We start from the raw sequence: 57671 nt of genomic DNA on the forward strand, positions 1-57671 counted from the left end.
GGATCCACCACGTGGCGTACGTGGAGAACTTGAAGCCCTTGGTGTAGTCAAACTTCTCTACGGCACGGATGAGGCCAAGGTTGCCTTCCTGGATCAGGTCCAGGAACAGCATGCCGCGGCCGGTGTAGCGCTTGGCCAGCGACACAACGAGGCGCAGGTTGGCTTCGAGCAGGTGGTTCTTGGCGCGCTTGCCGTCATGGGACACCCACTGAAGCTCACGCTTGAGCTTCGGGTCCATGTCGGGATCCGCAGCCATCTTCTCTTCGGCGTACAGGCCGGCTTCGATCCGCAGTGCAAGGTCGACTTCCTGCTCGGCGTTCAGCAGGGCGACCTTACCGATCTGCTTCAGGTAGTCCTTGACCGGGTCAGCCGTGGCGCCGGCGGAGACGACCTGCTGGGCCGGCGCGTCGTCGTCGTCGGCATCCGAGTACACGAAACCGGATCCGGTGGGTGCTGCAGTGTCTGCAGCTTCGACGGCGTCTGCGTCCGGCTCGACGTCCGCAGACTCAACCTCTTCATCAACCTCGGCCTTGGCGGCCTTGGCGGTCTTCGCAGCGGTCTTTCGGCCGGCTGCAGTGGTGCCGGCCTTGGCCGGAGCCTTCCGGGCCGCAGTCTTGCGGGGCGTCTTGGCAGCGGTCTTTTCGCCGGAAGCAGCCTCCTGGGCGGCCACCGCGGACGGGGCCTCAGTTGCGGCAGTGCGCTTATTTGCAGTGTCAGTCTCTTCGACTGCAGTTGTCTTTCTCGGCGACACAGAAAACCTTTCATACGGCGGGTTGTGGCACCGCCATTGGGGGCAACACCACTATGACCCTGTCAAGTCCGTGATTCTATCCAAGTGTTCGGTTTGGCTTGCTCTCAATAGAACAAACCGTGCCGGTGTATTGTTCCGCAAGCCACAGGGACTGGCAGTTCAAAGGACACTTGATACACGAACCCGACCGGGTCTCGGTTCCCATTGTCGCACGTTTTCCGCCCCGCCACCGCACCGGCGCACCTTATCGGCGCACTCCGCGGGCCTGTTCCGCCGTGCAGCTTTTCCCCGCTGGTTCTCGTTGCACACCGGTTCGTCCGGGTCCCGGTCTAGCCGTCCGGCGTGCCCGGCCATGACCCGTCCCGGGAGCCGGTCCAGTCCGGAAGGATTCCCGTGCCCAGCAGTTCACGCAGCAGCAAGGCAAGACGGTAGCCGGGGCGCACATCGAGTGCGTGCTGCAGATGGAGGTGCGCCCGTGAGCCGCGTCCCCTGGCCCACTCCATCCAGGCAAGCAGTGAAAGCAGCGCCGCCTTGGCGTCTTCGTCCGCCGCGGGCACGAGATCCGAGAAAACGCCGTACGCCCGGTCCAGCCGGTTCCAGTCCGGGGCACTCCCTCTGCCCACCAGCATGCTGCGGAAGTCCGCGGCTGCTTTGGACTGTCTGCGAGCGCGCGGGAGAAGGGGAACGACGCCGGGTCCGGAGAGGCCGTGGTCTGCTGCCCCGGGAAGGACAACAGGATGGACCTGGCGGCGGACCATGCCGTTGGCTTCTGCGCCGTAAACGGCTGCGGCGTGGCCCGCAGCAGTCTGGACAAGCAGGGCATCGCGGATACCGCGGTCGCAGAGGCTCGCCAGGAGAAACCCGGCACATTCGGAATCGCGGTGCAGCAGGTTCCGGGAGCCGGCGTCCGGCTCGGCTGTGTCTTCGGCGTACGGGACAGCACCGGCATCGAGGCCGTGGCCTGCAAAACATCTGCCCCACAACTCCAGGGTGCGGCGGAACTGCTCCCGTTCACACCAATTCGCGGCCATTTGCTTCCCGAAGCGTGCCTGGCTCACCGCTACCTCGCCCCGGTTGGGCCACTGCGCCGGGAAAGACTCCCCCACCGCTTTTTCCAGGGATGCCGCGAAGGCACTCCCCCGGTACACCAGTTCCGTGTTCAGCATGCTGTCTGCAATCTGCGACCTGGGCGCCCCCGGCCAGGGGCAGCAGTCCGGTTGGGTGCAGAAGTAGTCCCGCCAGGTGTCCGGCCCTACCAGCCAGCCATCCTGCAGCGGGATGCCGGCGGCGGCCAGGTCCTTCTCCAGGCGACGGACCAACGGCCGGTAGGGCGGATGCGCGGGGTCTTTCCACGGCAGGTCCGTATACAGCGCCAGCAGCACGCCGTCGGCCTCGGTGTCCGAGGCCAGGAACCGGGAGGCCGTGGCGGAATAGGCGGCATCCGCCCCTTTGGGTGCCGGCCCCGGCCGCGGCGCCTTACGCGGCGGGAGGTCCACCCGCAGCGTCGCACCGAGCCGGCCACCGCATAGTGCCATGAGCACCAGGGACTCGCGCGGCTCGAAGCCCAAAGTATGTGGAATCAGGCTGAGGATGTCAGCCGGAGCGTTGACGCGGTAGGGGTTCCGCGGGGTGCCGTTGGCCGGTTCTGTGCTCATGCCCCAAGGTTGCCCGGGAATCCGCGGTCGCTGCAGGGCAGGCCCGGAATCTGTGCACCCGGCGCCGGCTCAGCCGCCTCGTCGGCGGCGGTGGAGGAAAAGTGGCCGGCCGCGGGCCGGGCCGACAGGCCCGCCCGCCGGGCGGCAGCGGAGGGATCATTTCCAGCGGAACACCTTTGCGGCCACCACGGTGCATGAAGCGGTCCAGAAGAGCATAACGAGGAAGGGAGCGGCCGTGACGGTGCCTCCGTACCAGCCGGCTGTCAGTGCCTGGGTCATGGCACCGAGCGGGGTGAAGGACGCAACCTGCCGGACACCTTCCGGCATCAGCGGCCCGGGTGTCCATAATCCGGCGGTGAACATGCATCCCATAAACACCAGGAATCCGATGCCGTAGGCGTTCTGGGCGGTCCCGGCGAGGGCGGCAATGAGTGATCCCACGGCCATCATGGCGGCAACGCCGAAAACCACCACGAGGACAACCAGTCCGGGACTGCTCGGCATCCGGCTGTCGAAGGCAATCCTGGCGAGCAGGACGGTGACGGACACCGCGACGGCAAGCGCCACGCCGCTGACGATCCATTGGGCGAACAGGATGCGGTGCGCGCCGACCGGTGTCACGCCCAGCCGGCGCAGCACTCCGGTCTCCCGGTAACCGCTGATCGCGGACGGGTAATTGGTTACCGCCACACTGGCCAGTGCCACCGCTATGGACAACGGCACGAGCAGGTCGATGGGGCGCAGGGCGGCATAGACGGGATCCGTGCCTCCCATCGGGACGCGTGTGTTGGGAATGACGAAGCCCTGGAGCAGCAGAATGGCCGAGGGCAGCACCAATGCCATGAAAATGCTCACCGGGTTGCGCAGATACAGTGTGGCTTCAGTGCGCGTCAGCGCTCCCAGGGCTCGCATGCTCCACTTTCCCTTCAGTCGGCTGCCGTCTGCTCGATGAAGGCCAGATACGCATCCTCGAGAGCACCGGGCTCGGCGGCGTTCCTGCCGGAAAGGGCGAGCAGTTCCGCCGGTGTGCCCACGAACCGTGTCCGGCCGGCGTCGATAATCGCCAGGCGGTCGCAGAGCCGCTCGACGTCGTCGAGGTAGTGGGTGACGAGGACGACCGTGATGCCGCCGTCCTTCACCCGTTGAATCAACTGCCGCACGTCGCGCCGGCCTTGCGGATCCAGCCCGGTGGTCAACTCGTCGAACACGACCACGCCGGGATTGCCGATGAGCGCCAGGGCGATTGAGAGGCGCTGCTTCTGTCCGCCGGAAAGCTTGCCGAAGGGGCGTTTGCGGTGTTCGTCCAGCCCGACGGTGCGCAGCAGTTCCGGCACATCGGCCGGTGCGGGGTAAAAAGCGGCGAACAGCCGCAGCGCCTCCTCCACGCGCAGGGCGGGAGGCAGAGCGGCGGCCTGGAGCTGATAGCCGACCCGCTCGCGTACGGTTGCCCGGTCAGCCGCGGGATCCACGCCCAGTACCGTGATGCGTCCGCTGTCCGGCCGCAGCGTGCCGGCCACGCACTCCACGGTTGTGGTCTTGCCGGCGCCGTTGGGGCCGAGAATTCCGAAGGCTTCACCCGCGTCGATTGAAAACGTGACGTCTTCGAGCGCCGTGACATTCCGGAAAGCCTTGGCTATCCCGCTCACGCTTACCACCGTGCCGGCAGGCACCCGCGCCCTGGTCATGCGGATCATTTTGGCGGGGGGCTGCGCAAGGGTCAAGGGTGGAGGGCGCCCGCGGCCCTACTGCGGACCTGGACCTCCCCGTTCCCCGCGGCGGCGCTGCCGTTCGCGGGCCAGTGCGGCGCGGAGCGGCGGCAGCGGCGATCCTTCGTCGGCCAGCCGCCTGCGGATCTGCCCCCGGGTCCGGAGAATGCCCGCGACCCCTACCGCCATCACGGCAAACTGCACGGACAAGGCAATCCGGAAGGAGTCCAGGGCGTACAGGTTCCCCCCTGAAAAGCCGCTGTTATTCAACACGTCCAGCACCACGCCGATCAGGTACATGCTGACCAGCGAGGCAATGAAGCCGCCGATGTTCACAATCCCGGTGGCGGTCCCCAGCCGGGCACTGGGGTTGTAGGTCCGGGCAAAATCGAAGCCGATCATGGACCCGGGGCCGCCGACGGCCAGCAGCGCCACGAGGAGGACCAACAGCCACAGCGGCGCCGGGCCGGGATAAAGCAGGACGGCGGCCCACCCGGCCGCCATGGCGCCGGCGATCAGCAGCACCATAGTGGAGCGGCGCAGCGGGTGTCTGCCCACCCAGGACCCCATCCACGGCCCGCAGACAATCGCGACCACCACGAAGAAAGCCATGAGGCCCGATGCGACGGCGGAAGACACGCCTTCGGCACTGACCAGGTAGGGGAACCCCCACATCATGACGAAAACCGTGCCGGGGAACTGCACGGTGTAATGGGTCCACATGCCCAGGCGCGTCCCCGGCTGGGCGAACGCCTCTGCCAGTGAGGTGCCGGTCTGCCGCAGCGGCAGCGGGACGGGCGCCTCACCGCCGGCCGGCCGGTTCCGCACGCAGGCCAAGGTCAGGACCAGGGCAAGCAGGGACAGGGAGGCAGCGGAGACAAAGGCCGTGCTCCACCCGAACCGGTGCAGCACATAGGCGAAAGGAATTGCGCTGGCAATCTGCCCCAGCTGGCCGACAATGCCGGTGTACTGGGTCAGGACGGGGATTTTCCTGCCGGAGAACCAGGCCGGAAGGAGCCGCAGCACGGAGATGAAGGTGAGCGCGTCGCCGGCACCCACCAGGGAACGCCCGAGGATTCCGGCGCCGACGGATTCGGCAGCAGCCAGCTGGAGCTGTCCGGCAAGCATCAGCGCCGCTCCCCCGGCGATCAGCAGCCGCGGGCCGAAGCGGTCCACCAGCACCCCTACGGGTATCTGCAGCCCCGCATAGACCAGCAGCTGCACCACCGTAAAGACGGACAGGACGGAGGCGGTCGCCGAGAAGCGCTCAGTGGCTTCGATGCCGGCCACACCGAACGACGTCCGCTGGGTCACCGCCACCATGTAGGCAAAGACGCCTACGCCCCAGACAATCCAGGCACGTGTTCCGTTCATCGGCACACCTGCCCGGGACGGGGGCCCGGACCGGGGCCGGGACCGGGGCCGGGATGCGCGGCGTCAGGCCGTGCCGGTCCGCCCGTTCCCGTCGTCGCTGCCGTGGCCCTCGACCGTGCCCTCGGTGGCATCTGGTGCATTCTCCTGATCCGCGTTATCGCTCGGTTCGCTGTTCTGGGCGTCATGCTGGTTCTCGGGCCACAGCGCCTCGGATTCTTCTTCGGCCTGCGGGCTGGCCAGGTACGCCTCCACCGCGGCTCCGATTTCCTCGGCGTCTGCCAGTTCGTCGTTGCCCTTGACCAGCAGGGAGCGCCGGACGGTGCTTTCGGTGTACTGGTCGTAACGCTTCTCGAGGGTTGCCACTACGCCCTTGACCTCCGCAGATGCCTCCACCTGTTCGGTGATCTGGCGTTCCACGTCCCGGCCTGCCTCGCGCAGCCGGTCCGTCGGCAGCACCAGTGAAGCGGCAGCCCCGAGGTACTCGAGTCCGGCCACGGCTGCGGGCGGGAACTCCGCCTCGGCCAGGTAGTGCGGTACGTGCACCACGTGGCCGACGACGTCGACCCCGGCCTCGACCAGCCGGAGCTCCAGGACGTGTCCGACGGCGGCCTGTACCTGCGCGATCGGCGTCCAGGAGCTGATCCCTTCCACCAGGTCGGGCCGGTTGCCGTGCGTGGTGACGCCGATCGGGCGGGTGTGCGGGACGGGCATCGGAATCGAATGGACCCAGCAGACCAGGGCCACGTCGAACGCCTTCACCAAATGCACTACGGCCGCCGTGAAACGTTCCCACTGCAGGTCCGGCTCGAAGCCGGTCAGGAACAGGAACGGCTCCCCCAGCCCGTCATACATCCGGTGCAGCTCAAGCCGCGGCGGCTCGTAGTCGCTGAGGTGGTCCTCGATAAAGGAAATCTGCGGCCGGCGGTTGCGGTAGTCGATCAGCTGGTCCGAGTCGAACGTCGCCACCAGGTCATGGTCCAGGGCATCAAACAGCTCATCCCGGATCTGGCTGACCACGTGGCCGGCCTCGGCGAAGCCGGTGAAACCGACGAGGAGCTTCAAGCCGGAGAGGTCCCCGGACTCCGCGACCTCCGGATTCAGATTAAACAGGGTCAACGGATCCAGCATGTCTTACCCCTCCCGGGAACTCGCGTGCGCTCTCGGCACAGGAAGGTGACGACCGGTGATTCCGGCTGCTTTAAACCGTTGCTGTGCCCTTACTCAAGGGTAAACGTCCGGACGCGTGCGTTTCATTCCGGGACCGGGGCCGGCCTTTGTTCCTTAGCCCCTGCGCAGCAGCTAAGGAGCAACGTTGCGGCATGCGGGCGTTCTTCAGACTACGATCGGTGTGGTAAACGCAGAGCAACACAGAAACGTGAGGAAGCAGCTTCGTGAACAAAGCCAGTGAACCCAGCCTGTCGGCAGTATCCAGGGACGGGCGGAAGGTTGCCGCCAGCGCACTCGTGATCGGCGTCGGCCAGACCCCCGACGGCCCGGTCCTGATCGAAAGCCCGCTTTCCCCCAAGGCGTCTGCCGCCCTGGCTGCTTCACTGCCGCTGCTCGGCGTCACCGGTGCAGTTGACGAAGTCCACCGCCTGCCGGGCCTGCCCGAGGCAGATGCCGACATGCTGGTCCTTACCGGCCTCGGCAAGGTTTCGGCCGGCGTCGCCCTGACCGAGGAAGCCCTGCGCCGCGCCGCCGGTTCGGCTGTCCGCCAGATTGCCGGCACCGGATCCGTCGCCCTCGCACTGCCGGCCGGCACCGTGGCCGATGCCGCCGCCGTCGCCGAAGGTGCCCTGCTCGGCGCGTACAGCTTCACCGAACACCGCAGTGCCGCCACCGCGGACAAGATTCCGGCGCCGGTTTCGGAGATCACCGTTATCACTGCAGCCGCTGACGAGAAGGGCCTTCGGCCCGCCCTCGAACGCGCCCGTATCCTCGGCCGCGCGGTCAACGCCACCCGGACCCTGGTCAACCAGCCGCCGAGCCACCTCTACCCGGAGACCTTCGCCGCCGCCGCAAAGGACCTGGCCAAGTCGCTGCCCGTCAAGGTCACCGTGATGGACGAAAAGAAGCTTGAGCGCGAAGGCTTCGGCGGCATCCTCGGGGTGGGCAAGGGATCGGCCCGTCCCCCGCGCCTGGTGAAGCTCGAATACGCGCCGCTGCGCTCGAAGGCCAAGCTGGCACTCGTCGGCAAGGGCATCACCTTCGACTCCGGCGGACTGTCCCTCAAGCCGGCCGCCGGCATGGAGGCGATGAAATCGGATATGGGCGGGGCCGCCGTCGTGCTGAACGCGCTGCTCGCCATCGCCGAACTGGGGCTTCCCATCAAGGTGACGTCCTGGCTCTGCATTGCCGAGAACATGCCCTCGGGCACGGCGCAGCGCCCCTCCGACGTAATGACCACCTACGGCGGCCGCACTGTCGAAGTCCTGAACACGGACGCCGAGGGCCGGCTGGTGATGGCCGACGGTCTTGTGGCTGCCAGCGAGGAAGCCCCTGACGCGATCATCGACGTCGCCACGCTGACCGGTGCCCAGATGATTGCGTTGGGCAAACGCGTTTCGGCAGTCATGGGTGAAGAAGGAGTCCGGGACGCCGTCAAGGCAGCTGCGGACCGCGCAGGCGAGCTGTTCTGGGCGATGCCGATTCCGGAAGAGCTGCGGGCGAGCCTGGATTCCCAGGTGGCGGATATCGCCAACCACGGGGAGCGTTTCGGCGGCATGATGACGGCCGCCACCTTCCTGCGGGAATTCGTCGGCGAAGTCAACGGAACCAAGATCCCGTGGGCGCACCTGGACATTGCGGGACCGGCTTTCAACGACGGCGCCCCCTACGGTTACACCCCCAAGGAAGGCACCGGCGTCGCCGTCCGCACCCTGGTGGCCTACGCGGAGGACGTCGTGGCGCGCGCCTCATAGCATCCAATACGGTTCCGTGAAACGGAACTGACGCTTGTGGCAGGTGTTTCTCATTACACTTCGCCCCCTACTGCCTGTGTCCAAGTGGATGCCGGTGGTAGGGGGCGATAGGGTGAGGACTGATCACAAACGCCCAATAACTCATCGGCGCGCATGGGCGCGTCAACGAATACGCGAGGGAGCGTCCAAGTGGCCGATAAGGCAGCTGCGCAAGAGTTCGACATCCTGATCCTCGGCGGAGGCAGCGGCGGCTACGCCGCGGCACTGCGCTCCGTGGAGCTGGGATTCTCCGTAGGTCTGATTGAAAAGGGAAAGCTGGGCGGGACCTGCCTTCACAACGGCTGCATCCCCACCAAGGCGCTGCTGCACTCCGCTGAAATCGCGGAGAACGCCAAGACGGCCTCGAAGTACGGCATCAACGCCACCTTCGACTCCATCGACATGACTGCAGTGAACTCCTACAAGGACAACATCATTGCGGGCAAGTTCCGCGGCCTGCAGGGCCTGATCAAGTCCAAGGGCATCACGGTCATCGAGGGCGAGGGCAAGCTCACCAGCGAAAAGACCATCGAGGTCAACGGTGAGACCTACACCGGCAAGAACATCATCCTGGCCACCGGTTCCTACTCCCGTTCACTGCCGGGCCTGGAAATCGGCGGCAAGGTCATCACCTCCGACCAGGCCCTGAAGATGGACACCGTGCCCAAGAGCGCGGTCATCCTCGGCGGCGGCGTCATCGGCGTCGAATTCGCCTCGGTCTGGAACTCCTTCGGCGTGGACGTCACCATCGTCGAGGGCCTGCCCTCCCTGGTCCCCAACGAAGACGCAGCCATCATCAAGCAGCTTGAACGCGCGTACAAAAAGCGCGGCATCAAGTTCAGCACGGGCATCTTCTTCGACAACGTCCAGCAGAACGACGACGGCGTCGTCGTCACCCTGGCCGATGGCAAGACCTTCGAAGCCGACCTGATGCTCGTTGCCGTGGGCCGCGGCCCCGTCACCGCCAACCTGGGCTACGAAGAAGCCGGGCTGACGATGGACCGCGGATTCGTCATCACGAACGACCGCCTGCACACCGGCGTCGGCAACATCTACGCCGTGGGCGACATCGTTCCCGGCCTGCAGCTGGCCCACCGCGGCTTCCAGCAGGGTATTTTCGTTGCCGAGGAAATCGCCGGCCTGAAGCCCGTTGTGGTTGACGACGTCAACATCCCCAAGGTCACCTACTGCGAGCCGGAAATCGCCTCCGTCGGCCTGACCGAAGCCAAGGCCAAGGAGAAGCTGGGCGCCGAAAACGTCGAGGTCCAGGAGTACAACCTGGCCGGCAACGGCAAGACCTCCATCCTCGGCTCCTCCGGCCTCATCAAGATGGTCCGCGAGAAGGATGGCCCCATCGTGGGTGTGCACATGATCGGCGGCCGTATCGGCGAGCAGATCGGCGAAGCCCAGTTGATCGTTAACTGGGAGGCGTACCCTGAGGATATTGCCAGCCTGATCCACGGCCACCCGACGCAGAACGAGGCTATCGGCGAGGCCGCCATGGCACTGGCCGGCAAGCCCCTTCACGGTTAACACCTAAGATTCACTTCCCCGGGCCGCATTCCGCCTCGCGGCTGCGGCCCGGGGGAAATCATCACCAGCACCAGCGGCACGGCTGGTCACAAAAGATCTATCAAGGAGAAACGGGGACAATATGTCTGAAACCGTGAACTTACCAGCCCTCGGCGAGTCCGTCACCGAAGGCACCGTCACCCGCTGGCTGAAGAACGTGGGCGACCGCGTCGAGGTCGACGAGCCGCTGCTCGAGGTATCCACCGACAAGGTCGATACGGAAATCCCCTCCCCCGTTGCCGGCGTGATCGAGGAAATCCTCGTGGCCGAAGACGAAACCGCAGAGGTCGGCGCTGCGCTTGTACGCATCGGTGACGGCTCCGGTTCCGGCGAGCAGCTGGACGACGGCGGCAGCGCCGCCAACCAGGAAGCTCCGGCCGAAGAGGCCCCTGCCGAGGAAGCACCGGCCCCTGCGGCCGAAGAGGCTCCGGCTGCTGAAGAAGCTCCCGCGGAGAGCGGCTCCGGCGAAGGCACCGAGGTCACCCTCCCCGCCCTCGGCGAATCCGTCACCGAAGGCACCGTCACCCGCTGGCTCAAGGCCGTCGGCGACGACGTCGAAATGGACGAGCCGCTGCTCGAGGTTTCCACCGACAAGGTCGACACCGAGATCCCTTCCCCGGTAGCCGGCAAGCTGCTGGAAATCCGGGTTAACGAAGACGACACGGCCGAGGTCGGTTCCGTCCTGGCCGTCATCGGATCGGGTGCTGCGGCCCCGGCCAAGGCCGAGCCCAAGGGAGCCGAGCCGGTAGCGGCCGCTTCCAAGGACGAGCGCGAAGCTCCGGCCGTCGAGCCGGAAAAGAAGGAAGAGCCCAAGGCCCCGAAGCAGGAAGCTCCGAAGGCTGAAGCTCCCAAGCAGGAAGCCCCCAAGGCTGAGGCTCCGAAGCAGGAGGCTTCCAACGACGGCGGCACCTATGTGACCCCGCTGGTGCGCAAGCTCGCCAACGAACACGGCGTCGACCTGTCCAGCATCAAGGGTTCCGGCGTTGCCGGACGCATCCGCAAGCAGGACGTGCTTGAAGCGGCTGAGGCCAAGAAGGCCGCCTCGCAGCAGCCCGCCGCGTCCGCCCCTGCAGCCTCCGCCGCCCCCGAAAAGGCAGCACCGGCGCAGATCAGCGAAGCCAGCGCGAAGCTCCGCGGCACCACGGTCAAGGCACCGCGCATCCGCCAGACCATCGCGCGCCGCATGCGCGAGTCCCTGGAGGAGTCGGCACAGCTGACCCAGGTGCACGAGGTCGACATGACCCGCATTGCAGCCCTGCGCCAGAAGGCCAAGGGCAACTTCCAGCAGCAGAACGGCGCGAAGCTCACCTTCCTGCCGTTCATTGCCAAGGCAGTTGTCGAAGGCCTGAAGCAGCACCCGGTCCTCAACGCCTCGTACAACAACGAGACGCAGGAAATCACGTACCACGACGCCGAGCACCTCGCGATCGCCGTGGACACCGAGAAGGGCCTGCTGGTTCCGGTCATCAACGATGCCGGTGACCTCAACATCACCGGGCTGGCCAAGAAGATTGCCGACGTCGGCAGCCGCACGCGTAACAACAAGATCGGCCCCGACGAGCTCTCCGGCGGCACGTTCACCATCACGAACATCGGCAGCGTCGGAGCCCTCTTCGACACGCCGATCATCAACCAGCCGCAGGTCGGCATCCTGGGCACCGGCGCGATCGTCAAGCGTCCCATGGTTGTCACCGACGCCGAGGGCAATGACAACATTGCCATCCGCTCGATGATGTACCTCTCCCTGACGTACGACCACCGCCTGGTGGACGGCGCCGATGCAGGCCGCTTCCTGCAGACGCTGAAGGCACGCCTGGAAGAAGGCAACTTCGAGGCAGACCTGGGGCTCTAGTTCCGGTTCCGCTTAGGCAGGGCGCTCTCCCGTTACCGGGAGGGCGCCCTGCGCCGTTTCTACGGGTTGGTCGCCCCTACGGAACTCCTCTACATGTTGTAGAAAAGTTACCTGCGTCCTATGCATTCCTCAGGGTTCCCGACTTCCAGTCGGTAAACTGGCCTTATGGACTTCCTTCACAGCTTCCTTGTTTTCCTGCACATCCTCGGTGCAGCCATCATTGTCGGCATCTGGTTTGCCCGCATCAAGAATCCGACCGTGCTGCCCGGCCAGTTCCACGCAGCACTGCTGCAGCTGGTCACCGGCCTGGCGCTGGTGGCGCTGAATGAGATGGGCGACGGCGACGTCAACCACCTGAAGGTGGGTATCAAGCTGCTGATCACCCTGGTGATTGCCGTACTGGCCTTCATCGGACAGCGCCGCTACAAGAAGGACGAGCCGGTGTCCTCCGGACTCGCAAACGGCGTGGGCATCCTTGCGATCATCAACATTGCCGTAGCCACTATGTGGTAGTCCGCACAACAGCGGAAATAGGATGGGATGGTGCGCCGGCTTGTTGCCGGCCCCGTCCCATCACTGTTTAAGGAGACCCCCATGGCTACAGTCCGTTCAGCCCACACCGTCTGGAACGGCGACCTCTTCAACGGCAAGGGAGACGTCACCCTCGACTCCTCCGGACTCGGCACCTACGACGTCACGTGGAAGGCCCGCGCCGAAGAAGCCAACGGCAAGACCAGCCCTGAGGAACTTATTGCCGCGGCCCACTCGGCCTGCTTCTCGATGGCCTTCAGTAACGCGCTTGCCGAGGCAGGCAAGACGGCGGAGCGGATTTCCACATCCGCTGACGTGACCTTCGTTCCGGGCACGGGCATCACCGGCAGCCACCTTGTGGTCAGTGCCGTGGTACCCGGACTGACGGCGGAGCAGTTTGACGATATTGCCGAGTCGGCGAAGACCGGCTGCCCGGTCTCGCAGGCGCTGGCCGGCATCGAGATCACCATGGACGCGACGCTCGAGTCCTAAGCCTTCACGCCCCCGGGGCCCGGCCCCCCCCCGCAGCGGTCCCGGCCGCACCGCGAGGCGGCGGGCGGGCCCCCCCGAATACCGGATTGCACGCCGGCTTCCGGCAGGACGGGGTGTTGGTCGCAGCAGGGCCCGCGTAGCGTGGTTTTCAAGCGAGCTTGGCCCCTGTGCCAAGGGAGCGGTTTCGACCGGACCGCAACTGCGTCTGAAGGTAAAGAGATGAACCTTACTCCCAAAGAAATCGACAAGCTTTACGTGTACCAAGTGGCGGATTTGGCCCGGAAGCGGCGCGACCGGGGCACCAAGCTGAATGTCAGCGAGGCAACCGCCCTCATCTGCGAGGCAATTCTGGAGGGTGCCCGCGACGGCAGGACCGTGGCCGAGGTGATGGAGCTCGGCAAGAACATCGTCTCCGAAAGCCAATGCATGGACGGCGTGCGTGAGAGGCTGCCGCTCCTGCAGATCGAGGCAACCTTCGTCGACGGCAGCAAGCTCGTCTCCTGTCACGATCCCATCGGGGTGTGACTTGACCTGGCCCATCGAGCCGGGTGCGACGGTGGTGCTGGTCGGAGGACATGAGAGCGACAACGGGGTGGATCTGTCCTTCATCACGGCTTCCGTTCCGGGCGCCCTCATTACCCCCGCGGGCCGACCGCTGCACAATGTCCTCACGCGGCTGCGTGGGGACAGGGCCGACGGAGCGGACCTTGCGCCCGTCGTGGTGCTGCCGATGACCTTCGGCCGTAACCCGACCCTCGTCGCGGACACGGCGAAGACGCTCCGCTGGCTGGAAGCAGGAGCAGTCCCGCACGGTGCCGCCCGGGCCCCGCTGGCCCTGGCGGACGAATTCGGCACCCGCGACCATCTCACGGCGTGGCTTCGGACCGCCGCCGTGGAGGTGCGCAGGCTGGCCCCGGAGGCGGCAGTGCTGATCGTCGCGGACGCCGCCAATCCCTTCGATGATGCGGAGCTCTACCGCATCGCGCATCTGGTGCGCACGCACGGGGCGGGCAACTTGGTGGAGGTAGCCGCTGTCACCGACGCGGATGCACTCCTGGCGGCCGTACGGAGGCTGGGTCTTCTCGGCAGCACGGAAACGGTGGTTGTTCCCGCAGGATTTCGGCGGGTGGCCACCGTGCACGGTGAAGCGGTGCCCTTCGGCGAGGGAGGTTTCGCCGAGGCCCGGTTCTACGGTGCACTGCTGAGCGAGCAGGCGGTGCTTCGCGTTATCGGTGAGCGTGTTCGCGACGCACTGCACAACCTCAGCCACGGCTCCACCGGTATTGACGCCGGACTGCAGGCTGATCACGGTCACGGTTACGCGCACTCACACGCCTTTGACGCGGACAGCGGCCATCCCCACAACCACGGGGCGGCCAACAGCCACCCGCATCACCACCCCGCCCCGATCCGTTCGAGTTGACCGCAAATCCCATCGAAACGCCACGTGCAGCGACGCTGCGCCGCAAGGGAAGGAAAAACCATGCTGGGCAGCCCCACCTACCACCACAAGCAAGAGGACATCGAGATCAACGCCGGCAGGCCAAGCGTCACTCTGCTGGTGAGCAACACCGGTGACCGGGCCGTGCAGGTCGGCTCGCATTTTCACTTCTTCGAAACCAACAAGGCGCTTTTGTTCGAACGCGAACTGGCCTACGGCATGCACCTCGATGTGCCGGCGGGCACCGGGATCCGCTTCGAAGCAGGTGACACCCGCGAGGTGACCCTCACCGCGTACGCCGGAAACCGGCGGGTCATTGGCTTCAACAACCTCGTCGACGGCGGCCTCGACTCTGCGGCCACGAAGATCCGCGCCATGGCGCGGATGAAGGAGCTCGGATTTTCCGACGGAAAACCGAGCTCCAAACCCAGTGCAAACAACGCGGGCCCTGCAGCACAAACGGGCCGCCCGGAAGAGGGGAAGAAGTGATGGCGAAAATCTCGCGCAAGCAGTATACCGATCTCTTTGGTCCGACCACCGGCGACCGGGTCCACCTGGCGGACAGCAATCTGGTGATCGAGATCGAGAAGGATTACAACGAGGGCCATTACGGTGACGAGGTGGTCTACGGCGGCGGCAAGACCGCACGTGACGGCATGGCGGCCGATCCCCAGGCAACCTCCGCGGAAGGCGTGCTTGATCTGGTGATCACCAACGCAATCATCTTGGACCCGGTGCTGGGTGTCATTAAGGGCGACATCGGTGTGCGTGACGGCAAGATCGCCGGTATCGGCAAGTCCGGAAACCCGCACACCCAGAGCGGAGTCGATCCGCGCCTGGTGGTTGGCCCCGGGACCGAACTGCTGGCCGGCGAGCACTTCATCGCCACCCCCGGCGGCATCGACTCACACGTGCACTATATTTCGCCGGAACAGGCGCTGGCTGCCCTCTCCAACGGCATCACGACCCTCTTCGGCGGCGGCACGGGACCCACCGACGGCACCAACGGCGTCACCACCACTCCCGGCGTCTGGAATCTCGCCCGGCTGCTGGAATCGGCCGAAGGGATGCCGGTCAACATGGGCTTCCTCGGCAAGGGGAACGGCTCGCTGCCCGATGCCCTGATAGAACAGGTCGAGGCCGGAGCATGCGGACTCAAGGTACACGAGGACTACGGCACGACGCCGGCTGCGCTCAGCAACGCACTCTCCGTGGCCGATGACTACGATGTGCAGATCTCGGTGCATACAGACAGCCTCAACGAGGCCGGTTATGTGGAGAACACCCTTGACGCCATCGACGGCCGCACCATCCACACCTTCCACACCGAGGGTGCCGGCGGCGGCCACGCCCCGGACATCATCAAGGTGGCCGGCCACCCGAACGTGCTCCCGTCCTCGACGAACCCGACCCTGCCCTACACCGTCAATTCAGTGGATGAACTGCTCGACATGGTGATGGTTTGTCACCACCTCTCCCACGACGTCCCCGAAGACGTCGCCTTCGCGGATTCCCGGGTGCGGGCCGAGACGATCTCCGCGGAGACGGTTTTCCACGATGAAGGGATCATTTCGATGGTCTCGTCCGACTCCCAGGCAATGGGTCGCATCGGCGAATCGTTTATGCGCACCTTCCAGATCGCCCACCACTGCAAGGACCAGCGTGGCGCACTGCCGGAGGACAGCGGCGACAACGATAATTTCCGGGTGCTGCGCTTCCTCGCCAAGATCACGATCAACCCGGCCATCACCCAGGGCGTGTCCGACTACATCGGCTCGCTGGAGGCCGGCAAGATAGCCGACATCGTGCTTTGGCCGATCCAATCCTTCGGCGCCAAGCCCCGGCTGATCGTCAAGGGCGGCTTGATCAACTGGGCACTGATGGGTGATCCGAATGCCTCGCTGCCCACCCCGCAGCCCGTGTTTTACCGGCCCATGTTCGGTGCGCAGGGCAAGGCGCTGCAGAGCACACGGGTGACTTTCATGTCGAAGGCGGCCATCGACAAGGGCGTGCCGGAGCGGCTCGGACTGGAGAGCCAGGTGCTGCCGGTGCAACGCTGCCGCGGCATCGGCAAGGAGCACATGGTCCGCAACAACGCGACGCCTGTGATCGAGGTGGACCCGGAGACATACGACGTGACGTACAACGGCACGCTGGCCACCATCCCGCCGGCCCAGTCCCTGCCGATGACCCAGCTGTTCTTCCTCGCGTAGGGACACGGCATGTCGGATGTACGCCAGTTGCTGACCAGCCTGCAGTTCGCTGACTCGGCGTTTCCCAGCGGCTTCTACACGATGTCGCACGGGCTCGAGGGTTACAGGCAGGCGCGGCTCGTGTCTGCTGACGGAGTGCAGCAGCTGCTGGCCGATCTGCTGCTGCACTCCGTCGGCCCCGGGGACGCAACGGCACTTGCTGCAGCGCACCGCGCCGCGGCAGACGGCGACATCGAACTTGTGCAGGAGGTCGACCAGCGGCTGTTCGCCTCGAAACTGAATGCCGAAATGCGCACCGCCTCCGTACGCAGCGGCCACCAGCTGATTGATCTGGGGGCCGAATTGATTGACCAGGGACTCCTCGCCGAGTATGGCGAGCGGGTACGGCTGCGTAGCACGCCCGGTTGCCAACCGGTCGCGGCGGCGGTGGTGTACGCAGCCAACGGAGTCGCGACCCGGCAGGCCGTGGCATCGGACCTGTTCGCCTTCTCGGCGAGCTTCGTCGGGGCAGCCCTTCGCCTGCGGCTGACCGACCACCGGCAGGCGCAGGCCATCCTGCTTCAGACATCCCCTGTCATAGAGCAGGTGACGGAGGCCGCCCTGGAGCGCAATCTCACCGATCTTGGCGGCTTTGCGCCCATGGCGGACGTTATGTCAGCACAGCATGAGAGGGCCGAGGCACGCTTGTTCGCCAGTTAGGACGGCAGCCCGGACCCGAACGGAACGGCGCCGATGAGCGCCCACATGAAAACAGCAGATCCACCGGAAACGAGGACTTCATGAGTGAGAACGTGTTGAGGATCGGCATCGGCGGGCCCGTGGGCAGCGGCAAGACGGCGCTGACGGAAGCGCTGGTGCCGCTGTTGATCGAGGCGGGGCGCACCCCCGGCGTCATCACCAATGACATCTATACCCAGGAGGATGCCCACCACGTGCGCAGGGAGCTGGCCGGCATCCTCGACCCCGAGCGGGTGATGGGCGTCGAGACCGGCTCCTGTCCGCATACGGCCGTGCGCGACGATCCAACCATGAACCTGGCCGTCGGTGCGGAGATGCTGGAACGGTTTCCCGACATCGACACGCTCATTTACGAGTCCGGCGGCGACAATTTAACGCTTACCTTCTCACCGGCGCTTGCCGATGTGTTCGTGTTCGTGCTCGACACCGCTGAAGGAGAGAAGATGCCGCGCAAGCGCGGTCCCGGCATCACCGACAGCGACATCCTGGTGATCAACAAGATCGACATCGCGCAGTATGTCCGCACCGACCTCAACGTGATGGAGTCCGACGCACACCGGGTACGCGAGGATCGGCCCGTGGTGCTGACCAATTCACTCACCGGGTTCGGGGTCGATGAACTCCACCAACAAATCATGTCGCAGTGGAACGGTGCCAGAACCGAGCTCATAGGATGACGCTCAGGGCTACGGATCCGCGAAGCGCACCGGCACCCGCCGGGAACACCGCGGCGGGTGCCGTCGGTCTCGCGGGCGTGAGCCCTCTCCCCCGTCCGCCGGTTTCCGGCGACGCCGGGCGGACGGCACCGGGCACGGGCGGCTACCGGCTGGATCCGGCGTTTTATGAGCCAGGCCGGGTGCCTGCCGAAGTTCGGCGGCACACCGAGGAAGAGTGGAGGAATCTCCCCGTCGGCAGCCCGGGCAAAGTCGGCATTCTGCAGCTTGGGTTCGCCTGCAACCGGGGCCGTACCGAGCTGGTGCAGCACTACCAGAAGTCGCCGTTGCAGATCATGCATCCGCTCTATTTCAACCAGCTGCGCCCCGACATGGCTTACACCTACCTGATGTCCTCAGGCGGCGGCATTCTGCAGGGAGACCGGCTGCGCACCGATTTGAGCTTCGGCCCCGGTACTTCGGCGCACATCACCACTCAGACCCAGACCAGGGTCTACCGCATGGACCACGACTACGCCTCCGCGCTGATGAACATCACGGTAGAAGAAGGCGGGTATGTGGAGTACCTGCCCGAGCCAGTGGTGCCCTTCGCTGCTTCGCGCTATTACCAGCAGACATCGGTGGTGATCGACGAGTCGGCAACCTTGCTGCTCGGCGACACCATGTACGCGGGCAGGCTCGCCCGCGGGGAGCGGCACGCCTACGATGTGTACGCCTCCGACCTCGAGGTGCGGCGGCCGGACGGCAGGCTGGTTGCCCTCGACCGGGTTCGGCTCAGCCCAGGAGCGGGAGCCGACGGAGCAGTCTCCGGCGTCGGCGGGCTGGGCGTGCTTGCCAACCACGATGTGCTCGCCATGCTCTACGTCTTCACGCCCCTTGTTCCGGCGGCCCAGCTCGCCGATACCCTGCACCGGGCGCTCACCGAGAGCGGCGGTGACCTGATCTTCGGGGTGAGCACATTACCCGGCGATGCCGGTGTGTGGATGCGCCTGGTGGGCAACGACACCGTAGCTGTGGCGGCCGCAAACACTGCCGCTGCATCAGCGGTGCATGAATTGCTGACTGGGAAGCGGGCACCCGTAATCCGAAAGAGCTAGAGAGGGGTGTGACGGTGCATAACAACATGCAAGAGGAAGCCGCGACGCAGGGGCGCTCCTACCGGGCACAGGTGGTGCGTGCCTTCATCCCGGTCGTGCTCCTGCACATTGCGGGCTTCGGACTGTTCTTCTTCCTGGTCGAGCCGCTGCATCTGCAGCTGGGTTCCTCCGTCTTCGGGGTGGGCATTGCAGTGGTGGCGTATGTGCTCGGCGTGCGGCATGCCTTCGACGCCGACCACATCGCTGCAATCGACAACACCACCCGCAAACTCGTGGACCTGCGCAGGCCTGCCGCCGGCGTCGGGCTGTTCTTCTCCCTCGGTCACTCCACCATCGTCTTCCTCATGGCGGCGCTGCTGGCGCTCGGCGTGAGCTGGGCGGTGGGGCTCAGCGACGACGGCAATGCCGTCCGCAATGGGCTCGGTGTCTTCGGCACGGTCGTCTCCGGAGTCTTCCTGCTGCTCATCGGACTCATCAATACCGTGGCGTTCATCGGAATCCTCAAGGTCTGGCGGGCCTCGCGCAATGGCGACCTCGACGAACTGGAGCTGGAGCGGCACCTGCAGGGCCGAGGCCTCATCAGCCGCCTCATCCGGCCGATGCTTCGGACGATCGACCGCCCGGGGAAGATGTATGCCGTTGGCTTTTTGTTCGGACTCGGCTTCGACACCGCCAGCGAGATTGCCCTGCTGGTGCTGGCCGGAACCGGGGCAGCGACGGGGCTTCCCTGGTATGCCGTCCTCTGCCTGCCCCTGATCTTTGCCGCAGGCATGAGCCTGTTCGACACGCTCGATTCAGCCGTCATGGTGAAAGCCTATGGATGGGCGAGCGTCAACGCGGTTCGCAAGCTGTACTACAACCTCACCATTACCGGGCTCTCAGTCATGATTGCCGTCATGATCGGCGGCATTGAGCTGGTCGGGTTGCTGAATGAGAAGCTCGGGCTGCGGGACCCGCTCACCGGGTGGGTAGCTGCCATCGACCTTGAGAACGTGGGCTACATCGTCGTGGCCACGCTGATACTGGTCTGGTTGACCTCTACCGCGTACTGGAGGTTGGGTCATGTGGAGGAGCGATGGGCGCTGGCGAGCGGCGGGGCCGGCACCGGAGGCGGTACGAGGGCACCGGGCCGGCCGGAGGTGGGGCAGGAGCCCGGGAAGGGCGCGCCGCCTGACGATGCCCCGCGAACGGAGCACATATGAGCAGCGCCGGTACGGCATCACCGAACCCATCCATCTCCAGTGCGGGCTGGCTGAAGGGCTGGGGCCAGGGGCTGTCGCAGATCTTCTTCCAAAGCAATATTTACACGGCGCTGCTGATCCTGGCCGCCTTCGTTGTGGCCGACTGGCGCATGGCCGTGCTCGTACTGATTGGCTGCGCGGGAAACACGGTGGGAGGGCGCCTGCTCAAGGCCGATTCGTCCTCGGTGACATCAGGCCTGGAAGGTTTTTGCGGCGCCCTTGTTGGGGCTGCGACGTTCTCAACCATTGGGGGTCAGTGGGCGGCGTATCCCATCGCGCTCATCGGCGGCTTGCTCTGTGCCCCGGTGACGTGGCTGGTGGTTGCACTGTTCACCAAGACACCACTGAGGGTGTTCTCCCTGCCGTCCACGACGGCACCGTTCTGCATCGTCGCGACGGGAATACTGCTCAGCACGGAGGCACTGCACGTGACCTCGGCGCCGTCGGCCACCATCGATTCCGAATCGCTCGCCTTTGCACGCTCCCTGCTGACGAATGTCTCTGAAGTGGTACTGATCAACAACGTCGGGTCGGGGGCACTCATTCTGCTTGGCCTGTTCGTCGCGAGCTGGAAAGTAGGGCTGGCCGGGTTGCTGGGCAGTGTGGTGGGCAGCTTGTGCGCCCTGGCAATGGGAGAGGCCCTCACCGAGACGGCCAACGGCCTGGCCGGCTACTCCGGTGTACTCACCACGATTGCCCTCGCCGTGGTCTTCCTCCGCAGCAGCACGCTCTCGTGGATTTTGGCCGTAATCGGAACGGTGGTCACTGCGGTGGTGACAGTGATCATGCACGATCTTTCAGCTCCCACCTACACCTGGCCGTACATCCTCACCACATGGGTTTTCCTGGTGATTGCCAACTACATTCCCGCGGCCAAGCGCACATAAGCGCCCTTTGTGCTTCGCTTCTTTTTACACCGAGGCACTTACCCAGAGGCCGATCACGGCGGCCGCCACTGAGAGCACCAGCATGACGATACCGCTGATGAAGGATGCACCGTAACGGCCCTCCTTGATCAACTGCACGGTCTCGTAGCTCGCGGTGCTGAAGGTGGTGTAGCCGCCGAGGAAGCCGGTCCCGATCACGATACTGAGGTCGGTCGACACAAAGTGCTCGATGGTGAGGCCGGTGAGCAGGCCGAGCACGAGGGAGCCGGAGACGTTGATGATCGTCGTCGCCCACTGGAAATCTGTCTTCAAATGGTCTCGGATCAGCCCGTCCACGATGAACCGCGCCACGGCGCCGAACCCACCGGCCAGCGCCAGCAGCAGGAAAATTCCGGGAGTCATGAAGCATCCTCCTGCTTATGCTGCGGGTCCGAGCCGCGGGCGTGGAGACCGCTTGCGGCGGCGATGCCCGCCCAAGTGGCGCAGGCACCGACGATCACCGTGCCGAGGGCATAGATTATGGCGGTCCAGGGGAAACCGTCGCGGAAAAGCACGGCGGTGTCGGTGGCCAGCGAGCTGTAGGTCGTGAAGCCGCCGCAGAAGCCGGTCCCAAGCAGCAGCTTGAGGTTCTTCCCGGCCGGGCCCGACCTGTCCAGGCGAGTGACAGCCTCGTAGAGGTAGCCGAGCAGAAAGGCGCCGACCACGTTGATGATCGGGATCGCCACCGGCACTTCACCGAGGTTCGGTATGACCAGGGACAGGCCCTCGCGGCTGGCAGCACCGGCTCCGCCTCCGAGGGCGACAAGCCCGATGGGGCCCCAGCGCAGGTATTGTGGGCGCATTCCGGTACTCATTCCTTGCTTCGAGGATGGGCGGCATCGTCCTCGGCGCGGGCTGCTTGGCAGGTCACGTGCACGGGTTGCCCGGGGGCCACGCCTAAGAATGCGGCGTGATTTCGTGGGGAATCGGGGAACTCCCCATTTTTGGAAGATTACTCCGGCCATTTCCCGTCTTCAACGGCCGGCAGGCCTTGATCCGCTGTGCGGCGCCAATTGGGTATGTCCCCGGCCCCGGCGCTCCAGGGCCGGGCGCCGTCCGGGCCGGGCCCGGCCGCTGGGGCGGCGGTCCGGGCCGTCAACCGGATTTTCCGTAGCCTACGAGGCGACTAGTGCCGGTTATCCCGGCTCGCTGCGTCCGCTCCGGTACCTGCACTCACCGGTGCAGGCAAGGACGGGTCCGCCTCTTCCATATGCTCCTGCGGGCGCGGCGGCAACGGGGCGGGCTGCAGGACGGGGTAGCCCGTCATGGCCGGGGGCTCGTCCGTCGGCAGCTCGGAGAGCATTTCGCGCAGGATGCCGACACCGTGTTCCAGCTGCGGGTCGTCCCCGGATACATAGGCGTGCGGCGGGAAGGCAACCTCGATGTCCGGCTCCACTCCACGGTTTTCCACGCCCCAGCCGGCACCGCCCGTGAACCAGTAGGCGTGCCGCGGCTGGTTCACCGCGGTTCCGTCCACCAGGCTGAAGCGTCCGTCGATTCCGACGACCCCGCCCCAGGTGCGCGTGCCGACTACCGGGCCGATGCCCCGCAGCTTGGAGACCTGGGTGACGATGTCGCCGTCGGAACCGGCAAACTCGTCAGTGAGGATCACTACCGGCCCCCGCGGAGCATGTGACGGGTACGGTGTGGGCGTGCCCGCTCGGGGGTTGCTCCAGGCCGTGACCTTCCGCCCGATCAGCTCGGCAACCAGCTGGGACGTGTGCCCGCCGCGGTTCCGCCGGACGTCGACCACCAGGCCGCGCAGGGACGCTTCCTGGTCCAGGTCCCGGTGCAGCTGCGACCACCCGTTGGCCATCATGTCGGGGATATGCAGGTAGCCGAACTCACCGTTGGAGGCTTCCCGCACGATGCGGCGGTTGGCGCTGACCCAGTTCTGGTAACGCAGGCGTTCCTCGCTTCGCAGCGGAACGACGGCGATCCGCCGCTGCTCCGGTGCGCCGTCCTTGCCGGCGGACACAACAGTCAGTTCGACGGTGCGGCCGGCGGCACCGGCGAGCAGGACTGCCGGTCCCTCGTTCGCCGGAACCGGCTGCCCGTCCACTGCGGCAATAACATCACCGGGGTGAACGCCGGCTCCTGGAGCCGTCAAGGGAGACGTGGCCTCCGGATCCGAGGACTCGGCCCCGAGGATCCGGACCACTTCCCACCCGCCGGCCCCGGGGCGCAGATCGGCGCCGAGGAAACCCTGCCCCCCGGATCCCTGTTCAGTGACCGGCGCGGGAGTGACGTAGGCGTGGGAGGTGCCTAGTTCGCCATGCATTTCCCACAGCAGGTCCACCAGGTCGTCATGGCTGCCGAGGTTCTGCACCAGCGGGCGGTACCGGGCGTGGACGCCTTCCCAGTCCAGCCCGCCCATGTCCGGAGCCCAGAAGAAGTCCCGCTGCAGGCGCCACGCTTCATCGAATGCCTGACCCCACATCTTCACGGGATCGATCCGGACCCGGATGCGCTCCAGGTCAACGCGGACGTTGTCGGCCGAGTCCTCCTCCACCCGGGCGGCAGCGGGGACCATCCGGACGCTGCCCTCGTGGCGCAGCACTACCTTGGTGCCGTCGCCGCTGACTTCGAAATCGTCCAGCGCCGGAACCAGGACGGAGACGTCCTTCTTCGCCAGGTCAAAGCACTCCAGCCGGGAGGCCGGATCACGGTCCGCGGCCGAAGCCCGGCCGTCGCCGGTCACCCCGTAGATGTCGGAGGCCAGCCAGAGAAGTCCGCCCTCTGCCGGCCGGAGTTTTTCGTAGCGCCCCTGGGGTACCGGCACGGCGATCAGGCGGTCGCCGATCCGCTCGGCATCCACCTGCACCGGCGCCACCGTGTCCTGTGCCGCGTCTGATTCGGTTGCGGACTCCGCCGTGGCTTTGGAAGCAGCAATGGAAGTCCCCGACACCGACGGGCCGAACGGCGAAGGCGTCCCGGCTGCCAGTGCAACGAGGAACGGTTTCGTGGAGGACGGGAAGCTGAGGTCGAACCGGTGGGTGTCGTACACCGGGTCGAAGCTGCGCTCCGAAAGGAACGCCAGGTAACGGCCGTCAGTGGTGAACGAAGGATCATGGTCGGTAAACCGGCCGTCGGTTATATCGATCACGGGGGCTGCCGTATCCCGCACGGACCGCAGGCGGATCCGTGACCGTCCCTCGCCGCTGGAGGGTTCGGCCCAGGCGAGCCACTGCGAGTCCGGAGAGAAAGCCAGCTGGTCGACGGCACCGAAGCCGGTGGACGCAACGGGGAACAGCTCGGCCGTGGCGACGTCCAACACAAACACTTCACCGTATTCGGTGGAGACTCCCACGTGCTGTCCGTCCGGGCTGGGAACGAGCTGGCTGATGCGGGTGGGGCGGCCGAACCCTACGCGGACGACGCCGGCGGTAGCGTCGGCTGCGGCACCCTCCTGCGCACCTGCGCCGTGTACCGCGGCGTTGCCCGTTCCGGCGTCTCCGGCTCCGTCGCCGATCTCCTGGGCGGCCGGAACGGCAGCACCGGTCGCGGACACCGGGCTGGGCAGAACCAAACCGTCGCCCTCACCGGCACCGGCAGCAGGAATCCCCACCCCTTCCTTGGCAGCCGCACTCGCCGTATCCGCGGGAAGGTCGGCAAAAACATCCTTGATGTAGATCGCTTCTTCGCCGTTGCGGTCCGCCACGTACACGGCACGGGACCCGTCCAACGGCCTGCCCAGACGGGCGCGGACGGCCGAGTCTGCTTCGATCACGCGCGACGGCCCGTCCCGGTGGGTCAGCCAGTGCAGGGTTCCGTGGCTTTCCACCACGCTGGCGGTTCCCTTGGTATCCGGAACAACCGCTGACAAATGCTTTGCGACGTTAAGGGGACGCGGCCGGCGGGCAGTGCGCGCCGAGCCCAGGACGATGTCCAGCGGCTGCGCTTCGGCGTCCAGCGAAGACAGGAGCCAGATACGTCCCGCCGATTCGAACACGATCCGGCTGCCGTCGGAGGAGGCGTGACGAACATAGAAGCCTTCGAAGTCGGTGTGCCGGCGAAGATCGTTCCCCTGGGGCGTCACGGAATAGAGGTTGCCGTAGCCTTCATGGTCCGAAAGGAAGACCACCCGGCCGTCGATCCACATCGGGTCCGACAGGTTGCCGTCCAGTTCCGGCACAAGGCGAAGGAATTCTCCATTGCCGTCGGCATCGATCCAGAGCTTTCCCGCGGTCCCGCCGCGGTAGCGCTTCCACCATGCCTGCTCACGGGTGAGCATGCTCCCGATCACCATCGGGCGTTCATCGCCCACTGCGGGTCCTTCAGCAATGGTCTCCACCGGGCCGTACGGAAGCTTCACCGGCGCCGTGCCGTCGAGAGGAACCGTGAACGCCCAGCGCAGCCGGTTATCCTCCTGCTCCACAGAGCAGGTGGCAATGACGTGTCCGGCCGAGTTGAAGCCCTTGAGCCGCGTGCTTTGGCTGCCCCAGAAGGTCAGCTGCCGGAAGTTCCCGCCGTCGACGTCGGCCGTGACGATTTCCGGGGCACCGCCCTGGACCACCTGCCAGGCCAGCCGGCTCCCGTCCGGGGAGAACTTCGGGCTGCGGGCGGGCAGCTGCATCGCGGAAACCCGCCACGCGCGGCCGCCGCTGACCGGAGCCATCCAGACATCGTCTTCGGCGACAAAAGTGAGGAGGTCCCCGTGCAGATCGGGGTAACGGAGGTATGCAGTTGGACTCATGGAATGATCCTATCTTTCGCCACTGACTTGTCCGTGTAGCCAGCAGCCTCACTATGGAGCCAGGATCCGGCTGATCCGCCATTGTCCCTCGTTTCGCACCAGCACCAGCAGCACCTCCTGCTGCTCTGCTGGTGCGTAACGCAGCACCGCCCCGGCGCTGTCAACCTGCGTGTAGCCGGAAACCTGCATCCGAACCCGCAGTTCGGCCGTTGCCGTTTCCTGCGTCGTCGGAGCAGTCCGGCTGCCGTCCACCACGGATACCTCCATGGCCAGGCCGGACAGGGCCTGCCCTTCCGCAGCCAGCCGGGCGACCTGGTCCTGGTCCGCCTGCAGCGCTTCTGACCCCGGAGCATTCACATGGTGAAGCAGCGCGGGGTCTGCGCTGGTAAAGGACCTGCTCCGCAGTTCGGCGAGCGCGGGCAGGGCCTGCGCGGGGTCCTCGGCGGCGGTCTCTGCCAGGAGTGATTCCACGGTTTCTACGGTTTCCCGCGTGGCGGGCGGTGCTGGAGCTTCGGCCGTCGATGCGCCGGGCAAAGGTGCCGCCACCGGTGCGGAGGTGCTCGGGGCACCCCGGGAACCGCCGGGTGAACCTTCCCGGTCACCGGCACCTGCACCACGGGCACGCAGGAGATCAGGGGCGGCGAGCGCTATGCCGGCAAGCAGCAGGACCGCAACAACCACCACTGTGGCTGCCACGGGAAACACCCTGCTTCCAGCGGGGGAACTGCGGGATACGCGGCGGCGTCCTGCGTGCTGACGGTCCAGCCTGTCCCTTCCCCACCGGCTGATTCCCGCTGCACCCGGCACTCCGCCTCTTCCGTTCGCCTGCCTACGTCCGCGATCGTGCCTGCTTCCGTTCGCCTGCCTGCGGCCGCGATCGTGCCTGCGTCCAAGTGCCCTGCTGCGTCCCCGTTCCGGTTCCGGCCCGCCAGCTCTTCCGGACGGGCCACGCTTCCGCCACCGGCGTGTCCGTTTCTGAGTCGCGGACCCGGCGGAACCGGTCCGGCGCGTCAGCAGTTCGGGATGGACATCCGGATGGACAGCGGCCACCAGGTCCACGGGCAGCGCGGGAGCGCCCCGGTATGCCGCCGCCGCAAATTCCCCAGCCGTAGGCCGTTCGGCGGGATCCTCCGCCAATCCCGCCTCCAGCAGGGCCGGCAGCTCCCGGCCCACGTCCGGGACCAGAATCGACAGCGGGGGCCGGTCGCGGCTGGGCGGCGGAGTGCGTCCGGTCAGCAGAAACCAGCCCACCGCCGCCAACGCATACACATCCATTGCCGCACCCAGCCCGGGCCCTTCCCCGTCAGCGGCCTCCGGCGCAGCGAACCCGGGCGTCCCCGGCCGCTTCGCTCCGGGCTCCCCCAGCAGTCGCCCCGACCCAAAGTCCGCCAGCAGCGGCCTGCCCTCCGGGGTGAACAGGATATTTCCCGGTGATACGTCCCCGTGGGCCGCACCCCGCGAATGGAGATATCCCAGGGCTTCCGCTATCCCCACGAGGATGCTGACCGCTTCTCCGGGCTGGACCGGCCCCCGGGCGGCCACCAGACCCGCCGCGCTCCCGCCGGCCGCGTATCCGCTGAGGAGCCCCGCGCCGTGATTCGTCTCGACCACCGCGTGCATCCGCAGCAGATGCGGGTGCTCCAGGCGGGCAAGAATATTGACTTCCCGTCGGGCTTCGAAGGCGTTGAGTGCCCCTTCTGCCCCGGTTGCCGGGACTTTGAGCGCGAACGGAGCGCCGTCGTCGTCCCGCACAAGCCACACGGCAGCGCTGCCGCCCATTCCCAGCAATCGCTCTACGCGGAAACCCGGCACTTCGGGTGCAGCAGGCGCGGGAGGCAGTGGAATACCGCCACTGGCTGCGGAATCTCTCGTAGGGGGTTCCACCGGCTGGGTCGTGTCCATGAAAGCAAAGTCTTACCCTCCGCCCGGTCCGCGGAGCAGTTATCCACAGGGTAGCGGGACGGGTGCGGGACGCCGGGAAACTGCGCCGGCCGGGCACGCCTGAAGTGTGGTCCACATTACGTCTACGGAGGTCTAGGCTAGGGGCCATGGCTTTGGAGTTCACCCGCGTAGGCCTGTCTCCGCACTACGTGGAATATTCAGCAGGCTGGGACCTCCAGCAGCAGCTGCACCGGCAGGTTCTTGAGGGCAAGGCACCGAACACGGTGCTGCTGCTTGAACACACCCCTGTCTATACCGCCGGGCGGCGTACCGAGCCGCACGAGCGGCCTTTTGACGGAACTGAAGTGGTCAACGTGGACCGCGGCGGGAAGCTGACGTGGCACGGTCCGGGACAGCTGGTGGGATATCCGATCCTGAAGCTCTCCGATCCCGCGCGTGTGCTGGCCTATGTTGACGCCCTGGAAGCGGCTGTCATCAGCGTGCTGCAGGACTACGGAATCCCCGGGGTCCGCGTCGAAGGCCGTTCGGGGGTGTGGGTCCGCGGAGACGGGCGGCCCTTCGGACTTCCGGACCGGAAGATTGCAGCCGTCGGCATCCGCGTCCACCAAGGCGTCACCATGCATGGATTTTCGCTGAACTGCAGCAATGATCTGGCGCCGTACAGCCAGATCATTGCCTGCGGCATCAGCGACGCGGGAACCACGTCGATCAGCGCCGAGACGGGACAAGCAGTGTCCCCGGCCGACGTCGTCGCCCGCGTGGAAGACGAACTTGCCGCCCGTGAGGCGGACCTGACCGGCACCACCCCCTCGAAGAACTCCCCCGGCATCGGCGCCGTCCCTGCCGGCAGCCGGCCGAAAGGAGCCCTGCTGTGACCCTCGCCCCTGAAGGACGGCGCCTGCTGCGCATTGAACAGCGCAACGCCGCCGTCCCCGTGGAACGGAAGCCCGAATGGATCAAGGCCAAGGTAAACATGGGCCCTGAATACGTGGAGCTGAAGAAGCAGGTCAAGAAGGAAGGCCTGCACACCGTCTGCGAGGAAGCAGGCTGCCCCAATATTTTCGAATGCTGGGAGGACCGTGAAGCAACGTTCCTCATCGGCGGCTCCGAATGCACCAGGCGCTGCGACTTCTGCCAGATCGACACCGGCAAGCCCTCGCCGCTGGACCTGATGGAACCCACCAAAGTCGCCCGCTCGGTCCAGCAGATGAACCTGCGCTACGCCACGGTCACCGGTGTGGCCCGCGACGACCTCGAGGACGAGGGTGTCTGGCTCTACGCCGAAACGATCCGCAAAATCCACGAACTGAACCCAGGCACCGGCGTCGAGATCCTGATTCCGGACTTCTCCGGGAAAGTGGAGCACATCATCGACATCTGCGAAGCCCGGCCCGAGGTCTTCGCCCACAACGTGGAAACGGTTCCCCGCCTGTTCAAGCGGATCCGGCCTGCCTTCCGGTACGAGCGCTCCCTGGACGTCATCACGCAGGGCCAGAACATGGGGATGGTCACCAAGTCCAACCTGATCCTGGGCATGGGTGAGACGCGTGAGGAGATTTCCGGAACTCTGAAGGACCTGCGGGACTCCGGGTGCGACCTGATCACCATCACCCAGTACCTGCGCCCCAGCGAACGCCATCTGCCCGTGGACCGCTGGGTCAAGCCGCAGGAATTCGTCGATATCAGCACCGAGGCAGAAGAACTGGGTTTCCTCGGCGTGATGAGCGGTCCCCTGGTTCGCTCCTCCTACCGTGCCGGAAGGCTCTGGGCTACGGCCATGCGCCGCAAGGGACGCGAACTGCCTCCGCAGCTGGCCCACATCGAGGATTCCGGGAGCACGCTCCAGGAAGCCTCCTCCATCCTCGCCCGCAGGTGACGGCGGCCCGGTCCCCCGGGCACTGCGCCAACCCCTGTGTACCGAATTCCGCCTAACCGCACAACGTTCCTAACCGCACGCCTCACATCACGTAGAATGAACTCATTATGGCCAAAAGCACCGATTCAGACGCATCCCAGAGCGCCCGCAAAGGCGTCTTTTCCCGCAAGGCGAAGGGGGAAAAGAAGCCCAAGAAGGAAGGGCGCATGAAGCAGATTGCCCAGGTCTTCAAGATGACCCGGCGCAATGACCCCAACGTCGTATGGCTGATGCTCGGCGCGTTCCTCGGCATCATCGCCGTGGGCCTGCTGATCGGCTTCCTGATCGACAACTGGATCACGATGCTCATCATCGCCATCCCGCTCGGCCTGCTCGCGGCAGTATTCATCCTGTCCCGCCGTGCCGAGCGGGCGGCATTCACACAGATTGAAGGCCAGCCGGGAGCCTCCGGCGCCGCCCTGAGCGTGCTGCGCCGCGGCTGGATCCTGGAAGAACAGCCCGTCGCCGTGAACCCCCGCACCCAGGAAGCCGTGTTCCGGGCCATCGGCCGTCCCGGCATCGTCCTGGTCACCGAAGGTTCGCCCGCCCGCGCCAAGGCACTTGCCGACGGCGAACGGCGCCGGATGAACCGGATCGTCCCCAAGGTTCCGATCACGGTCATCCACACCGGCCGCGGCGAAGGCCAGGTTCCGCTGTCCAAGGTGGCGACCACGGCCAAGAAGCTCCCCAAGGCACTGACCAAGCAGGAAGTCGCCACCGTCAACAAGCGGCTCTCGGCGCTTGGCACCCGGCTGCCGATCCCCAAGGGCATCGACCCGTACCGCGCCCGTCCGGACCGCAAGGCAACCCGCGGACGCTAGCCGATTCTCCACCAAAAGGGCCCCTTTACTGGGGGCCCTTTTGTTTTGCCCTTAGGTCCCATCCGGCAGCAGGGAATCCGCGTCCGCCAGCCGGACCAGCAGGTCGTGTTCTTCCGCCAGGGTGAGTCCAGCTCCCCGCGGACGTCCGACGCCGGCGGCTTCCTCCCAGGCGAGGGTGTCCTTGAGCGTCTGCAGCAGCGGTCGAAGCCGGAGTCCGGCGGAATGCGCGCGTGCATTCGACCGGGCGTTCATGCCGTGCCAGTCCGGATCTTCCAGCCAGAGCGGCAGCGACCGGGGACCGGACCACTCGTTCACGCCCTGTTCGCGGAGCCATTGCGGCGGGGCCGGTACGGTAATCGGTGGAAGGGCGGAATCCGCCACCCATGACTCCCGCGCATCTGGCTCCCTGACCCCTGCTGCCGACGCTGCCTCGGCCAGGTGCCCTGAGAACGGCAGCGTCTCCCCCACCGCGTTGAACACTCCGGCGGTCCGCTGCTCAGCCACGAGCACGAGCCACTGTGCCAGGTCCCGGACGTCGATGAGCTGCGTCGGCTGGTTCGGCACGTCCGGCACGAGGACTGAGCCGCCCTGGGCGAAGCGCACCGGCCAGTATCCGCTGCGGCCCGAGGTATCCCCCGGGCCGCCTATGAGCCCTGCACGGACTATGGCATGGGAGCCGTCGCCGAAGCCGTCAGTGACCGCCTGCTCGCAGGCGACCTTGGCGGGACCATAGCTTTCCATGCTCTCCATGACGTCTGCCGCCAGGGGTGCCAGCAGCGGGGCATCCTCGTCCTGGCCGAATTCCCGCTGGCTGGCATAGACGTTGCCGGTGGAGACAAACACATAGAAGCCCGCGGCGGCCCTCAGGTCGCGGACGGAGCGGCGCACCTGTCCGGGCTGGCGGGAGACGTCGATGACAGCGTCCCAGTGCTCCTGTGCGGCTGCTGCGAGGCCGTCGTCGGCGTCGCGGTCCACCCTGAGGAAATCCGCTCCGGCCGGCGGTTCGCCGGAGCTGCCGCGGGCGGCGCAGGTGACGTCGTGACCTTCAGCCAGTGCAGCGACGGCGGTGTGGTGACCCAGCCAGGCGGTTCCGCCCAGAATCAGTAGTTTCATACCCGGAATCTGCCAGATTCTGTGGTCCGGTGGAAGCCTAGTGCTTCACCTTCACCAGGACCGTGCCCATGGCGCGGTCATGCAGGCCGCGCTGGTCGGCGTCGAACACCACCGCCGGGATCACCAGGCACAGCAGCAGCGTGCGGACAATCGCAGCCGGAATGTTGGCCGGACGGCCGTCCATTTTCTGCACCTGCAGGCTGAAGACGCGGTGACCGATGCTGTAGCCGAGGAGGCTGACGAGGAGGATCTGCTCTACGGCAAAGATCGCCAGGATGGCAAAGTCATCTCCGCCGAAGAGCCAGTAGGCAATGAGCGAGGCGATGGCCCAGTCGATGACCAAGGCACCCAGCCGGGGACCGACGCGCGCAATGGATCCCGGTCCGGTACGCGGGCGGCCGAGGCGTTTGCCCGGCCACGTACTCTCATCGGAGGGAGGGCCTTCCAGCCAGGAACCTATATCGCTTCTATCGACCACGGTTAAAGACTACCCGGGTGGCAACGGCGGAAAGGCACCCTCCATTATCACTGTCCCCCGTGGTTGCGGATAGGGTGGAAGGGAGACCATCGACTGCGTAACGTACCGGAAACACATGCGTCACCGCCGGGAAACCATGCCCCTTTAGGGTCAAGGTGACGCGCGGGACGTTCAAAGGGCCCGGCGCCAGCCAGGTCTTGCAGCCCGAGGTCTTCCACCCAAACAGTTGTATAGGAGCACATAAACGATGTTCAAGAACGCGGACGAAGTCCTCAGGTTCATCGCTGACGAGCAAGTGAAGTTCGTCGACATCCGATTCACCGACGTTCCCGGAGTGCAGCAGCACTTCAACGTGCCGGCCAAAACCGTAGATGCCGATTTCTTCGTCAACGGTCAGCTGTTCGACGGCTCATCCATCCGCGGCTTCCAGGGCATTGCAGAGTCCGACATGCAGCTCATCCCGGATGTGACGACGGCGTTTGTCGATCCCTTCCGCATCGAGAAGACCCTCGCGCTGAACTTCTCGATTGTGAACCCGCGTACCGGCGAGCCGTACCACCGCGACCCGCGCGGCGTTGCCGAGCGTGCCGAGGCTTACCTGGCCTCCACGGGCATCGCCGATACGGCCTTCTTCGGTTCCGAGGCCGAGTTCTACATCTTCGACAACGTGCAGTACGAGTCCTCCCCCAAGGGCAGCTTCTATAAGGTGGACTCCATCGAGGCGCCCTGGAACAGCGGCCGCGAGGAAGACGGCGGCAACCTGGGCAACAAGACGCCGTACAAGGGCGGCTACTTCCCCGTGGCACCCGTGGACAAGCAGGCCGACCTGCGCGACGCCATCAGCGTGGAGCTGGACAACGTAGGCCTCGAAGTCGAACGCGCCCACCACGAGGTCGGCGGTGCCGGCCAGGCTGAAATCAACTACAAGTTCACCACCCTGACCCACGCGGCTGACGACCTGCAGAAGTTCAAGTACATCGTCAAGAACGTGGCCGATGCCTGGGGCAAGTCCGCCACCTTCATGCCGAAGCCGATTTTCGGTGACAACGGTTCGGGCATGCACTGCCACCAGTCGCTGTGGAACGGCGGCGTGCCGCTGTTCTACGACGAGAAGGGCTACGCCGGTCTGTCCGATCTGGCCCGCTGGTACATCGGCGGCCTGCTCAAGCACGCTTCGGCCGTGCTTGCCTTCACCAACCCGACGGTCAACTCCTACCGCCGTCTGGTCAAGGGCTTCGAAGCTCCCGTGAACATGGTCTACTCGCAGGGCAACCGCTCCGCCGCTATCCGCATCCCGATCACCGGTTCCAACCCGAAGGCCAAGCGCCTCGAGTTCCGCGCTCCGGACCCCTCCTCCAACCCCTACCTGGCGTTCTCCGCGCAGCTGATGGCGGGCCTGGACGGCATCAAGAACCGCATCGAGCCGGCTGACCCGATCGACAAGGACCTCTACGAACTGCCGCCCGAAGAGGCCAAGCACATCCAGAAGGCCCCGGCGTCGCTCGAAGAGGCACTGGTTGCCCTGGAGAACGACAATGAGTTCCTTCAGGCCGGCGGCGTGTTCACCCAGGACATGATCGACAGCTGGATCTCGTACAAGCGTGAATTCGAAATCCTGCCGCTGGCACTGCGCCCGAACCCGTTCGAGTTCGAGCTGTACTACGGCGTCTAATCCGGCTCTGCGGTTGGGCCGCGGCTTGCCCGCAGCCGGCCAGCAGTAACTGCCTGCCTATGGAAGCGGGGTCCCAACATGATGGGACCCCGCTTTTTGCTGTGCAGGGCCGCTTTCGAAACCCTTCATCCCGGTTCGGCTCGCGTAGCATCGGGAGCGGGGAGATCCCCGTCATCACTAAGGAGAACACTGCTATGAAAGCTGTCTACGTCACCGGCCCGGACACCAACGAATGGGTTGAGGTTGAGCAGCCCACCATCGGGCCCAGCGACGTCCTGCTGAAGATGAAGGCCTGCGGGATCTGCGGATCAGACGCGTTTTACAGCCACATCGGCGGCATTCCGCCCCGTCAGGGTGCAACACCGCTGGGCCACGAACCGGCGGCCGAGGTGGCGGAAGTCGGCTCCGAGGTCGACGGCATCGCGGTAGGCGACCACGTGGTGATTGACACGATGGCTTTCACTGACGGGCTGCTCGGCAGCGGCGGTGCGCAGGGCGGGCTCTCGGAGTACGTGGTGGTTCACGACGCAGCCCTTGGCCGCCAGCTCAAAGTCATTCCCAAGGACATTCCGTGGGAAGTGGCCGCCCTGAACGAACCGATGGCCGTGGCCCTCCACGCCGTGAACCGCACCAATCCCAAGCCCGGTGACAAAGTGGTGATCTTCGGTGCCGGTCCCATCGGCCTCGGCGCCCTCCTCGGCTACCGACGCCGCGGTGTGGGCCACATCGTCGTCGTCGACGTCATCGCGTCCCGCCTTGAGAAGGCCCTCCAGATCGGCGCGGACGCCGTCATCAACTCCGCAGAAGAGGACCTTGCCGCCCGGCTCGTGGAGCTGCACGGTGACGGAGCAACCATGATGGTCCGCGGGGTCCGGTCAGGTACCGACATCTTCCTGGACGCGGCCGGCGCACCCGTCATCCCCGCTACCGTCGCCGGCCTCGCCAAGCAGGGAGCAGTGCTCGGCGTCGTGGCGGTCCATAAGAAGCCCGTCGAGCTCGACTTCGGCACGATCCTCACCACCGAACTCACCATCGTTTTTGCCATGGGCTATCCGACGGAGATCTTCGAAGTGACCGAGGACATCATCGAAAACTGGCAGAAGTACGCGCTGATCATCAGCGACACGCTGCCCTTCGATAAAGCATTGGACGCCCTCACGCTGGCACAGACCCCGGGTGCTGCCGACAAGGTGGTCGTGACCTTCGACTAGCGCCGCGTCCCGGTTTTCCCGGCGGCTACAGCGTCACGCCGTCGGGAAGGTCCGGTGCATCGAATTTCTGCCGGTCACACTCGGCCTTCAGCTGCGGGTAGGTGGCGGCAATCAGGTCCAGGATGCGGTTGCGGACCACCAGGTAAGCCTCCCCGACGCCCACCACGCCCTTGAATTCCTTGAGCTCCTCCTCGTAGGAAGTCTGCTGGTGGCGCAGGTAGTTCACGGTCAGCCGGTTTAGCCGCGACGGTGCCGTGGAGAGGCTGGCCGGGGACTGCTTGCCGCGGAGCCTGCCGTTGAAATGCTCGATCGCCTTGCGCTGCATGGTTTCCCACGGCTCGGGAACAATGCGCAGGTCCAGCGCTTCGGCGACGGCGACCGCTGCCTTCTTCTTCACCAGGGCACGTTCCCGGGCTGCCAGCTGACGGTTGCGGGAGGCCTCCCGGGCCTTTTGGTACTCCGGCGTGGCCTCGATGGCTTCGACGCGTTCCAGGGCGTAGAGCTTCATGGGGGCTGCCTTGCGGGAAAACGGGTTCCGTGCGGTCTGATCCGGTTCGGGCAGGAAGGTCTTGATCTGCCCGTCGGTCCAGCCCCGTTCCTTCTTCAGGTCATCGGCGATGAGCATGCCCTCGCTGTTTGCCGGTTTCGGACGCGGCGGGTGGTGTTTGCCTCTGGGCACGGTGCTCCCCGGATGTAGGAATGGTGTTTCTCCTATTCTAGGAGCCCGCTGTCCCCGGTCCTTCAAATGCAAAAACGCCGCCATTCCCGGGTGGGAACGACGGCGGAGACTTCTTCTGCGCTGTGCCTTGTGCGTTACGCGGTGGCCTCAGCGACGACCTGGCTCGCGGCCGGTTCTGCGTTCAGCATTGCGACCTCTGCTGCCGATACTCCCCCGGCAACCAGTGCGCATCCGGCCGCAATGGCCGTGATCTGTGCGGTGAATCGTGAAGTGGTGGTCCTGCTGCGTGTGACATTGACGTGCTTCAACATATAGCTGATGCTCCCTTCGAGAGGCATGGGGTAGCACTCCGGACACACTGAATCGATGTGCCGAAAAGCGGTGGCTTCTGCGCCGGAGTGGTGGTTTTGCGGTTCGTCGCCCAAGGCGGACCGCGGAATTCAGGAGAGGCTGCGCGTGCTGCACTTACTGGCTGCGCTTATGGGGCCTTCGGATCCTGTCCGCTTTCCAGTCTACTGGTATTACCTTCTGTGCTCAAGGTGCGAGGCCCGGGATGGCAGTACGTTTGAACACATGCAAGTTGATCATCTTGACCTGTCCATTCCCGTCGGCGAGGGGCACGTATCCGCCGTATTGTCCCGCCCCGACGGCGCGGACGTGACCGTCGTCGTCGCCCACGGAGCCGGAACCGGGATGGAGCACCCCTTCCTCACCGGGTTCACCGGCGCCCTGACCGACGGCGGCGCGGCCACCCTGCGCTTCAACTTTCCGTACCGCGAAGCCGGGAAGAAGTTTCCGGACCGGGCTCCCGTGGCCGTGGAAACGTGGAAGGCCGTTATGGCCACTGTGGCGGAGCGCGACGACGCCGGGCCGGTCTGGGCGTGCGGGAAGTCCTTCGGCGGCCGGATGGCGTCCATGTCGGTCGCGGAAGGCATGCCTGCGGCAGGCCTGGTGTATCTGGGCTACCCTTTGCATCCGCCCGGCAAGCCGGAGAAGCTGCGCGATGAGCATTTATACGGCCTGACCCTGCCGATGCTGTTCCTGCAAGGCACACGTGACACTTTCGCCCTGCCCGGCGAGCTGGAACCCGTGGCCCATCGGATTGGTCCGAACGCCCGGGTTGAACGGATTGAGGGCGGGAACCACTCCTTTGAGGTGCGCGGACAGAAGCGCACGCCTGACGTCATAGGTGCCGGACTCGCTGAGCCGGTCCTGCGGTTTATCCGGGACGCAGAAGCCGGGAGGAGTTGATGGCAAGCCTGCCGATGCAGCTTCTGGCACCGTTCTTACGGCTGACCAGGAAGCCGTTGACGGCCACGGTGGAACGTACGGAGGCGAGACTGGCGAAGGGGAGGCAGCCCGCCCCGCCTCCCCGAAGCCTGCTGCGGAAGTTCCGTGTGGAACAGAGGAGCGTCGAGGGGTTCTCCTGCTATTCGGTGATGCCAGGGGCCGGGGGCAGCTCCGTGCCCGGAACTGCCTCCTGCGCGGTGTTGTACCTGCACGGCGGTTCGTACATCAGCCCGATCAGCGCCTGGCACTGGCGGTTCATCGCCCGTCTGGCGGCAGCGGGCCACCGGGTGGAGGTTCCGCTCTACGGTCTGGCCCCGGAGTACAACCACCGGGACGCACCAGGACTGCTGGCGTCCGTGTACCGGCAGCTGCTTGAAGACTACGATCCCAGGGACGTGGCTTTTATGGGCGACTCAGCCGGTGGCGGACTGGCGCTGGCCTTTGCCGAGCAGCTAACGGAGTTGTCTCTGCCTCAACCGCGGCGTTTGGTTCTGCTGTCCCCGTGGGTGGACGTGGCGATGGAGAATCCGGAGCTTGCCGCGGTTGAAGCGGTGGATCCGTGGCTCAGCCGTGCCGGGCTGCGGGTTGCGGCGCGTGCCTGGGCTTCGGGTGACGCCCTGACGGATCCACGGGTCAGTCCCGTCAACGGCATGCTGTCGGGTCTGCCGCCGACGGACCTGTTTGTCGGAACCCATGACCTGCCCTATCCCGATGTGCTCCGGCTGGAAAGACTGCTGAAGTCGGCCGGAACCCCGGTTTCGCTGCAGGTCGCTGACGGCGGGGTCCATGTCTATCCCCTGCTTCCCGTGCCCGAGGGCAGGGCTGCGCGGAAGAGGATCCTGGAGCTGCTGCGGGCCTGATTACCGGAGCCGCGGGAGATACAGGGGCAGGATGTCGACGCCGGGACAGGAAAAGCGGGCCGTCGATTCGACCGTCGGTGCCGTCAGAAGGGCGGCATGTTCTCCTCTGGCTCCGGGCTCGGTCCGCCGGTTCCGACGGTTCCGCCGGTTCCAGACCATCTGGTCCCGGAAGAACCAAGTCCGTTGAAGTCCCTGCCGTGTAATTTCGCGTCCATTCGGTAGACCCGTCCCATCGGCGAAGTCCACTCGATGATGCCCGGCTCCGGTTGCCTTGCCTTCCACAACCCGACTGTCTTGAACCGGTGGTGCTCCTTGCATAGGTGGGCCAGGTTCCCGTGCTCGGTTGGCCCTCCAACGGCCCAGGGCAGGGTGTGGTCGAGTTCGCAGTTCTCTGCCGCCACGCTGCATCCCGGGAACCGGCAGGTCCCGTCACGGGCCTGCAGCCAGCGTTTGAGTGCGTGCGGAATCCTGCGCTGCCGGCCCACCGCCAGGATTTCTCCGTCGCCGCCCTGCAGCAAGCCGGTCCACCGGCCCATGTTCGCCAGCAGGTCCCGGGCGACCTCGGCACTGATCGGACCGTAGCCATTCAACTCCGCCGGCGCATCCGACAGCCCCAGCAGCGATTCGGCCGACACAATCACCATCACCTCCGCCCGTAATCCCCCGGCGGACCAGCCCTCCCCCGGCATGCCTGGCTCCTGCGGGGCATCGGAACCCGGGGTTGCGCCCACCCACGGTTCGCTTGTTCGCGAAGATGATTTCGGTCCGGTTCCCGCCCCTTCCGGCCTGTCTCGATCGCCCGGTTCACGTTTTACCGCGGTCGGTTCCGCAGCCGAGCGCATTCGCATCCCTAGGGTCGGTTCCGCCGCCGTGCCTGCCGCCGTGCCTGTCGGCATGCTCGGTTCCGCCGCCGTGCCTGTCGGCATGCCCGGTTCCGCCATGGAGCGTGTCGTCTGGCCGGTAAGCGCCGATACGAAGACATCGGCACGCAACTGATCCAATGTCCGGGAATCCCCTGCCTTCTGCTCGCCGCGGGCGCAGCCGGTCAAACCGTTGAAGATCCCGTGCGCCGCAGCAGCAGGCAGGAAAGCCGAAAGGACACCGATCCCGTCCGGCAGGTCCTCCACCCAGACCCGGCGATCCGACACGGCCGCCCGGTGGCGCTCCGGAATGGTCTGCGGGAACATCCCCTCCCTGATCCTGCGGGCCGTGCGGTCGAACTGCGGACCGGTCTTCCCCGGGGCCAGGGGCAACAGTCCGGCCTCCAGCACCCTGCTGTCCTCGAGGCGCAGGCCAGCGGTCTGGTCCACAACCGTACGGGCCCTGCGGTAATCGATGGCACCGTGTTCGAGGTCAGCCAAGGTCTCGGGGCATCTGGTGCACAACTGCTCCGAATCGGCGACCAGCCGCTGCGCGGTAACTCCGGGCAGGCACAGCAGGGCACCGACCTCCGCAGCGGTGGCCCTGAGCACCCACTCCCCGTCCCACTGTGCACCCCAGTCTCTGCCACGGGCACCACCCCGGCTGCAATCCCGGCCACCCGCCCGGTCGTTGCCGGTGGCGGCCGAAGCCGTATCGTTCGAGGCTTCCGCCGCAGGGTTCGCGTTAGAGGCAAAGTTAGCCTCGGTAGCCGTATCAGCTGCGTGGGCGCTGGCAGCCGGACCCGGAGTTGCCGCGTAGGGATCCGGACGTGGATATAGGTTCTGCGCAGTGAGTTCCTGCAGCCGGTACACGGTGCGTGCCTGTTGCGCCTGCACCCAGCAGACCACTGCGTTGAGACGCTCCAGAGTCTGCAGCGCCGCTTCCTGCCCCAGTTCCCCAGGCTCCTGGAGGGAGAGCATCCCCATCAACCCGGGCGGCAACACCGTGCCTGCAGCAGGAGCATCACCGGCGGACACGCAGAACACACCCGGCAGCGCCAATCCCATGTCCGCCTGGGGAGGTGTGCTGGTTGTCCATGCCCTGAATGGCTCCCGCGGCTCTTCAGCGCGGCCCCCGGCATTTCCGGTACCCGTGCTGTCCGAACGTGGATATGCCCCCGGATGACGAGCCGCTCGACTCCGGGAGCGAGAATTGCGGGCAGTGGCCTGTTCCATAAGCCAAGTCCACCAGCGCGGAGGCCTGCCCGGACCGGTGGGCCGGCACTATGTGGAAAACTGCTCTACGGCATCATGAGGGCCCAGCCTGTGGAGGAACTCTCTGCTCCTGGCTCACACCCGTCTGCAGCGACCAGGTTGAATAAGCCAAAACGCCGGACCTGCTCAGCCCTGCCACGGTGCCCGCTCGCAAGCGGCGGCTGCACAGCGTCGAAGTCCACCGTCCTCCAAGCAGGTCACGGCATCACCCTTCAGCGAGCCGGCCTCTAGTGTTGCTTCCCCGCAGGTTCAGAGCCACTCGCAGCAACAACCCGTCCCGCAGCACGGTTCGCCCGGGAGGCAGCCGCAAGAATCAACGCAAGTACTCCGAGGCTTCCCGTAATGGCAACGACGGCAAGCACTCCCTCGGTGCCGTCGAAGACCAGGGCGAGGATGCCCATGACCGCAAAAACGGCAGCTGCCGCGTGTATGAGTCCGCGCGCTGCCTCATGTCCCGCCCGCCAGGCCTCCGGCGAATCCGTCACGTATCCCGTTCGGATGCCAATCAGGCCGTTGACGCCAACCTTCCCCCGGGCGGTGGCTTCAGCCGCCCAGGACAGGCCGAGTCCGCACATTAGCATCACTATTCCCGTAAACCCCATGGCTACAGGCTACCGGGTCCGCTCGTAGCGCCAGGAGGTCTTGTCCATTACGAGCCGGTGCCGCGCCGGCGGAGAAGGATCCGACGTCGGCGCAGAAGATCCACCGACAGCCGCGCCGGAAGCGCCGCCCGCGCCGTCGTACTCATCGTCGCCCGCCCAGGCCAAAACCGTCGCGGGCTCGTATCCGGAGAGGGGACGGGTCCGGAAGGTTTCCGGTTCAGCACCCGCAATCCGGGCCAGGGCGGCAGCCGCGGAGGTATCGGTGGTCAGGGAGTGCAGGGTGACCCAGGTCGGCGCAACGAGCTGCATCAGCCCGTTGCGGTGCCGGTCCAGTGCCTCCGCCGGCAGGAGCCACAGGTGGTTGAGCAGCTCCCCCGGGTTGAGCCGGATATTCCCGTCTGGAGCCTCCGCCGCAAAGAACCAGGTCTGGTAGCGCCGGGGAATGTTCTCCGGAGGGATCCAGCAGGAAAGCGGCACCAGGTCCGCGGCAGGAAGGACCAGCCCGGTCTCTTCGGCGGTTTCGCGTACTCCGGCCCGCAGAGCGGCCGCTGCTTCGGGCTCTCCCTCAACGCGGTCTTCCGGGTCCACCCGGCCGCCGGGAAACACCCAGGCACCGCCGAAGGAGCCCGCAGTCGGCCGCTCGAGCAGCAGCACTTCGGGGCCGGCGTCGGAATCCCGAAGGAGTACGACAGTGGCCGCCGTACCGGTTAGTTCGCTCATTCAGAAGAGCATAACGAATACCGGCGGCGGCCACCGTAAAAAGCGTCCGGAGCGCTAGAGCACCTTGGCCAGGAAGTCCTGAAGCCGCGGAGCCTGCGGGTTGCCGAAGAGCAGTTCAGGGGTGTTCTCTTCGACGATGTAGCCGTCCGCCATGAAGATCACGCGGTCGGCCACTTCGCGGGCGAAGCCCATTTCGTGGGTGACAACAACCATGGTCATGCCTTCCCGGGCCAGGTCACGGATGACCTGCAGCACTTCGCCCACCATTTCCGGGTCGAGGGCAGAGGTGGCCTCGTCGAAGAGCATGATGTCGGGCTGCATGGCCAGCGCACGGGCAATAGCCACACGCTGCTTCTGGCCGCCGGAAAGCTGAGCGGGACGCGCGTCGGCCTTGTCTGCCAGCCCAACCCGGTCCAGCAGTGCCAGCGCGGTCTTGCGGACCTCGGCCTTCGGTGCCTTCTTCAGCTGCACCGGAGCCAGCATGATGTTGTCCAGCACGCTCATGTGCGGGAACAGGTTGAAGTGCTGGAAGACCATGCCGATGTGCTGGCGCACCTCGTTCAGGTTCACCTTCGGATCGGTGAGGTCGAAACCGTCAACCATGACGGTGCCGCCGGTGATGTCTTCGAGCTTGTTCAGGCAGCGCAGGAACGTGGACTTGCCGGAGCCGGAGGGGCCGATCACGCAGACCACTTCGCCCTCGGCCACGCTGACGTCCAGGCCCTTGAGGACCTCGTTGGATCCGTAGGACTTCCGCAGTCCGATGGTTTGGATCTTGCTCACTTGTTAAACCTCTTATCCAGGACGTCCGCCAACTTGGTCAGCAGCGTAATGACGATGAAGTACAGGGCAGCCACGATGATCAGGACCTCCGCGGTACGGAAGTTCACCGCGTAGATCTGCTGGCCCTGGTACGTCAGCTCCGCAAAGCCGATGACGGCAAGCAGGGAGGTGTCCTTCAAGGTGATGACGAACTGGTTGATGAAGGAAGGCGTCATGATCTTGATGGCCTGGGGAATGATGACCTTCTGCATGGTCTTCCCGTAGCCCAGTCCGAGGCTGCGTGCTGCTTCCATCTGGCCGGGATCCACGGACTGGATGCCGCCGCGGACAATCTCGGTCATGTAGGCGCCGGCGTTCAGGCTCAGCGTCAGCACACCGGCCGTCAGCACGTCCACCGGCTGGCCGATGATCTGCGGCAGGCCGAAGTAGAAGAAGAAGGCCTGGACCAGCACCGGGGTGCCGCGGAAGATGCTCACGTACACGGTGGCGATGCCGCGCAGGATCTTTGACGAGCCGACCTTCAGGAAGCCGAAGAACACGCCCAGGACGAGCGCGAAGAGCAACGACAGTGCGGTTGCCAGCAGGGTCAGGCCCATGCCCTTGGCGAAGGCCGGGCCGTTGTCCGTGATGAGGGACCAGAAGCTTGAGTCCTTGGCGCCGGCTTCCAGGTAGGTATCCAGGATTTCGTCGTATTCGCCGCTTTCCTTCAGGTCGGCGAGGCCGGCGTTGAAGGCGGTGAGGAGTTCGGGGTTGGCACCCTTGTTCACGGCGAAACCGTACGAGCTGCCGGCTTCCTTCTCGGTGACAGTCTTCAGGCCGTTGCCGGAGGCCACACCGTAGGCAAGCACGGGGTAATCATCAAACACGGCCACGGAGCCGCCGGCCTTGACGTCGTCGTACATCTGGGCGGACTGCGCGAACGCAACCACCTCAAAGCCGTACTCGTCCTTGATGGACTCGGCGAACGTCTGACCTTCGGTCCCGGTCTTGACCGCTACGCGCTTTCCGCGCAGATCCTCGTACCCGGCGACGTCGTCGTTGTTCTCGGCGACGGCCATCTGGATGCCGGACTCGAAGTACGGATCCGAGAAGTCGAAGACCTGCCGGCGCTCGTCGGTGATGGACATGCCGGCAATGACGCCGTCCACCTGGTTGGACTGCAGCGACTGCAGTGCCGCATCAAAGCCGAGGGACTGGATTTCGACATTGAAACCCTCCTCCTCGGCGATCGCGTTGAGAAGGTCCATGTCGATACCGACCAGTTCGCCGTCTTGACGGAATTCGAACGGTGCGAAGGTGGTATCGGTGCCGATGACGAAGGTCTCGCCCTCGACGCCGTCCGCTGCAAAGGCTCCGGCCGCAGGTATCCCCAGCAACAAAGCCAGGGTTGCGAGGAAGGTGGTCAGCGGTACGGCCAGTTTAGCCGGGCCCTTTAAGGCCCGTTTGCCACTAAGCAAAGTAAACGTCTCCTAGCTCTTTCACTGCGGCCCACGCCGCAAATGCCCTCATAGAGCGTACCTAGAGCAGTGGCAATGCAACGAACTGGAAGGGCCTCCAGGAGCGTGACCTAGGTCCCGTATCCGTAGAAATACCGTTCGAAAACGGCCCGGGCATGCCGGGTGAGCTTGAGGTAGTCCTCCTCCAGGACCCCGCCCTGGCCTGCGCCGTAACCGCACCAGCGGGCCACGGCATCCAGTTCGCGCCGGGAGGACGGCAGCACGTCGGGGTTCCGTCCGCCGCGGATAACATTTGCGCTTCGGACCCGGCTGGCGAGCAGCCAGGCCTGGCGGAGGGTGTCGACGTCGACGGCGGGAAGCAGCTCCGCCGCCTCAATCGCGTCCAGGGCGGGCAGGGTCGCCGTCGTCCGCAGCTCCGGCACGCGGTGCGCGTGCTGCAGCTGGAGCAGCTGGACCTGCCACTCAACGTCGCTGAGGCTGCCGCGTCCGAGTTTGAGCTGGCGGGAGGGATCGGCCCCCCGGGGCAGCCGTTCGGCTTCCACCCTGGCCTTGATCCGGCGGATTTCCCGCACGTCCTTGACCGTGACCTCCTCCGGGTAGCGGACCGGATCGATCAGCGCCATGAAGTCCTCGGCCAGGGCGTCGCTGCCGGCCATCGGGCGCGCCCGGAGCAGCGCCTGCGCTTCCCAGATCACGGACCAGCGCTCGTAGTAGCCACGGTAGGATTCCAGGCTGCGCACCAGCGGCCCCTGCCGGCCCTCGGGGCGCAGTCCGGCGTCGAGGACCAGGGGGCGTTCGGCCTGGACGGCCGGGCTGCAGGGCTGCTGCAGGAATGTGGAGATCTGCGAGACGACCTTCTCCGCCTGCGCCTGCGCTGCGGCCGGGTCGACGCCGGGCAGCGGGCGGTGCACGTACATCACGTCGGCGTCGGAACCGTAGCCGATCTCCCGTCCGCCCTGCCGGCCCATCGCTACCACCAGCAGATCGGTGAGCTTCTCGCTGCTGTCGAACACCTCCGACTCCGCCACATGCAGGGCTCCCAGCACAGCGGCACGGTCGGCGTCGGCCAGGGCACGGCCGACGTCCTGCTGGCTGACCAGGCCTGCGCTGTCGGCGATGGCAATGCGCAGCATTTCCCGCCGGCGGATCAGCCGGATCAGCCGCATGGCCTCCGCAGGGCGGGGATGGCGGGACATCTTTGACTGGATTTCCTGCCACTGCGCGTCAAAGGACGCCGGCACCAGGTCCTTGTCGGAGGCCAGCCAGGAGGTGGATTCCGGCGAAACCTCCAGCAGGTCGGTAATGAACCGGCTCGAGGAGAGGATGGAGCACAGCCGCTCCCCCGCGGCCGAAGAGTCGCGCAGCATGCCCAGGTACCAATGCGTATCGCCCAGGTTTTCACTGAGCCGCCGGAAACCCAGCAGGCCCGCGTCAGGGTCCACGCCGTCGGCCAGCCACGCCAGCAGCACCGGAAGGAGCTGCCGCTGCAGCGCGGCACGGCGGCTGACTCCCACGGTCAGTGCCTCGATGTGGCGCATGGCGCCGCGGGGATCTGCGTAACCCAGGGCGGCCAGGCGGGCCTGGGCTGCCTCGGGTGTCAGCCGGACCTCGTCCGCACTCAGGTTCGCCGCGGTGCTCAGCAGCGGGCGGTAGAAGATGCTCTCATGCAGCCGCCGCACCAGGCGCTTGCGGCGCTGCCACTGCTCCTGCAGGCGTTCGGCGCTGGGCCGCTCCGGGGAAAGGGAACCGGCGCTGGACTTGGCGAGGGCACGCAGCGCGGCCTCACTCTCGGGCATCAGGTGGGTCCGGCGCATGTGCACCATTTGGATGCGGTGCTCAAGCACACGCAGGTAGCGGTAGGACTCGTCCAGTTCCCGGGCATCGGTACGCCCGATGTACCCGGCATCGCTGAGCGCGGCAATCGCAGCGGTTGTGGTGCGCACCCGGAGGGATTCATCGACCCGGCCGTGCACCAGCTGCAGCAGCTGGACGGTGAATTCGACGTCGCGCAGTCCGCCGCTGCCCAGCTTCAGCTGCCGCGCCTCTTCATGGGCGGGAATGTTGTCGGTGACCCGGCGGCGCATGGCCTGCACCGATTCGACGAATCCGTCCCGCTCGGAACTGCTCCAGATCAAGGGGGCGACGGCTTCTTCGTAGCGCCGGCCCAGGTCCCTGTCCCCTGCCATGGCGCGGGCCTTCAGGAGCGCCTGGAACTCCCAGCTGTGTGCCCAGCGCTGGTAATAGTTCAGATGCGACTCCAGCGTGCGCACCAGCGGGCCGTCCTTGCCCTCGGGACGCAGGTTGGTGTCCACCTCCCAAAGCGGGGGCTCCGGTGCCGAGGCGTTGATGGCGCGGGAAATCCCGGCGGCCAGCGCCGTGCCGATGGCGGAGGCCCGCTCCTCCGGCAGCCCGGAGGCCTCAATCACGTAGATGACGTCGACGTCGGAGATGTAGTTCAGTTCCCGCGCGCCGGCCTTGCCCATCCCGATGACGGCCAGGCGTACAGCGGAGATCTCTTCGGCCGGGTAGCTCGCCGCCAGCTCCGCCCGGGAGACCGCCAACGCGGCTTCCAGGGCCGCGCCGGCCAGGTCCGCGAGCTCGCGTCCGGCCGCAGGCAGGAAGTCAGTGGGCGACGCCGCACCGAGGTCCCGCACGGCAAGGTCCAGCAGGTGCCGCCGGTACCGGGACCGCAGCGCCACATAGGCGCCCGTGCCCGTCAGGCCGGCCACGGGCGCTGCGCCGCTGCCCGCATGTACGGCGTCCAGCAGCGAGGCCCGCAGGGTGGGTTCATCCGTGCTGCCGGGTTCGGCACGCAGCTCGCGGTGCAGCACACCGACATCCCCGGGATGCCGCATCAGGAACTCCGCCAAGGCATCGGAGGCCCCCAGGAGCCGGAACAGGGCTTCGCTCCGCTCGGCGCCGCCGTTGACCAGTTCCACCAGCTCCGGGGCACGCCCGATCAGCCGAACCAGCGACTGCAGTGCCAGGTCCGGATCCGCCGAGCAGTTGAAGCCCGCGAACAGCGCGTCCTCATCGATGCCCTCGAGTTCCGAAGCCGCCAGGAACCGCGTGCTTTTTTCGAGGTCGCGGAAACCCGTGGCGATCAGCCGTCGAGTCAGGCTCATCGGTGCCGGCCCTTTCCTAGAGGATGCCCAGGTTCTTCTGCAGTTCGAACCTGGTCACCTGCTGGCGGTATTCGTTCCAGTCCGCACGCTTGTTCCGCAGGAAGTTCTCGAACACCTGCTCGCCCAGGATGTCGGCCACGAGCTCGGACTCCTCCATAACGCGCACGGCGTCATGCAGGGACGCCGGCAGCGGGTCGTGGCCCATGGCCCTGCGTTCGGCGGCGCTCAGGCTCTCGATGTCGTCTTCGGCGCCCGGGGGCAGGTCGTAGCCCTCTTCAATGCCCTTCAGGCCGGCCCCGAGCAGCACGGCGTAGGACAGGTACGGGTTGGCTGCTGCGTCGATGCCGCGGTACTCGATCCGGGCGGACTGGCCCTTGTTCGGCTTGTACAACGGCACCCGCAGCAGCGCGGACCGGTTGTTGTGGCCCCAGGACAGGTAGCTGGGGGCTTCGCCGCCGCCCCAAAGCCGCTTGTAGGAGTTCACGAACTGGTTGGTGACGGCCGTGAATTCCGGGGCGTGCCGCAGGATGCCCGCCATGAACTGGCGTGCGGTGGTGGAGAGCTGGAACTCGGCACCGGCCTGGAAGAAGGCGTTGCTGTCGCCCTCAAAGAGGGAGAAGTGGGTGTGCATGCCGGAACCGGGGTGGTGCGAGAAGGGTTTGGGCATGAAGCTCGCGTAGCAGTTGGTCATCAACGCGACTTCCTTCACCACTGTGCGGAAGGTCATGATGTTGTCCGCGGTCTGCAGGGCGTCGGCATAGCGCAGGTCGATCTCGTTCTGACCCGGCCCGGCCTCGTGGTGGCTGAACTCCACGGAGATGCCCACTGCCTCGAGCATGGACACGGCGGTGCGGCGGAAGTCCTGCGCGACGCCGCCGGGGACGTGGTCGAAGTAGCCGGCCTGGTCCACGGGAACGGGCTGGCCGTCTTCGCCGAGTTCATCGGACTTCAGCAGGTAGAACTCGATCTCGGGGTGGGTGTAGCAGGTGAAGCCCATGTCCGCGGCCTTCGCCAGCTGGCGCTTGAGCACGTTCCGGGGATCGGCAGCGGACGGCTGGCCGTCCGGGGTGAGGATGTCGCAGAACATCCGTGAGGTCTGCTCCTCGTCGCCGCGCCAGGGCAGGATCTGGAAGGTGGAGGGATCCGGCTGGGCCAGCAGGTCCGACTCGAAGATCCGGGCCAGGCCCTCGACCGAGGAACCGTCAAAGCCCAGGCCCTCTTCAAAGGCGCCTTCCACTTCCGCCGGTGCCAGCGCCACGGACTTCAGCTGGCCGACGACGTCGGTAAACCACAACCGCACAAACCGGACATCGCGCTCCTCGATGGTGCGCAGAACGAATTCCTGCTGGCGGTTCATCCTTACCTTCTTTCCTCTTCACGGCTCAGAGACATGTGAAACCTTCTTCACTCTACCTACGTGTGCGGGATTTGGTCGGCAGCCCGCGGGGATCCCCTCAACCAACCGGCCCGGCGGGTCCCCGCGGTCCGTTGTTTAGTAGGCTCGAAGCATGACCAGTGCCGAACAGCCCTCCCCGTACGCCGCCAATCCCGCGGACCCTTCCGCTCCTGGCGCACCGGCGCTGAAGAAAATCCGCATCTCGCATCTGCAGCAGTTGAAAGACAACGGCGGCCGGTTCGCCATGCTGACCGCCTATGACCAGTACGCCGCCGGCATTTTCGACGAAGCCGGCATCGAGGTGCTGCTGGTGGGCGATTCGGCCGCGAACAATGTGATGGGCCATGCCACCACCCTGCCCATCACCATGGACGAGATGATCGTCTTCGCCCGGTCCGTTACCGCCGGAGCCAGCCATTCGCTGGTGGTCTGCGACCTTCCCTTCGGCTCCTACGAGGTTTCCCCCGCCCAGGCCATCGAGTCCTCGGTGCGGCTCATGAAGGAAGGCCTGGTCCATGCGGTGAAGATGGAAGGCGGACGGCACTACGTTGAGCATGTCCGTGCCATGACGGCGGCAGGTATTCCGGTCATGGCCCATGTGGGCTTCACTCCGCAGGCCGAACACGCGCTCGGCGGCTACAAGGTGCAGGGCCGCGGCGATGCGGGAGCCGCGGTGGTGCAGGACGCCGTCGCCCTCGCGGAGGCCGGGGCGTTCTGCGTGTTGATGGAAATGGTGCCCGCCGACGTCGCCGCGGAGGTCGACGCCGCGGTGCGGGTACCGACCATCGGGATCGGCGCGGGTAACGCCACGACCGGACAGGTGCTGGTCTGGCAGGACATGGCCGGACTGCGCGGCGGAAAGCAGCCGCGTTTCGTCAAGACGTTCGCGGACCTGCGGACCGAACTGTCCCGGGCGGCGAAGGAATACGCCGATGAGGTACGCAGCGGTTCCTTCCCCGGCCCGGAGCACAGCTTCTAGGGAACACAGCTTCTAGTCTTCGTCGGCGTCCCAGGCCTTGTTCCGCGCCTGCACCTTCTGCAGCGCGAGCTCGGCTTCCTCGCGGGTGGGGTACGGCCCCAGCAGCTTGGTCCAGTCCGACTGCGGGCCCTCCTCCACCTCGTGGGTCACTACGTTGAACCAGTAATCGGCCATGGGGTCCTCCTGTTGACGTGCTGTTGCCATTGGCGTGCCGTGCCTCTGCCGGACGGTCTCGTCCCACCTTCGGGCACGCTGGCGATAAGATCGATGGTATGCCCCAGAAACTCGCCTCTGCACCCGCTGGACACCTGACACCGGGGAGCGTGAGCCCCCGGCTGCGGGTTCCGGCATCCATCCCCCGCCCCGAATACGTGGACAGGGAAGCGCCCGCACCGTTCACCGGCTCCGAGGTCAAGTCTGCGGAAACCATCGAGAAGATCCGGATTGCCAGCAGGATTGCCGCGCAGGCCATCGTTGAGGTGGGCCGGCACATTGCTCCCGGCGTCACCACCGACGAACTGGACCGGATCGGGCACCAGTTCCTGCTGGACTCCAACGCCTACCCCTCCACGCTGGGCTACCGCGGCTTCCCGAAGTCCCTGTGCTCCTCCGTGAACGAAGTCATCTGCCACGGCATTCCGGACACCACGGTGCTGCAGGACGGCGACATCATCAACATCGACATCACCGCCTACATCAACGGCGTCCACGGCGACACCAACTGGACCTTCCTCGTCGGAGACGTCGACGACGAGTCCCGGCTGCTCGTGGAACGCACCCAGGAATCCCTGCGCCGTGCCATCAAGGCCGTGGCTCCGGGCCGGGAGATCAATGTCATTGGCCGAACCATCGAGTCCTATGCCAAGCGGTTCGGGTACGGCGTTGTCCGTGACTTCACCGGCCACGGCGTCGGCGAAGCCTTCCACACCGGCCTGATCATTCCGCACTACGACGCCGCGCCCGCCTACAGCAGGCTGATTGAACCGGGAATGGTGTTTACGATTGAACCTATGCTCACTCTCGGCACTATCGAGTGGGACATGTGGGATGACAACTGGACAGTCCTCACCAAGGACCGCAAACGCACCGCGCAGTTCGAGCACACCCTGCTCGTTACTGATGACGGAGCCGAAGTTCTGACCCTTCCCTGATCCGCTGACCCGAGCTCAGAACTACTACTGGAGAACCATGGCCAAGAAGCACAAGTCCGACAAGCACGTCGACGCCGTCATTGGAATTGATATCGGGGGCACGGGCATCAAGGGCGGCATCGTCGACCTGTCCAAGGGCAAGCTGATTGGCGATCGTTTCCGCATTCCCACCCCGCAGCCGGCAACGCCCGAGGCAGTGGCCGGAGTGGTGGGCCAGATCGTCGCGGAGCTGTCCTCCCGTCCCGGCGGCCCCGGCCCCGAAGTCCCGGTGGGTGTCACCTTCCCGGCCATCATCCAGCACGGCATTGCCCGCTCCGCGGCCAATGTGGATAAGAGCTGGATCGATACCGACGTCGACACACTGCTCACCAAGGCACTCGGCCGCGACGTGCAGGTCATGAACGACGCCGACGCCGCCGGCCTCGCGGAGGCCCGCTACGGTGCAGGCCGTGAAGTGGACGGCACCGTTCTGGTGATCACCTTGGGCACCGGCATCGGTTCGGCCCTGATCTACAAGGGCATGCTGGTTCCCAACGCCGAACTCGGCCACCTGGAAATCGACGGACACGACGCCGAGACCAAGGCCTCCGCCTCGGCCCGGGAACGCGACGGGATCGGCTGGGAAGAATACGCCCAGCGGCTGCAGCGTTACTTCTCGCACGTGGAGTTCCTCTTCTCCCCCGACCTGTTCGTGATCGGAGGCGGCATCTCCAAGCGCAGCGAGGACTTCCTGCCCATGCTGAGCCTGCGGACCCCGATGGTCACCGCCAACCTGAAGAACAACGCCGGAATTGTCGGCGCCGCACTCCAGGCAGCCATGCACTTCAAATACATCAAGTAACTGGTTTCCCGGATACGGGGTAAGCAAAAAGCGGCGGAAAGGTATCCTTTCCGCCGCTTTTTGCTTACCAGCTACTGCGCGGTGAGCGGGCGCTGGGCACCGGACGGTACGCGTCCCGAATTTTCCCTGGCCTCGGTCCGCAGCTTCTCGATGGCTGTCTCGAAATCCTCGAGGGAGTCAAAGGACTGGTAAACGCTGGCAAAGCGCAGGTACGCCACCTGGTCCAGCTTCTGCAGCGGGGTGAGGATGGCCAGCCCCACTTCGTGGGCATCGATTTCCGCTACTCCGCTGGCCCGGATGGATTCCTCCACTTCCTGGGCCAGCATGGCGAGGTCGTCTTCGCTCACGGGCCGGCCCTGACAGGCTTTGCGCACACCGTTGATTACCTTGCTGCGGCTGAAGGGCTCGCCCACCCCGGAGCGCTTGATGACGCTCAGGCTGGTGGTTTCCACGGTGGAGAAGCGGCGCCCGCACTGGGGGCACTGCCGGCGGCGGCGGATCGCCGATCCGTCGTCGGCCAGGCGGCTGTCCACGACGCGGGAATCAGCGTTGCGGCAAAACGGACAGTACATGTCCCGTCCTTTCGCGAAGGGGCCTTGTGGTGCTCTCACTATAGGGCCCGCCCTGCCGCATCACCAAGTACACAACCACAACATGTAGTGCCGGCTGTACTACATGTAGGTGAGCTCCGCGTGACGGCCGCGAAGCGCGTGGGTCCCGGGCGCGTGGGGCGCGTGGCGGGGCGCCTGGTCCCGGGCGTGTGGCGGGGCACCGGGTCCGGGGCGCATCCCTCCGATCGAGGAAACCCCACAGTTTGTCGCAATCCCTGCGGTTTGTCGTGATCCCTGCTCCGCGCGAAGCAGGGATCCGTACAAACCGCAGGGATCCGGACAAACCGACGGGACAAACCGACGGGACAAACCGAGGGGAAAGGCGGAGGGGCAAAGGGCGGAGTCGCGCTCTGCGGATCGCAGTTCAGCGGCGGCAGTGCCCCCCAGTCCGCCGGCCGGCACCGGGCATCTGAGCCTCACCCCGGCCCGCAGGCACCCGGGTTAGGCGGCTTCAATATCCCGGCGAGCTCTGCGAGCAAGGGATTTCGTTGCCGCCGTTCCGGGCGCCGAAGGGAACCCCGGGCGCCGAAGGGAACCACTGGCCCCGAAGGGAACCACGGCCGCCGCACCGGGCGGGCGCCGCACCGGGCCGGGGTTGCCGAAGCGACCCCGGGCCCTGCCCCGCGCGCTATTCGAAGCGGATGCTGACGGCGTCGCCGTGGGCCGGCAGGTCTTCCGCCTGTGAGAGGGCCACGATGTCGGCGCTTACTTCCTCCAGCGCTTCGCGGTTGTAGTTGACCACCTGGATGGCACGCATAAAGGTGGTGACGTTCAGCCCGGAGGAAAAGGCCGCCGTGCCGCCGGTGGGCAGCACGTGGTTGGAACCGGCGCAGTAATCGCCCAGGCTGACGGGACTGTAGTCCCCCACGAAAATGGCACCGGCGCTCCGGACCCGCGCCGCTACGGCCTCGGCGTCGGCCGTCTGGATTTCCAGGTGCTCGGCGGCGTAGGCATCGCAGACGGCAATGCCCTGCTCCAACCCGTCAACGAGGATCACCCCGGACTGGGCGCCGGAGAGAGCCTCGCGCACGCGTTCGCTGTGCTTGGTCTCCCCGACCTGGCGCCCCAGCTCCTCCCGGACCTTCCCGGCAAGCTGCTCCGACGCAGTGACCAGGACGGATCCGGCATTGGGATCATGTTCGGCCTGGCTGATCAGGTCCGCTGCGACCAGCCGGGCATCGGCCGTCTCATCTGCCAGGACCATGATCTCGGTGGGACCGGCCTCGGAATCAATGCCGACCACCCCCTTGACCAGGCGCTTGGCAGTAGCCACGAAAACGTTGCCGGGACCGGTGACCACATCCACGGGCAGGATGGCGGCATTGGCATCGTCCGCAGGGACACCGTAGGCAAACGCGGCGATGGCCTGGGCACCGCCCACGGCGTAGACCTCGTCAATGCCCAGCAGCTTGGCCGCGGCAAGGATGGTGGGGTGCGGCAGTCCGCCGAATTCCTTCTGCGGCGGGGAGGCCAGTGCCAGCGAGGCGACGCCGGCTTCCTGGGCCGGCACCACGTTCATGACCACGGAAGACGGATATACCGCCAGTCCGCCCGGAACATAGAGCCCAACACGGGAGACGGGCATCCACTTATGCGTAAGGACGGCACCGGGACGGATTTCCACTTCGGCATCGGCCGGTCGCTGGGCGCGGGCGAAGATCCGGGTCCGCTCGATGGCTGTTTCCAGGGCGGCCCGCACGGCGGGGTCCAGCTGCTCAAGCGCCGAGTCGAGCGCTGCCGCCGGGACCCGGACCGCCTGCTGTTCCACGCCGTCGAACCGCTGGGCCAGTTCCGTCAGCGCGGCAAAGCCCCGCGTACGGACGTCGGTGATGATGGCGGAGACGGCATCCGACGCCGCGTCGAAGGTCGTCTCCGCCCGCGGCATGGCTGCCTTCAGCTCAGCGGGGCTGAGGTGCCGGCCGCGCAGGTCAATGGTGCGGAAGGATTCAAAGGCTGCTGCGGGGCTGGATGAATTCACATCACCATTCTACCCAGCCCCGCTCACGGCCCGCGGCGAATATGTCGCCGCATGCACCCCCTGGGCGCGTGGCCGGCTTAGCCATCCAGGCAGGCCGGGCCGAGGAGCACCTTCAAGTCACCGAACAGCGACGGCGTGGGGTTGACCCGCATGTCCACGCCCAGTTTCATCACTTCCACCGTGCGGGAGCCGTTGAGCCGGATCTGCACTTCGGAGGTACCCGGGTGCGTCCGCAGCACGTCGCCGAGCTGGGAGACCACGGTTTCAGTGGCCTTATAGGTGGCCATGGAAATCACCACGGGCCCGGAATGACCCTCGCTGAGGTCGGGGACGGTGAGTTCCTGCGCGTTCAGTGTGACGGCGCCGTCGTCGCGCCGCTGCAGCCGGCCGCGGACCACCACAATCAGGTCTTCAGCCAGCACGGCGGCAATGGGGCCGTAGACCTGCCCGAAGAACATCACTTCCATGGACCCGGCGAGGTCCTCGATCTCGCAGCGGGCGTAGGCGTTGCCGCTGTTCTTGGCGATGCGCCGCTGGAGCGAGGTGATCATGCCTGCGATGGTGACGATGGCGCCGTCGGGCGGGCCTTCCTCCCCCACAATGTTGGTGATCGTGGAGTCGGCGTGCTGGCTGAGGATGCCTTCCAGGCCCTGCAGCGGGTGGTCCGAGACGTAGAGGCCGAGCATGTCGCGTTCGAAGGACAGCTTGTCCTTCTTTTCCCATTCCGGAAGGTCCGGAATATCGATGCTGATCGAGTCCTCCGGTTCCTGGTCGGAGATGGCGGCGAAGAGGTCGAACTGGCCTACGGCCTCGTTGCGTTTGAGCACCACCACGGAGTCGATCGCTTCTTCGTGGATCATTGCCAGCGGACGCCGGGCATGACCCATCGAGTCGAAGGCACCCGCCTTGATCAGGGACTCGATGGTGCGCTTGTTACAGACCACCGCCGGGACCTTCATCAGGAAGTCCTTGAAGTTGGTGTACGCGCCCTTCTCCTCACGGGCGGCGACCATGGCCTGCACCACGTTGGCACCGACGTTGCGGATGGCGCCCATGCCGAAGCGGATGTCCTTGCCCACAGGGGTGAAGTTCACCGAGGATTCGTTCACGTCCGGCGGCAGGACCGTGATGCCCATCTTGCGGCACTCGTTCAGGTACAGCGCCAGCTTGTCCTTGTCATCACCCACGGAGGTGAGCAGGGCCGCCATGTACTCGGCCGGATACTGGGCCTTCAGGTACGCGGTCCAGTAGGAGACGACGCCGTAGGCCGCGGAGTGCGCCTTGTTGAAGGCGTAGTCGGAGAACGGGAGCAGGATGTCCCAGAGCGCTTTGATGGCCGCTTCGGAATAGCCGCGGTCCACCATGCCCTGATGGAAACCGGCGTACTGCTTATCCAGCTCCGATTTCTTCTTCTTGCCCATGGCACGGCGGAGAATATCTGCCTGGCCCAGGGTGAAGCCGGCCACCTTCTGGGCGATGGCCATAACCTGCTCCTGATACACAATCAGGCCGTAGGTGGTGTTCAGGATTTCCGCGAGCGGTTCCTCGAGCTCCGGGTGGATCGGGGTGATTTCCTGCTGCCCGGTCTTGCGCAGGGCGTAGTTCGTGTGCGAGTTCGCACCCATTGGGCCCGGACGGTACAGGGCGATGACAGCGGAGATATCTTCAAAGTTGTCCGGACGCATGCTCTTGAGCAGCGACCGCATTGGCCCGCCGTCGAGCTGGAACACACCCAGCGTGTCACCGCTGGCAAGGAGATCGTAGGCTTCCTTCAAATCCAGCGGCAGGTCTTCCAGGACCAGGTCTTCGCCGCGGTTGTTCTTGATGTTCTCCACCGCGTCGGAGACGATCGTCAGGTTTCGAAGGCCGAGGAAGTCCATCTTGATCAGCCCCAGGCCTTCGCAGGTCGGGTAATCGAACTGCGTGATGACCTGCCCGTCCTGCTCACGGCGCATGATCGGGATGATGTCGATCAGCGGGTCTGAAGACATGATCACGCCGGCAGCGTGCACACCCCACTGGCGCTTCAGGCCTTCAAGTCCCAGTGCGGTATCGAACACACGCTGGGAATCCGGGTCGGTGCGCAGCAGTTCGCGCAGCTCCTCGGCCTCCCCGTAGCGCTTGGCTTCCTTGTTGTGCACGTCGGCCAAAGACAGGCCTTTGCCCATCACGTCCGGCGGCATGGCCTTGGTCAGGCGTTCTCCGACCGAGAAGGGGTAGCCCATCACGCGGGAGGAGTCCTTCAGTGCCTGCTTGGCCTTGATGGTGCCGTAGGTGACGATCATGGCAACGCGCTCGTCGCCGTACTTCTCCGTGACGTAGTGGATCACTTCGGAGCGGCGCCGATCATCGAAGTCGACGTCGAAGTCAGGCATGGAGACGCGGTCCGGGTTCAGGAAGCGCTCGAAGATCAGGCCGTGCTGCAGCGGGTCCAGGTCGGTGATGCCCATCGCGTAGGCGGCCATTGAGCCTGCACCGGAGCCGCGGCCGGGGCCGACACGGATTCCGTTTTCCTTGGCCCAGTTGATGAAGTCGGCCACCACGAGGAAGTAGCCCGGGAAGCCCATCTGGGCGATGATGCCCACTTCGTAGTCGGCGCGCTTGCGCACGGCGTCGCTGATCCCGTTCGGGTAGCGGCGGTGCAGTCCGGCTTCGACCTCCTTGACGAACCAGGACTCCTCGTTCTCACCCTCCGGAGTCGGGAAGCGCGGCATGTAGTTAGCCTTGGTATTGAATTCGACGTCGCACCGCTCGGCAATGAGCAGGGTGTTGTCGCAGGCGTCCGGGTGGTCGCGGAAGATGGCCCGCATTTCGTCCGGAGACTTGAGGTAGAACTCGTCGGCGTCGAACTTGAAGCGCTTGGGGTCGGCCAGCGAGGAGCCGGACTGCACACACAGCAGCGCCGCATGCGCGGAGGCGTCTTCGGCGTGGGTGTAGTGCAGGTCATTGGTAGCCACCAGGGGCAGCTGCAGCTCGCGGGCCAGCTTGATCAGGTCCGCCTGCACGTTGCGCTCGATGTCCAGGCCGTGGTCCATCAGCTCGCAGAAGAAGTTTTCCGGCCCGAAGATGTCACGGAAGTCCGACGCCGCCTGCACGGCTTCCCGGTACAGGCCCAGGCGCAGCTTCGTCTGGACTTCGCCGGAGGGGCAGCCGGTGGTCGCGATGAGGCCCTTGCCGTAGGTCTGCAGCAGGTCCCGGTCCATGCGGGGCTTGTAGAGGTAGCCTTCCAGCGAGGCCAGGGAGGACATCCGGAAGAGGTTGTGCATGCCCTCGGTGTTCTCGGCCCACATGGTCATGTGGGTGTAGGCACCGGCACCGGAAACGTCGTTCCTGCCGCCGTCGCCCCACTTCACGCGGGTCTTGTCCCTGCGCGCCGTACCGGGCGTCAGGTAGGCCTCCACACCGATGATCGGCTTGATGCCGGCACCGCGGGCCTTGTTCCAGAAGTCGAAGGCGCCGAACACGAAACCGTGGTCGGTGGTTGCCAGGGCGTTCATGCCCAGCTCGTCGGCGTGGCTGAACAGATCCGTCAGCCGGGCAGCCCCGTCGAGCATCGAATATTCGGTGTGGTTGTGAAGATGGACAAACGATTTCGACGTACTAGTTGCTGAAGCCACCTGTACATTCTAGGCCCCGGCGCGCGGCGCGTCGGACGCCGCCGCGCCGGGCCGCCACCGGTGTGCCGCGGCTCTCCGGCGGGGCTAGACCTCGCCGCTGCGCAGGGCGTCGACGGCGTATTGCAGATCCTGCGGGTACTGGCTGGTGAACTCCACGTACTCCCCCGAGCCGGGGTGGGTGAAGCCCAGTTTCCGGGCGTGCAGCCACTGCCGGGTCAGGCCCAGCTCCGCGGCCAGCTTTGCATCCGCACCGTAGGTGAGGTCGCCGGCGCAGGGATGGCGCAGGGCGGAGAAGTGCACACGGATCTGGTGGGTGCGGCCCGTCTCCAGATGCACCTCCACCAGCGAGGCCTTACCAAAGGCTTCCAGCACCTCGTAATGCGTCACCGACGGCCGGCCGCCCTCGACGACGGCGA

48 protein-coding genes and 2 pseudogenes (2 of these 50 only partly in view) are annotated in these 57671 nt (G+C 65.9%); 24 read left to right on the forward strand and 26 right to left on the reverse strand.

Annotated features, from left to right (window positions below; all coding sequences use genetic code 11):
• The 6 genes and pseudogenes from NNX38_RS11130 to NNX38_RS11155 form a co-directional block, all read right to left on the reverse strand.
• Positions 1-751 carry the 5' portion of an RNA polymerase sigma factor gene (locus tag NNX38_RS11130; protein WP_255798044.1) on the reverse strand. 533 nt of this gene lie to the left of the window's left edge, so only the first 751 of its 1284 coding nucleotides appear in the window; it begins with the start codon at positions 749-751; its stop codon lies beyond the left edge, outside the window.
• A gap of 329 nt (positions 752-1080) precedes the next feature.
• Positions 1081-2406: a DUF4192 domain-containing protein gene (locus NNX38_RS11135; protein ID WP_255798045.1), complete on the reverse strand. Its 1326-nt coding sequence runs from the start codon at positions 2404-2406 to the stop codon at positions 1081-1083.
• 156 nt (positions 2407-2562) lie between these two features.
• Positions 2563-3318 carry an ABC transporter permease gene (locus NNX38_RS11140; protein WP_255798046.1) on the reverse strand — a complete coding sequence of 252 codons (756 nt, stop codon included), beginning with the start codon at positions 3316-3318 and terminating at the stop codon, positions 2563-2565.
• A 14-nt stretch (positions 3319-3332) separates the two neighbouring features.
• Entirely contained in the window at positions 3333-4091 is a 759-nt protein-coding gene (locus NNX38_RS11145; RefSeq protein ID WP_255798047.1) for an ABC transporter ATP-binding protein, read from the reverse strand.
• A gap of 57 nt (positions 4092-4148) precedes the next feature.
• Positions 4149-5486: a nitrate/nitrite transporter gene (locus NNX38_RS11150; protein WP_255798048.1), complete on the reverse strand. Its 1338-nt coding sequence runs from the start codon at positions 5484-5486 to the stop codon at positions 4149-4151.
• Between the two features lie 234 nt (positions 5487-5720).
• A pseudogene (locus tag NNX38_RS11155) lies at positions 5721-6614 on the reverse strand (proteasome assembly chaperone family protein); the annotation flags it as partial.
• A gap of 263 nt (positions 6615-6877) precedes the next feature.
• Between NNX38_RS11155 and NNX38_RS11160 the strand changes: the two are divergent.
• The 14 genes and pseudogenes from NNX38_RS11160 to NNX38_RS11225 all read left to right on the forward strand — a co-directional run bounded on the left by NNX38_RS11160 (position 6878) and on the right by NNX38_RS11225 (position 21184).
• Entirely contained in the window at positions 6878-8407 is a 1530-nt protein-coding gene (locus NNX38_RS11160; protein WP_255798049.1) for a leucyl aminopeptidase, read from the forward strand.
• A gap of 189 nt (positions 8408-8596) precedes the next feature.
• Complete coding sequence (lpdA, locus tag NNX38_RS11165) at positions 8597-9979, forward strand: dihydrolipoyl dehydrogenase (protein WP_255798050.1); 1383 nt, start codon at positions 8597-8599, stop codon at positions 9977-9979.
• Between the two features lie 121 nt (positions 9980-10100).
• Positions 10101-11870 (forward strand): 2-oxoglutarate dehydrogenase, E2 component, dihydrolipoamide succinyltransferase, encoded by a 1770-nt coding sequence (gene sucB / locus NNX38_RS11170; protein WP_255798051.1) that lies wholly within the window; start codon positions 10101-10103, stop codon positions 11868-11870.
• A 165-nt stretch (positions 11871-12035) separates the two neighbouring features.
• On the forward strand, positions 12036-12383 hold the full coding sequence (locus NNX38_RS11175; RefSeq protein WP_255765854.1) for a hypothetical protein: 348 nt from the start codon (positions 12036-12038) through the stop codon (positions 12381-12383).
• 81 nt (positions 12384-12464) lie between these two features.
• The gene (locus tag NNX38_RS11180) at positions 12465-12893 is read left to right on the forward strand and encodes an OsmC family protein (RefSeq protein WP_255798052.1); all 429 of its coding nucleotides are present in this window, start codon (positions 12465-12467) and stop codon (positions 12891-12893) included.
• A gap of 219 nt (positions 12894-13112) precedes the next feature.
• On the forward strand, positions 13113-13418 hold the full coding sequence (locus tag NNX38_RS11185; protein ID WP_255798053.1) for an urease subunit gamma: 306 nt from the start codon (positions 13113-13115) through the stop codon (positions 13416-13418).
• A 1-nt stretch (position 13419) separates the two neighbouring features.
• Positions 13420-14316: a hypothetical protein gene (locus tag NNX38_RS11190; RefSeq protein ID WP_255798054.1), complete on the forward strand. Its 897-nt coding sequence runs from the start codon at positions 13420-13422 to the stop codon at positions 14314-14316.
• A gap of 60 nt (positions 14317-14376) precedes the next feature.
• Positions 14377-14685: pseudogene (locus tag NNX38_RS11195) on the forward strand (urease subunit beta); the annotation flags it as partial.
• Between the two features lie 137 nt (positions 14686-14822).
• Positions 14823-16547: an urease subunit alpha gene (gene ureC, locus NNX38_RS11200; protein WP_255798056.1), complete on the forward strand. Its 1725-nt coding sequence runs from the start codon at positions 14823-14825 to the stop codon at positions 16545-16547.
• A gap of 9 nt (positions 16548-16556) precedes the next feature.
• Complete coding sequence (locus tag NNX38_RS11205; RefSeq protein WP_255798057.1) at positions 16557-17246, forward strand: urease accessory protein UreF; 690 nt, start codon at positions 16557-16559, stop codon at positions 17244-17246.
• Positions 17247-17326: 80 nt separating this feature from the next.
• Positions 17327-17962, forward strand: coding sequence for an urease accessory protein UreG (gene ureG / locus NNX38_RS11210; RefSeq protein ID WP_255798058.1), 636 nt, complete (start codon positions 17327-17329; stop codon positions 17960-17962).
• Between the two features lie 77 nt (positions 17963-18039).
• Positions 18040-19056 carry an urease accessory protein UreD gene (locus NNX38_RS11215; protein WP_255798059.1) on the forward strand — a complete coding sequence of 339 codons (1017 nt, stop codon included), beginning with the start codon at positions 18040-18042 and terminating at the stop codon, positions 19054-19056.
• Between the two features lie 26 nt (positions 19057-19082).
• Positions 19083-20258, forward strand: coding sequence for a HoxN/HupN/NixA family nickel/cobalt transporter (locus NNX38_RS11220; RefSeq protein ID WP_255798060.1), 1176 nt, complete (start codon positions 19083-19085; stop codon positions 20256-20258).
• Entirely contained in the window at positions 20255-21184 is a 930-nt protein-coding gene (locus NNX38_RS11225; RefSeq protein WP_255798061.1) for an urea transporter, read from the forward strand. Before NNX38_RS11220 ends, NNX38_RS11225 begins: the two co-directional genes overlap by 4 nt.
• Positions 21185-21208: 24 nt before the next feature.
• On the opposite strand, the gene crcB is transcribed toward NNX38_RS11225, so the two are convergent.
• The 4 genes from crcB to NNX38_RS11245 all read right to left on the reverse strand — a co-directional run bounded on the left by crcB (position 21209) and on the right by NNX38_RS11245 (position 27821).
• The gene (crcB, locus tag NNX38_RS11230) at positions 21209-21586 is read right to left on the reverse strand and encodes a fluoride efflux transporter CrcB (RefSeq protein ID WP_255798062.1); all 378 of its coding nucleotides are present in this window, start codon (positions 21584-21586) and stop codon (positions 21209-21211) included.
• Entirely contained in the window at positions 21583-22026 is a 444-nt protein-coding gene (locus tag NNX38_RS11235; protein ID WP_255798063.1) for a CrcB family protein, read from the reverse strand. The genes crcB and NNX38_RS11235 overlap by 4 nt, the downstream gene beginning before the upstream one ends.
• Positions 22027-22349: 323 nt before the next feature.
• The gene (locus NNX38_RS11240) at positions 22350-25919 is read right to left on the reverse strand and encodes a S41 family peptidase (RefSeq protein ID WP_255798064.1); all 3570 of its coding nucleotides are present in this window, start codon (positions 25917-25919) and stop codon (positions 22350-22352) included.
• A 51-nt stretch (positions 25920-25970) separates the two neighbouring features.
• Positions 25971-27821: a serine/threonine protein kinase gene (locus NNX38_RS11245; RefSeq protein WP_255798065.1), complete on the reverse strand. Its 1851-nt coding sequence runs from the start codon at positions 27819-27821 to the stop codon at positions 25971-25973.
• Positions 27822-27967: 146 nt separating this feature from the next.
• Here NNX38_RS11245 and lipB point away from each other — a divergent pair, with 146 nt between their 5' ends.
• The 3 genes from lipB (at position 27968) to NNX38_RS11260 (ending at position 30557) form a co-directional block, all read left to right on the forward strand.
• The gene (lipB, locus tag NNX38_RS11250; RefSeq protein ID WP_255798066.1) at positions 27968-28696 is read left to right on the forward strand and encodes a lipoyl(octanoyl) transferase LipB; all 729 of its coding nucleotides are present in this window, start codon (positions 27968-27970) and stop codon (positions 28694-28696) included.
• Positions 28693-29697, forward strand: coding sequence for a lipoyl synthase (lipA, locus tag NNX38_RS11255; RefSeq protein ID WP_255798067.1), 1005 nt, complete (start codon positions 28693-28695; stop codon positions 29695-29697). Before lipB ends, lipA begins: the two co-directional genes overlap by 4 nt.
• A 107-nt stretch (positions 29698-29804) precedes the next feature.
• Complete coding sequence (locus NNX38_RS11260; RefSeq protein WP_255798068.1) at positions 29805-30557, forward strand: DUF4191 domain-containing protein; 753 nt, start codon at positions 29805-29807, stop codon at positions 30555-30557.
• A 51-nt stretch (positions 30558-30608) separates the two neighbouring features.
• Here the strand turns inward: NNX38_RS11260 and NNX38_RS11265 are convergent, their stop codons facing one another.
• A complete protein-coding gene (locus NNX38_RS11265) occupies positions 30609-31670 on the reverse strand; it encodes an NAD-dependent epimerase/dehydratase family protein (protein WP_255798069.1) in 1062 nt (353 codons plus the stop codon).
• Between the two features lie 37 nt (positions 31671-31707).
• A complete protein-coding gene (locus NNX38_RS11270; RefSeq protein WP_255792701.1) occupies positions 31708-32148 on the reverse strand; it encodes an RDD family protein in 441 nt (146 codons plus the stop codon).
• Positions 32149-32395: 247 nt separating this feature from the next.
• Here NNX38_RS11270 and glnA point away from each other — a divergent pair, with 247 nt between their 5' ends.
• Both glnA and NNX38_RS11280 read left to right on the forward strand, forming a co-directional pair.
• A complete protein-coding gene (glnA, locus tag NNX38_RS11275) occupies positions 32396-33820 on the forward strand; it encodes a type I glutamate--ammonia ligase (RefSeq protein ID WP_255798070.1) in 1425 nt (474 codons plus the stop codon).
• A gap of 194 nt (positions 33821-34014) precedes the next feature.
• Positions 34015-35031 carry a zinc-binding dehydrogenase gene (locus NNX38_RS11280; protein ID WP_255798071.1) on the forward strand — a complete coding sequence of 339 codons (1017 nt, stop codon included), beginning with the start codon at positions 34015-34017 and terminating at the stop codon, positions 35029-35031.
• A 25-nt stretch (positions 35032-35056) separates the two neighbouring features.
• Here the strand turns inward: NNX38_RS11280 and NNX38_RS11285 are convergent, their stop codons facing one another.
• Positions 35057-35710 carry a hypothetical protein gene (locus NNX38_RS11285; RefSeq protein WP_255798072.1) on the reverse strand — a complete coding sequence of 218 codons (654 nt, stop codon included), beginning with the start codon at positions 35708-35710 and terminating at the stop codon, positions 35057-35059.
• A 134-nt stretch (positions 35711-35844) separates the two neighbouring features.
• Positions 35845-36021, reverse strand: a complete 177-nt coding sequence (locus tag NNX38_RS11290; RefSeq protein ID WP_255798073.1) for a hypothetical protein — start codon at positions 36019-36021, stop codon at positions 35845-35847.
• A gap of 262 nt (positions 36022-36283) precedes the next feature.
• On the opposite strand from NNX38_RS11290, the gene NNX38_RS11295 reads away from it, so the two are divergent.
• A complete protein-coding gene (locus tag NNX38_RS11295; RefSeq protein WP_255798074.1) occupies positions 36284-36961 on the forward strand; it encodes an alpha/beta family hydrolase in 678 nt (225 codons plus the stop codon).
• Between the two features lie 212 nt (positions 36962-37173).
• Positions 37174-37860: an alpha/beta hydrolase gene (locus NNX38_RS11300; protein WP_255798075.1), complete on the forward strand. Its 687-nt coding sequence runs from the start codon at positions 37174-37176 to the stop codon at positions 37858-37860.
• Positions 37861-37943: 83 nt separating this feature from the next.
• Here NNX38_RS11300 and NNX38_RS11305 read toward each other — a convergent pair whose 3' ends face one another.
• The 7 genes from NNX38_RS11305 to NNX38_RS11335 form a co-directional block, all read right to left on the reverse strand.
• Positions 37944-39788, reverse strand: coding sequence for an HNH endonuclease signature motif containing protein (locus NNX38_RS11305; protein WP_255798076.1), 1845 nt, complete (start codon positions 39786-39788; stop codon positions 37944-37946).
• A gap of 434 nt (positions 39789-40222) precedes the next feature.
• A complete protein-coding gene (locus NNX38_RS11310; protein WP_255798077.1) occupies positions 40223-40570 on the reverse strand; it encodes an SdpI family protein in 348 nt (115 codons plus the stop codon).
• A 36-nt stretch (positions 40571-40606) separates the two neighbouring features.
• Positions 40607-41317, reverse strand: coding sequence for an NUDIX hydrolase (locus NNX38_RS11315; protein WP_255798078.1), 711 nt, complete (start codon positions 41315-41317; stop codon positions 40607-40609).
• Between the two features lie 54 nt (positions 41318-41371).
• Entirely contained in the window at positions 41372-42100 is a 729-nt protein-coding gene (locus tag NNX38_RS11320) for an amino acid ABC transporter ATP-binding protein (RefSeq protein ID WP_255798079.1), read from the reverse strand.
• Positions 42097-43557 (reverse strand): amino acid ABC transporter substrate-binding protein/permease, encoded by a 1461-nt coding sequence (locus NNX38_RS11325; RefSeq protein ID WP_255798080.1) that lies wholly within the window; start codon positions 43555-43557, stop codon positions 42097-42099. Before NNX38_RS11325 ends, NNX38_RS11320 begins: the two co-directional genes overlap by 4 nt.
• 110 nt (positions 43558-43667) lie before the next feature.
• Positions 43668-46682: a bifunctional [glutamine synthetase] adenylyltransferase/[glutamine synthetase]-adenylyl-L-tyrosine phosphorylase gene (locus tag NNX38_RS11330; protein WP_255798081.1), complete on the reverse strand. Its 3015-nt coding sequence runs from the start codon at positions 46680-46682 to the stop codon at positions 43668-43670.
• Between the two features lie 16 nt (positions 46683-46698).
• Positions 46699-48039, reverse strand: coding sequence for a glutamine synthetase family protein (locus NNX38_RS11335; protein WP_227922563.1), 1341 nt, complete (start codon positions 48037-48039; stop codon positions 46699-46701).
• A gap of 151 nt (positions 48040-48190) precedes the next feature.
• Here NNX38_RS11335 and panB point away from each other — a divergent pair, with 151 nt between their 5' ends.
• On the forward strand, positions 48191-49057 hold the full coding sequence (gene panB / locus NNX38_RS11340) for a 3-methyl-2-oxobutanoate hydroxymethyltransferase (RefSeq protein WP_255798082.1): 867 nt from the start codon (positions 48191-48193) through the stop codon (positions 49055-49057).
• Between the two features lie 12 nt (positions 49058-49069).
• Here panB and NNX38_RS11345 read toward each other — a convergent pair whose 3' ends face one another.
• Positions 49070-49261: an SPOR domain-containing protein gene (locus NNX38_RS11345; RefSeq protein WP_370646426.1), complete on the reverse strand. Its 192-nt coding sequence runs from the start codon at positions 49259-49261 to the stop codon at positions 49070-49072.
• 68 nt (positions 49262-49329) lie between these two features.
• On the opposite strand from NNX38_RS11345, the gene map reads away from it, so the two are divergent.
• Together map and ppgK are read left to right on the forward strand one after the other, a co-directional pair.
• Complete coding sequence (map, locus tag NNX38_RS11350) at positions 49330-50208, forward strand: type I methionyl aminopeptidase (protein ID WP_255798083.1); 879 nt, start codon at positions 49330-49332, stop codon at positions 50206-50208.
• A gap of 37 nt (positions 50209-50245) precedes the next feature.
• The gene (ppgK, locus tag NNX38_RS11355; RefSeq protein ID WP_255798084.1) at positions 50246-51049 is read left to right on the forward strand and encodes a polyphosphate--glucose phosphotransferase; all 804 of its coding nucleotides are present in this window, start codon (positions 50246-50248) and stop codon (positions 51047-51049) included.
• Between the two features lie 71 nt (positions 51050-51120).
• Here the strand turns inward: ppgK and nrdR are convergent, their stop codons facing one another.
• The 4 genes from nrdR to NNX38_RS11375 form a co-directional block, all read right to left on the reverse strand.
• Positions 51121-51621, reverse strand: coding sequence for a transcriptional regulator NrdR (gene nrdR / locus NNX38_RS11360; protein ID WP_230026531.1), 501 nt, complete (start codon positions 51619-51621; stop codon positions 51121-51123).
• Between the two features lie 667 nt (positions 51622-52288).
• The gene (hisD, locus tag NNX38_RS11365) at positions 52289-53638 is read right to left on the reverse strand and encodes a histidinol dehydrogenase (protein WP_255798085.1); all 1350 of its coding nucleotides are present in this window, start codon (positions 53636-53638) and stop codon (positions 52289-52291) included.
• A gap of 77 nt (positions 53639-53715) precedes the next feature.
• Positions 53716-57255: a DNA polymerase III subunit alpha gene (gene dnaE / locus NNX38_RS11370; protein ID WP_255798086.1), complete on the reverse strand. Its 3540-nt coding sequence runs from the start codon at positions 57253-57255 to the stop codon at positions 53716-53718.
• Positions 57256-57339: 84 nt separating this feature from the next.
• Positions 57340-57671, reverse strand: partial view of an RluA family pseudouridine synthase gene (locus NNX38_RS11375; protein WP_255798087.1) — the 3' portion only. The gene runs 604 nt beyond the window's last position; the window shows 332 of its 936 coding nt (coding positions 605-936); its start codon lies off the right edge, out of view — the gene reads right to left on this strand; it ends in the stop codon at positions 57340-57342.

Source organism: Arthrobacter sp. zg-Y238 (genome assembly GCF_024385525.1).
In the GTDB taxonomy this organism is placed as follows: domain Bacteria; phylum Actinomycetota; class Actinomycetes; order Actinomycetales; family Micrococcaceae; genus Arthrobacter_B; species Arthrobacter_B jinronghuae.

What these genes read in the sequence shown, in the direction of transcription:
- NNX38_RS11180 (WP_255798052.1), top strand. Translation starts at nt 12,465, where the DNA reads ATGGCTACAGTCCGTTCAGCCCACACCGTCTGGAACGGCGACCTCTTC.
- NNX38_RS11345 (WP_370646426.1), bottom strand. Translation starts at nt 49,261, where the DNA reads ATGGCAACAGCACGTCAACAGGAGGACCCCATGGCCGATTACTGGTTC.
- NNX38_RS11330 (WP_255798081.1), bottom strand. Translation starts at nt 46,682, where the DNA reads ATGAGCCTGACTCGACGGCTGATCGCCACGGGTTTCCGCGACCTCGAA.
- NNX38_RS11280 (WP_255798071.1), top strand. Translation starts at nt 34,015, where the DNA reads ATGAAAGCTGTCTACGTCACCGGCCCGGACACCAACGAATGGGTTGAG.
- NNX38_RS11315 (WP_255798078.1), bottom strand. Translation starts at nt 41,317, where the DNA reads ATGAGCGAACTAACCGGTACGGCGGCCACTGTCGTACTCCTTCGGGAT.
- NNX38_RS11150 (WP_255798048.1), bottom strand. Translation starts at nt 5,486, where the DNA reads ATGAACGGAACACGTGCCTGGATTGTCTGGGGCGTAGGCGTCTTTGCC.
- crcB (WP_255798062.1), bottom strand. Translation starts at nt 21,586, where the DNA reads ATGACTCCCGGAATTTTCCTGCTGCTGGCGCTGGCCGGTGGGTTCGGC.
- NNX38_RS11265 (WP_255798069.1), bottom strand. Translation starts at nt 31,670, where the DNA reads ATGAAACTACTGATTCTGGGCGGAACCGCCTGGCTGGGTCACCACACC.
- sucB (WP_255798051.1), top strand. Translation starts at nt 10,101, where the DNA reads ATGTCTGAAACCGTGAACTTACCAGCCCTCGGCGAGTCCGTCACCGAA.
- ureC (WP_255798056.1), top strand. Translation starts at nt 14,823, where the DNA reads ATGGCGAAAATCTCGCGCAAGCAGTATACCGATCTCTTTGGTCCGACC.
- NNX38_RS11145 (WP_255798047.1), bottom strand. Translation starts at nt 4,091, where the DNA reads ATGACCAGGGCGCGGGTGCCTGCCGGCACGGTGGTAAGCGTGAGCGGG.
- NNX38_RS11310 (WP_255798077.1), bottom strand. Translation starts at nt 40,570, where the DNA reads ATGTGCGGACTCGGCCTGTCCTGGGCGGCTGAAGCCACCGCCCGGGGG.
- nrdR (WP_230026531.1), bottom strand. Translation starts at nt 51,621, where the DNA reads ATGTACTGTCCGTTTTGCCGCAACGCTGATTCCCGCGTCGTGGACAGC.
- NNX38_RS11175 (WP_255765854.1), top strand. Translation starts at nt 12,036, where the DNA reads ATGGACTTCCTTCACAGCTTCCTTGTTTTCCTGCACATCCTCGGTGCA.
- NNX38_RS11205 (WP_255798057.1), top strand. Translation starts at nt 16,557, where the DNA reads ATGTCGGATGTACGCCAGTTGCTGACCAGCCTGCAGTTCGCTGACTCG.
- NNX38_RS11140 (WP_255798046.1), bottom strand. Translation starts at nt 3,318, where the DNA reads ATGCGAGCCCTGGGAGCGCTGACGCGCACTGAAGCCACACTGTATCTG.
- glnA (WP_255798070.1), top strand. Translation starts at nt 32,396, where the DNA reads ATGTTCAAGAACGCGGACGAAGTCCTCAGGTTCATCGCTGACGAGCAA.
- NNX38_RS11185 (WP_255798053.1), top strand. Translation starts at nt 13,113, where the DNA reads ATGAACCTTACTCCCAAAGAAATCGACAAGCTTTACGTGTACCAAGTG.
- NNX38_RS11235 (WP_255798063.1), bottom strand. Translation starts at nt 22,026, where the DNA reads ATGCGCCCACAATACCTGCGCTGGGGCCCCATCGGGCTTGTCGCCCTC.
- ureG (WP_255798058.1), top strand. Translation starts at nt 17,327, where the DNA reads ATGAGTGAGAACGTGTTGAGGATCGGCATCGGCGGGCCCGTGGGCAGC.
- NNX38_RS11135 (WP_255798045.1), bottom strand. Translation starts at nt 2,406, where the DNA reads ATGAGCACAGAACCGGCCAACGGCACCCCGCGGAACCCCTACCGCGTC.
- panB (WP_255798082.1), top strand. Translation starts at nt 48,191, where the DNA reads ATGACCAGTGCCGAACAGCCCTCCCCGTACGCCGCCAATCCCGCGGAC.
- NNX38_RS11305 (WP_255798076.1), bottom strand. Translation starts at nt 39,788, where the DNA reads ATGGGATTGGCGCTGCCGGGTGTGTTCTGCGTGTCCGCCGGTGATGCT.
- ppgK (WP_255798084.1), top strand. Translation starts at nt 50,246, where the DNA reads ATGGCCAAGAAGCACAAGTCCGACAAGCACGTCGACGCCGTCATTGGA.
- lipB (WP_255798066.1), top strand. Translation starts at nt 27,968, where the DNA reads ATGGCTTTGGAGTTCACCCGCGTAGGCCTGTCTCCGCACTACGTGGAA.
- NNX38_RS11225 (WP_255798061.1), top strand. Translation starts at nt 20,255, where the DNA reads ATGAGCAGCGCCGGTACGGCATCACCGAACCCATCCATCTCCAGTGCG.
- NNX38_RS11220 (WP_255798060.1), top strand. Translation starts at nt 19,083, where the DNA reads ATGCAAGAGGAAGCCGCGACGCAGGGGCGCTCCTACCGGGCACAGGTG.
- NNX38_RS11290 (WP_255798073.1), bottom strand. Translation starts at nt 36,021, where the DNA reads ATGTTGAAGCACGTCAATGTCACACGCAGCAGGACCACCACTTCACGA.
- map (WP_255798083.1), top strand. Translation starts at nt 49,330, where the DNA reads ATGCCCCAGAAACTCGCCTCTGCACCCGCTGGACACCTGACACCGGGG.
- NNX38_RS11295 (WP_255798074.1), top strand. Translation starts at nt 36,284, where the DNA reads ATGCAAGTTGATCATCTTGACCTGTCCATTCCCGTCGGCGAGGGGCAC.
- NNX38_RS11240 (WP_255798064.1), bottom strand. Translation starts at nt 25,919, where the DNA reads ATGAGTCCAACTGCATACCTCCGTTACCCCGATCTGCACGGGGACCTC.
- NNX38_RS11245 (WP_255798065.1), bottom strand. Translation starts at nt 27,821, where the DNA reads ATGGACACGACCCAGCCGGTGGAACCCCCTACGAGAGATTCCGCAGCC.
- NNX38_RS11260 (WP_255798068.1), top strand. Translation starts at nt 29,805, where the DNA reads ATGGCCAAAAGCACCGATTCAGACGCATCCCAGAGCGCCCGCAAAGGC.
- NNX38_RS11335 (WP_227922563.1), bottom strand. Translation starts at nt 48,039, where the DNA reads ATGAACCGCCAGCAGGAATTCGTTCTGCGCACCATCGAGGAGCGCGAT.